The sequence below is a fragment of the Mycobacteroides franklinii genome, from assembly GCF_001853795.1.
Classification (GTDB): Bacteria; Actinomycetota; Actinomycetes; order Mycobacteriales; family Mycobacteriaceae; genus Mycobacterium; species Mycobacterium franklinii.
Genome location: NZ_MLIK01000019.1, coordinates 2,405,826 through 2,450,046, shown reverse-complemented (window position 1 = coordinate 2,450,046; position 44,221 = coordinate 2,405,826). Strand labels below are relative to the sequence as shown.

The window sequence follows — 44,221 nt, the reverse complement described above, 5'->3', positions numbered from 1 at the left end:
CGCGGACCATGCCGCCATAGAAGAAAGCCAGACCGGGCGTCATCAACAACACCAACGCGGCGCTGGCCAGCATCCACGCAGTGTCCCCAGCATTCGGGGCACCCATTATCGGGAAACCATCCACTAGCGGTATTCCTCTCCGGAAATCTCAGCAGGTTGCGCTGAGAACAATGCGCAGCAGATGTTTCGGAGAGAGCGCGCGTGTGTTTCGCGTCTGTTACCGGTTGTTCTCTACCCGAGCAGGGCGTCTACGAAGGCGGGCGGCTCAAACGGGGCGAGATCATCTGGCCCCTCCCCCAAGCCAACCAGCTTGACCGGCACCCCGAGCTCGCGCTGTACGTGAAAGACGATGCCGCCCTTGGCTGTTCCATCAAGTTTGGTGAGCGCCACCCCGGTGATGTCCACTACCTCAGCGAACACCCGGGCCTGCGCCAAACCGTTCTGCCCGATGGTGGAGTCCAGCACCAGCAGCACCTCGTCAACCTCGGCGCGGCGTTCCACGACACGCTTGATCTTGCTCAGTTCGTCCATGAGACCGGTCTTGGTGTGTAGTCGTCCGGCGGTATCGATGACCACCACATCGGCGCCCTCGCGGATCCCGGCGTCGACGGCATCAAAGGCGACCGATGCGGGATCGGCCCCCTCGGCACCCCGAACCACCTGGGCGCCCACCCGCCGCGCCCAGGCCTGCAGCTGATCGGCCGCTGCGGCGCGGAAGGTGTCCGCAGCCCCCAACACCACCCGGCGTCCATCGGCGACCAGCACGCGGGCCAGTTTGCCAACAGTGGTGGTCTTGCCGGTGCCGTTGACCCCGACGACGAGCAATACCGACGGTTTGTCGTTGTGTGGCAGCGCCTTGATCGACCGGTCGAGTTCGGGTTGCAGCTCATCGATCAGTACCTCACGCAGCAACGCCCGGGCCTGTGCCTCGGTGCGTACGCTACGAGCCGCCATCTCGCTGCGCAATCGGTCCACAATCGAGGTGGTGACGGCGGTGCCGAGGTCGGCGATCAGCAGAGTGTCCTCGACCTCCTCCCACGATTCCTCGTCAAGGTCGCCGGCTCCTAACAGCCCGAGCAGGCCACGTCCCACCGCGTTCTGCGAGCTGGCCAGTCGTCCCCGCAACCGATCGAGTCGTCCGGCCACGGGCGCGATCTCATCGAGCACCGGCGCGGGCGCGGCCTCGGGCTGGGGTTCAGGTTCAGGTTCTGGAGCTGGCTCGGGCTCGGGCTCGGCTTCAGATTCTGGTTCTGCTTCGGGGGCCGTAACCGGTTCGGAGACCTCAACGGGCTCGGGTTCGGGTTCCGGGGTGGGCTCGGGCAGCTGGACGTTGGAGATGGTGCGCCGCGGCGCGTCCCGCGGGATCTCCGCGTCATCCCCCACGGTGGGCAGCGGAACCGCTTGCCCGCCCCCCTCGCTGAAGCTGATGGTGGAGCCGGCGGTGTATCCGCCGGAACGGTCGGCCGGTGTGGCGCCCTCGGTGATCCCCGTGTTTGTGTCGGAACGTGTCAGGCTGATACGACGGGAGCGGTAACGCACCAGTCCGAAGACCAACGCGGCAACAACCACTACGGCAACGATCGCGACGGCGATCCACACTTCAAGAGGCACCAGGGCATTGTTACAGGAACGCAAGAAGCGCCACATTGACGCCTGCCTGAGCGATCCAGTGCAGTACGTCACCCGAACCACCGGCCTGGAGCGACTCGACCTCCCGTATATGGCGTTGCCCAACTCGAGCCTCGCCGGTGTTGACCTGTCCACCGAGTTTCTCGGCAAGCAGCTGGCAGCTCCCGTTCTCATCGGAGCCATGACGGGCGGGGCGAAGCTTTCGGCCACCATCAACCGCAACCTGGCGGCTGCTGCTCAAGAACTCGGCATCGGCATGATGCTCGGTTCTCAGCGGGTGATGCTGGTCGATCCGGGCAGCGCCGATACCTTCGCGGTACGCGGGGTGGCGCCCGACATCCTGCTGATCGGCAATATCGGGCTCGCACAGCTCGGCAACATTGCCCCCGCTGCTCAGCTCAACACGCTGGTGCAGCGAGTGGGCGCCGACGCCCTGGCCGTGCACACCAATCCGCTGCAGGAGGCCGTGCAGCCCGACGGTGACACCGATTTCACCGGGCAGGTACATCGCCTCGCCGAGTTGACCCACGCTGTCGAATTCCCGGTGCTGCTCAAGGAGGTCGGCCACGGAATCAGTGGTGCCGCAGCGCGCCGTCTTGGCGGCTGCCGGCTGTCGGCGATCGATGTCGCCGGTGCGGGCGGCACGTCATGGGCCCGGGTCGAACAGTTCGTCCGGTTCGGCGCGATCACCTCACCCGAGCTTGCCGAATGGGGCATCCCGACGGCGGAGGCACTGGTCGAGGTGCATGCCGAGCTGCCGCACATGCCTCTCATCGGTTCGGGCGGCATCCGCACCGGCATGGACGCCGCAAAGGCGATCGCGCTGGGCGCCAGCGTGGTCTCGGTCGCGCTCCCTCTTTTGGCACCGGCGGTGCAATCGCCGCAGGCGGTGATCGCCTGGATTGAGCAGTTCCTCGACGAGCTGCGCATCGCCATGCACTGCGCCGACGTCAACACTGTCGCTGGTCTGCGCCGAATTTCACTGCGTCCCCGTTCAAGCCCCCGCTAAACAGGCGAAACCCGTCATACACTGCGGGAGTCACATCTCGTCCCAGGAGGTTCTTGGCATGAATATCCAATTCGGGGGACGTAAGAAGTTTCGGGCCGTGTCCAGGCTTGTCCTGGCGCTTCTGACTGCCGCCATACTGTCGGCGGGGATCGTCCGGGCACCGGCCGCGCACGCCGATGACCTGCTCGATTTCAGCGGCACGACCGTCTCGGGCGCCCCCTTCAATGGCGCTAGCCTCAAGGGCAAGCCGGTGGTGCTGTGGTTCTGGGCGGCGTACTGCCCGTTCTGCAACGGCGAGGGTCCGCATGTGAGTGCGGTGTCGGCGGCCAATCCCCGGGTCACCTTCGTGGGCATCTCCGGTCGCGGATCGGTCGGAGAAATGGAGGGGTTCATCTCGCGCTACAACCTCCACTTCACCAATCTCAATGACGCCGATGGTTCGTTGTGGCGGCAGTTCGGTGTGGCGTGGCAGCCCGCATATCTGTTCATCAACTCCAACGGCACCTCGGACTTTGTGAACAACCCCACATCGTCAATGTCCGAGCAGGAGCTCAGCGACCGGGTGAAGGCACTCACCTGACATCTCTGGCCTTCGCAGCGGGGCTGATCGCCGCGCTCAACCCCTGCGGTTTCGCATTACTACCGGTCTATCTCGCACTCGTGGTGCGTGGACCCGGTGCCGAAATCGGCAAGTCGCAAGCACTGGCCCGCGCGGTCATCGCCACCGTGGTGATGGCGGCAGGGTTCGTTGCGGTGTTCACCGTCTTCGGACTGCTGACCGTGTCGGTGGCCTCAGTCGTGCAGCGTTACTTACCTTTTGTGACGGTGGTTTTCGGAATAGGCCTGGTAATCCTTGGCCTGTGGCTGTTGGCGGGCCGCGACATCATCGCGCTCATGCCCAAGGTGCTGGATGCGAACGCGCCCACTACCCGGCTGGGTTCGATGTTCGGCTACGGCGTGGGGTACGCGGTGGCCTCGCTGTCCTGCACCATCGGCCCCTTCCTCGCGGTGACCAGCACCACCTTCGAAAGTGGCTCCTTGTTCGACGGTGTGATGGTCTATCTGGCCTATGCCTCCGGCATCACCCTTGTGGTGGGAACACTGGCCGTGTCCACCGCATTGGCCAGCACGGTGTTATTGAAGGCGATGCGCCGCGCGCTGCCCTATCTGAACCGGATCAGCGGGGCGATTCTCATCGTCGTCGGCGCCTACGTCGGCTATTACGGCAGTTACGAGGTCAGGCTGTTTCATGCCAACGGCAACCCCGATGATCCGATCGTCAACGCGGCCGGGAAGATTCAGCGCACCATCGCCGGCTGGGTCTATCTGCATGGCGCCTGGCCGTGGTTACTCGTGCTTGGGCTGGTGGCCGTGGGCGCGGCCATCTGGTGGCGCAATACCGCGAGGGAATAGCGCGGCGGGCGTAGCATCATATGCATGACTAGCAATGAGACTGTCGCATCCGAAACGACCAAGGCCTGCGACAACCCGAACTGCACCTGCACCGACTGTCAGTGTGGCTCCAGCTGTAGCTGCGGCGCCGACAAGTAGTAGCCCACTAGGGAATACCAGCGGCGGACAAGTGCGTTCGCCGTAAGGTGACCACACCAGAGTTCGCCCCGTTCGGATTCTTCACTCACTACGACACGGTGGACGCGGAGCTGCTGCGAGCCGTCGAGGGTCTTGGTTTTGATACCGCGTGGCTGGGTGGTTCACCCCCCGCGGGTCTGCCGTGGGTCGATCCACTGCTCGCCGCCACCGAACGGATCCGGATCGTGACGGCGATCGTGAATATCTGGTCGGCGCCCGCACGGGAAGCAGGCCAGTCCTGGCAGCGTATCCACGCCGCGTATCCCGGGCGCTTCATTCTCGGCATCGGCGCCGGGCATCCGGAGGTCGACAGCGGTGTGGTCTACAAGCCGTATTCCGGGCTCGTCGAGTATCTCGACGTACTCGACAAGGTCGGGGTTCCCCGAGAAGGCCGCGGCCTTGCCGCGCTGGCGGAGAAGTCGCTCAAGCTGGCGGCCGAGCGCTCGGCACTGGCCCATCCCTATCTCACACCGCCATCGCACACCCGTTGGGCCCGCGAGCTTCTCGGACCCGACGCGATCATCGTCCCGGAGCAGAAGGTGGTCCTCACCACCGATCCCGACGAGGCACGGGCGATCGGCCGTCAGGCGCTGGACCTGTATCTCGGTCTGACCAACTACCTGACGATGCTGGAGCGATTCGCCGGCACCAAGGAAGACCTGGTCAAGCCCGGCAGCGACAAGCTGCTGGACGCTCTTATCGCGTACGGGACGCCGGAACAGATCGCGGCCCGGCTACAGGAACATCGGGATGCGGGCGCCACCCAGGTAGCCATCCAGGTATTGGGCGATCCCGCCAAACGTGCCGATTCGCTAGGTGTTTTGGCTCGCGAGCTGGGTCTCTAGACCACGCATACGCTGCGAGACCACCTGCGTGATGCCATCATCACGCATGCTGACGCCGTACAGGGCGTCGGCGACCTCCATGGTCGGCTTCTGGTGCGTGATGACGATGAGCTGCGACTTCTCCCGCAGCTGCTCGAACAACCCGATCAGACGCTGCAGGTTGACGTCGTCGAGCGCGGCTTCGACCTCGTCCATCACGTAGAAGGGTGAAGGCCGCGCACGGAAGATGGCCACCAGCATGGCGACAGCGGTCAGCGACTTCTCGCCACCGGACAGCAGCGAGAGACGCTTGACCTTCTTACCCGGCGGACGCGCTTCCACCTCGATGCCGGTCGTGAGCATGTCATTGGGATTGGTCAACACCAGCCGTCCCTCACCACCGGGGAACAGTGACGAGAACACTCCCTTGAACTCGCGCTCCACATCGGCGTAGGCCTCGGTGAACACCTGCAAGATGCGTTCGTCCACGTCGGCGACGACATCGAGCAGGTCCTTGCGGGCGCCCTTGACGTCTTCAAGCTGGGTGGACAGGAAGTTGTACCGCTCCTCTAGCGCCGCGAACTCTTCCAGGGCAAGGGGATTCACCTTGCCGAGCTCGCGCAGATCCTTCTCGGCGCGCTTGGCACGGCGTTCCTGAGTGTCCCGATCGAAGGGCATCGGCTGGGGTGCGTTCACCTGCTCCCCGCGCTCACGAGCCTGCTCGTATTCGTCGATCTCTTGCTGCGTGGGCGGCAACTGGACATGCGGACCGTATTCGGCAACGAGATCGTCTGCGGCCATACCGAATTGCTCGAGCACCTGCTCGGAGAGTTGCTCGATGCGCAGGGCCGCCTGAGCTTTGGCGACCTCGTCGCGATGCAGCGCGTCGGTGAGACGAGTCTGTGCCTGGGAAAGTTCACGGACCTCGTCGCGCACGGCACCGATGGCCGATGTGTGCTGTGCACGGGTGGCACTGAGTTGGTCACGACGCGTGGAGGCGGCGGCGACCACCCGCTCGAGGCGGACCGCGACCAAACGTCCCGATTCGGCGACGGCGGCGGCGACGGCGGCGGCCCGCATCCGTGCGGCGGCCGCCCGCGCGGCCCTGGCTCGTGCTTCACGCTCGGCCGTAGCAGCACGGCGCAACGAATCAGCCTTACCCCGAACGGAATTCACTCGTTCCTCGGAGGTCCGCACTGCCAGGCGTGCCTCGATCTCGACCGAACGCGCCTCTTCCAGTTCGATGGCCATGTCGTCACGGTCGATGGGCTCGTCGTCAAACAGGTTGGGCGCCTCTTCGGCATTGCGCAGCCGCGACTCAACCTCGGCCAGTTCCTCCATTGTCTTGGAGCGGCCAAGTTCTAGCTGATCACGTTGCAGGGTAAGTTTTTTCACCTCTTCGGCGGCAGCCCGGGCGTCTTGACCGACGCGGCCCAGCTGCTCGTACACCGCCGAGATGGCCGCATCGGATTCGTTGAGGGCGGCGAGCGCCTGCTCGGCGGTGTCCTGACGCGCGGTCTGCTCGGCGAGCGCCCCTGCCAGCGCGGCAGAAATCTCACCCACCTGAGTCTCGGTGGCCCGCAGGTCTTCTCCCGCTGCCTCGATGGCGGCCTGAACTTCCAGGGTGCTCTGTTTCTTGTCCGAGCCCCCGGCAACCCAACCGGCACCTACCCGGTCGCCGTCGATGGTCACGGCCCGCAGCAGCGGGTTGGCCAACACCACTTCAATGGCGGCACCGAGCTCGTCGACAACGACCACCGAGGACAACATCGCAGCCACGGCCGCGAACAACCGCTCCGGCACCTCCACCAGGTCGATGGCCCAGTGCGCGCCGGACGGCAGGGTAAACGCGGGGCGCTCGTGGGTGTGCGCGGGCCAGTCCCCGAATACGATCGCCGCCCGACCGCCATCGGAGGCCTTCAGTGCGGCCACGGCTGCCTGCGCCGCGGAGGGGGTCTCCGCGGCCACCGCGTCGGCGGCCGGCCCCATCGCGGTGGCGATGGCACCCTGGTAACCAGACCGCACCTTGACCAGCTGCGCAATCGATCCGAAAATCCCGGAGCCGCTACGATTTTCGGTAAGCCAGGCAGATCCGTCCTTGCGTTCCAAACCGATCGCCAGTGCGTCGATGCGCGCCTTGAGCGAGGCAATCTGCCGTTCGGCCTGGCGCTCGGCCGACATCAGCTCGGCGACGCGCTCGTTGGCGATCGACAATGCCGAGACCGAGCGCTCGTGGTGCTCGTCCAGACCCACCTCACCCTGGTCGAGCTCGGCCACACGTGCCTTGACGGTGTCGAACTCGGTCTGGGCGGCCTCGCCGCGCAGCGTCGCCTCCCCGATCGCCTCGGTAAGCCGCTGTGCCTGACCATCGATGGATTCCAGTCGGGTGCGCATGGTGTCGACCTGCCCGGTGAGCCGGGCCAGACCCTCACGGCGATCCGCCTCGGCGGCAACGGCAGCCATGTGTTGGCGCTGCGCTGCGGCGACCGCAGATTCCCTGGCCGACAGCATGGCCTTCGCCTCGGTCAGCTGCTCGGTCACCGTTTCCAGCTGCGCGATCAGCAGGCGTTCCTGCTCGGCGACGCGCTCTGCTTGCGCCTCCAGTTCGTCGGGGTCAGGTCCGGTCGGCGTGGCTGCCACGTCATCGAGGTGACTGGCCCGCTCTCCGGCGATCCGGACGGTGGCGCTGACACGTTCGGCCAGCGCCGAGAGCCGGAACCAGGTCTGCTGGGCCAGCTCGGCCTGCGGCATCAACTCGTTCAGCGCCGTCTCATGCTCGTCGAGCAGTGCGGTGGCCACCTCAAGCTTGTCGGTGATCTCCGCATGTTCCTTACGCAGTGTCGTTTCGGCATCGTTGGTTCCGTCGAAATCGGCGCGGCGGGCCACCAGGTCATCGGCGGCCAGGCGCAATCGCGCATCGCGCAGATCGGCCTGCACGGTGGCAGCGCGGCGCGCGACTTCCGCCTGGCGGCCAAGGGGTTTGAGCTGGCGCCGGAGCTCGGTGGTGAGGTCCGTCAATCGGGCAAGATTGGCCGCCATCGACTCCAACTTGCGGACGGCTTTTTCCTTGCGCTTGCGGTGCTTGAGCACACCGGCCGCCTCTTCGACGAAAGCGCGTCGATCCTCCGGGCGAGATTCCAGGATCTGAGAGAGCCGCCCCTGGCCGACGATCACGTGCATTTCCCTGCCGATGCCCGAGTCGGACAGCAGCTCCTGCACGTCCATCAGCCGACAGGTCTGACCGTTGATCTCGTACTCGCCGGCGCCGTCCCGGAACATGCGACGGGTAATCGAAACCTCGGAGTATTCGATCGGCAGCGCGTGATCGGAGTTGTCGATAGTCAGCGTCACCTCAGCGCGCCCCAGCGGGGCGCGAGTGGATGTACCCGCGAAGATGACGTCTTCCATCTTGCCGCCGCGCAGCGCCTTGGCGCCTTGTTCGCCCATCACCCAGGTCAGGGCGTCCACGACATTGGACTTACCCGAACCGTTGGGGCCGACCACACAGGTAATACCGGGTTCCAGGCGCAAAGTCGTCGGCGAAGCAAAGGACTTGAAGCCCTTCAGCGTCAGACTCTTGAGGTGCACAGCGGGCCAGAATACCTGCCGATGAGCCGCTCGGGCGCCGAGAAACGGCCCGAGTGCGGCTATCGCTCGCTAAACCCGGAGATGGGCTCGCCGGGCTCATGCCAGCTATCCACCACAAGATCTACGCGACCTGGCGTTTCACCACTGTTCAACCTGGCAAGCAGCTGTTCACATACAACCTTGTCCCCCTGCGCGACAACATGCACCCGCCCATCGCGCGCGTTCGCGGCATATCCGGTCAGACCGAGTTCAAGGGCCCGGGATCGCACCCACCAGCGGAATCCGACCCCCTGGACATGGCCGTGCACCCAGGCAGACAAGCGGACGCTAGCCACCAGCCTGTTGGCCTTCGCGCGAGCGCTCATCCACCTGTCGGTCTTCGCGCGAGCGCTCATCCACCTGTCGGTCTTCGCGCGAGCGCTCATCCACCTGTCGGTCTTCGCGCGAGCGCTCATCCACGGTGAAATTCACCTCGGCTCCGGCCTTCAGCGTGCGTCCGACGGTGCACACCTGGTCGATCGCACGTTCCACGACGGTCAATACCCGCTCGCATTCGGCAGGGGTAAGCGCGCTCAGATCGATGACCATCTTCTCGTCGAGTACCGGGTAGCGCTCCGCCTCCCGATCGGCGGGGCCGCTGACGTCGATACGCACCTGATAATCGTCGCCGAGGCGGCGCGCAAGAGGCTGGTCGCTGGACATTCCACTGCAGGCCGCTAGGGCGATCTTGAGCAGCTCACCGGGGGTGAAGACCCCGTCGACCGTCTCCGACCCGATCAGCACTTCCGCGCCTCGGGAGCTGTATCCCGTGTAGCGCCGATTGCCCGTACGCTCTACCCATAATGACGTCACGCCCGCAATGCTATGTAATCGCCGCAGTCACGGCCGCGGCGACTTTCTGTGCTTCATTTTTCTGCGTTTCATCTTTCTGGGCGCCAACTGCCGCGGCCGAGCCGGTAGTGACGCTAGAGTCGCTATTGCTGCGTCCGTACAGCGAGGTACGGGCGCAGTTGTTGTCTGGTTCGTGGGCTCCCCGCATCGAAGAGCTGGTGTACATCCCGCCGGGCGATCCCAAGATCGTGCCGACATCGGCGATGCGTCAGACCTTCACGGTGGTCGATACCTGCTTCACCAAGCGGATCACGCCGATGGGGATCTATCTTCTTCTCGCATCACCGGAAAATGTGGAGAAGGTCGGCGCCGACAATTTTCGGGCCACCTACGGGCAGCTGGTGCCCAAATACCGCCCGGGTTGCGATCCCGACGTCCAACAGATCGACCTCGGCCGCCCGCCGTTCTGACGGGCTATTCCTGGAAGCGGTACCCCATCCCCGCCTCGGTGAGCAGATGCTTCGGATGAGCCGGATCTATCTCTAGTTTACGGCGCAGCTGCGCGAGATACACACGCAGATAATGAGTTTCGGAGCTGTACGCCGGTCCCCATACCTCGTGCAGTAGCTCCTTCTGGCCCACCAGCTTTCCACGATTGCGCACCAGTACCGCCAGCATCGACCATTCAGTAGGCGTCAGGTGCACTTCTCTGCCGTCACGGATCACCTTGTGTGAGGACAGATCCACATCGAAGGTCTCGGTATGGACTACCGGTTCGGCACTGTCTGGTGTGCCACGCCGCACCGCGGCGCGCAGTCGGGCCAGGAACTCGTCCATGCCAAAGGGTTTGGTCACGTAGTCGTCGGCGCCCGCGTCAAGCGCCTCCACCTTGTCGGCAGAATCGGTACGCGCCGACAACACGATCACGGGCACGTCCGTCCAACCGCGCAGCCCGGCCAGGACCTCGGTGCCGTCCATATCGGGGAGCCCGAGGTCCAGGATCACCACCTCCGGCTGCGTCTCGGCGGCCGCGCGCAGCGCACCCGCACCCGACGAGGCCGTCACCACGTCGTAGCCCCGTGCCGACAGGTTGATCCGCAAGGCGCGCAGGATCTGCGGCTCGTCGTCCACCACCAGTACCCGTGTCACCGGAGCACCCCGGCGAGGGAAGAACCAGCACTGGGTAGATCCACGATCATGGTCAGACCGCCGCCGGCCGTGTCGGTCGCGTTCACCGTGCCCTCCATTGCTTCCACAAAACCTTTGACCACCGAAAGACCAAGTCCCACACCGACAGTGTTGTCGCGGTCGCCGAGTCGCTGGAAGGCATCAAAGGCCGCACCGCGTTTGGACGCCTCCAGGCCCTTCCCGTGATCCGCGACGATCACCAGTGTGCGGTCGTCCACCTCCTCGTGGCTGACCCGCACCTCTCCCTGTGAGTATCGCAGTGCATTGTCGACAAGGTTGGCCAACACACGTTCGAGCAGGCCCGGATCTGCCTGAACCACCGCACCACCCAACTCCAGATGCACCCTTTTGCGGTCGTTCTCGGTGGCACCCAGCAGAGCACGTTGCGCGATCTCGTCGACGTACACCGGCACCGCGCGAGGTTTGACGACCCCCGCCGCCAGCCTCGACGAGTCCAGCAAGTTGCCCACCAAGGCGGTGAGCTGGTCGGTCGATTCCTCCACGGTGGCAAGCAGTTCGGCGGTATCGTCCGGCGAGAACTCGATATCGGGGCTGCGCAGGCTCGACACCGCGGCCTTGACCGCGGCCAAGGGTGTGCGCAGATCATGGCTGACTGCCGACAGCAGTGCGCGCCGCAGCCGGTCGGCCTCGGCAAGGGCCGAAGCCTGCGACGCCTCCTCCGCCAGCCGTGCCGACCGCACCAGACCGACCGCGGTCCCGGCGACCACCTGCAGCACCCGCGCATCGCTGGACGGCACCGGTGGCCCGTTGAGCGCCAGCGCGTACGCACCGTCGTCGACCCGGAACACCGAGTCGGCCTCCGATTCACGGGTCGGCGGATCCTCCCCCACGCTGGCGATGGCTGGCCCCTGCGCGCACAGCAGACTGACCGCCGTCTGGTTGTACGTGGCCCGTACTCGTTCCAGCAATGCCGACAGATCCGAATTCACCAGGACGCCGCCCGCGAAGAGTGCCAACAGTTCTGCCTCGCGGGAGGCGCGCCGGGCCTGCCGGGCCCGAGTGGCAGCGGCATCCACCAGGGCCGCGACCGCGACCGCGGCCACCATCATCATCAAGATGGTCAGCGCGTTGTCGGTCTCGCCGATCGTGAAGCTGTACCGCGGTGCGACGAACAGAAAGTTGAGCAGCAAGCCGGAGATGACCGCCGAGACCAGCGCCGTCGAAACGCCGCCGAGCAGTGAAACCGCTAACACCGCAATGAGAAACAGCGCGCTCTTGCTGCCCACCCCGAGCGCGGTGTCGAAGAAATGGATGAACAACGCCGTAGCCGGTGGCACCAGAATCGCCGCCAGCCAGTTGATGATGAGCCGCCTGCGTCCCTCCTGGGGCACCGACCAGCCGCGTATCCGTCCCGAGGTGTGTCCGTGCGTCACCATGTGTACGTCGATCGCCCCGGAATCCCTGATGACGGCCGCCGCCACACCCTCCTCAAGGATCCGTGCCCACCGCGATCGCCGCGAGGTGCCGAGCACCAGCTGCGTCGCGTTGACACCGCGGGCGAAGTCGAGAAGGGTCTGCGGCACGTCGTCGCCGGTGACGGCCTGCACCGAAGCCCCAATGTCGTTGGCCAATCGGCGGACCCGCGTCATGACAGCGGTGGACGCTCCGACCAGACCGTCACCGCGTACCACGTGGACAACCAGTAGTTCGGCACTTGACTTGGCCGCAATCCGGCTTGCCCGGCGCACCAGCGTCTCCGATTCGGGTCCGCCGGTGACCGCCACGACCACGCGCTCACGCGCCTCCCAGGTCTTGGTGATCCTGTTGTCGGAGCGATACTTGGCCAGCGCGGCGTCCACCTGGTCAGCAAGCCACAACAGCGCCAGCTCACGCAGCGCGGTGAGGTTGCCGGTCCGGAAGTAGTTGCTCAGCGCCGAGCCCACCTTCTCGGCCGCGTAGACATTTCCGTGAACCATTCTGCGCCGCAATGCCTCCGGCGTGATGTCCACAAGCTCGACCTGTTCGGCACGGCGCACCACGGCATCGGGCACGGTTTCGCGCTGCACGATCCCGGTGATCTGCTCGACGACGTCGTTCAGACTTTCCAAATGCTGCACATTGATGGTGGTCAGCACGTCGATACCGGCGTCCAGGATCTCGTCGATATCTTGCCAACGCTTGGGATTTCGGCTGCCTGGCACGTTGGTGTGCGCCATCTCGTCGATGAGCACCAGAGCCGGCTTGCGCGCGAGCACCGCGTCCACGTCCAGCTCGTACATGACAGTTCCGCGGTAGACCATCTCCTTGGGCGGGATCAGGTCCAGCCCGTCGAGCAGCTCAGCGGTCTTGCTGCGACCGTGGGTCTCCACGACCGCAGCGACCACGTCGGTTCCGCGCCCGGCCCGGCGATGTGCCTCGTTGAGCATGGCAAAGGTCTTGCCTACCCCGGGTGCAGCCCCCAGGTAGATACGCAAGGTCCCCCGCATGCAGTCTCCTTCACGAGCAGTTAGGGGCCGTCAGACCCAGGGCTGCGTTCAACGTCGGCACGTTGACACGCGGCACTCCCAGGATGCCCCATTGACGCGACGCAGTGTGGTCATTGACGAGCTGTGTCACCTTCTCCCGGCTCAGCCCATTCGCGGCAGCCACCCGTGGAATCTGCAGCGCCGCGTACTCGGGACTGATATCGGGGTCAAGACCAGAGCCCGAGCCCGTCAGCGCGTCGACCGGGACGCGCGCGGGATTGACCTTCTCGCGCTTGGCAATCGCGTCGCGCCGCTCGTCGACAAAGGACTTCAGCAGATCGCTGTTGGGTCCCTGGTTGGTCGGAGAGCCCGCGGCGGGATCACCCACGGCGAAGGGATCCTTGTCGGACACCGATCCCACGAGCCGGGCGTGGAAGAACGGGTCGGATCCGCCGTCGCCCACCTTGGGATCAACGCCGATGATGCCGGACCCGATGACACAGCCCTTCTTATCCGTGATCGGTGATCCCTCGGCGGACGCCGAGTCGATACGGGACACCAACCACACCGCTGCCGGATAGCCAATGCCCAGAACCACTGTCAGCGCCAGCAGCACCGCCAAACCGGCGACACACTGCCGTAGCCACGCAATCGTGATCTTGCCCATCACACACTCACCCAATTCCCGGGATAAATCGAATCACCAAGTCGATCAGCCAAATTCCGATAAACGGCACGATGACGCCACCCAAGCCGTAAACGAGCAGGTTTCGGCGCAGCAGCTCGCCCGCACCCACCGGTCGGTACTGGACACCCTTAAGCGCCAGGGGAACCAGCGCGATGATGATGAGCGCGTTGAAGATCACGGCGGACAGGATCGCCGATGTCGGCGTGGCCAGCCGCATGATGTTCAGTGCGTCGAGCTGCGGATAGATACCCGTGAACATGGCCGGAAGGATCGCGAAATACTTCGCCAGGTCATTGGCCAGCGAGAACGTCGTCAAGGCCCCACGCGTGATCAGCAGCTGCTTGCCGATGGCCACCACATCGATGAGCTTGGTGGGATCGGAATCCAGATCCACCATGTTGCCGGCTTCTTTGGCCGCGGAGGTCCCGGTGTTCATCGCAACGCCCACGTCCGCCTGCGCCAACGCGGGCGCGTCGTTCGTTCCATCACCGGTCATGGCGACCAATCGACCGGCCTTCTGCTCATTGCGCAAGAGCTCCAGCTTGTCCTCCGGTGTCGCCTCGGCGACAAAGTCGTCAACCCCGGCCTCGGCGGCGATCTGCTTGGCGGTCAAGGGGTTGTCGCCGGTAATCATGATGGTCTTGATACCCATGGCGCGCAGCTGCTCGAACCGCTCGGCCATGCCGGGCTTGACCACATCGGACAGACGGATGACTCCGAGGAGGCGGGCACCGGCGGCATCCTTCTCTGCCACCACCAACGGGGTGCCCCCCTCGCTGGCGATCTGATTGGCCTCCTTGCGGACCGCGACCACCGCCGGATCATCGGCATCTGTCCCGATGGCACCGACGGAATCGCTTGCCACCCAGTTGAACACGGCGTCGGTGGCACCCTTGCGAATCTGCCGTCCGTCGATCGTGTCGATACCGCTCATCCTGGTGGCCGCGGTGAATGCCACGAACTCACCGTGGGCATCCTCACCGGCTCCCGCGAGCTCGACGATGCTGCGTCCCTCGGGTGTCTCGTCCGCGAGGCTCGATGCCCGCGCCGCCGCCGCGATGGTGGCGTGGTCGACGCCGGGGGCCGGCACAAACGCCGTCGCCTGCCGGTTACCGAAGGTGATGGTGCCGGTCTTGTCCATCAGCAGCGTGTCGATATCACCGGCCGCTTCCACCGCACGACCGGACTTGGCCAGCACGTTCTTCTGCACCAGCCGGTCCATGCCCGCTATACCGATCGCCGACATCAGCGCGCCGATGGTGGTCGGGATGAGGCACACCAACAATGCGATCAGGTTGATCGGATCTTGTTGCTTTCCGCCGTAGTTGCCCATTGGCCCCAATGCGACGACCGCCAACAAAAAGATAATGGTCAACGATGCCAGCAGGATGTTGAGCGCGATCTCATTCGGCGTCTTTTGACGTGACGCACCCTCGACAAGCGCGATCATCCGGTCCACAAACGATTCACCGGGAGCGGCCGTGATCTGGACGACGATGCGATCCGATAGCACCGTGGTGCCGCCCGTCACCGCACAGCGGTCACCCCCGGACTCGCGGACCACCGGCGCCGACTCACCCGTAATGGCCGACTCATCCACGGTGGCAATGCCTTCCACGACATCGCCGTCACCGGGGATCACCTGGTTGGCTTCCACGACCACGCGGTCGCCTGGCCGCAGGCTACTGCCGGCCACTTCTTCCTCATGTTCGTTGCCGTTGCCATCGCCAACCAGCTTGCGGGCCATCGTGTCTCGTTTGACCTCGCGCAGGCTTGCCGCCTGGGCCTTGCCCCGGCCCTCGGCGACCGCTTCGGCCAGGTTGGCGAACACCACGGTGAACCACAGCCATGCGGTGACCGACCACGAGAAGACCGAGGAGTGCAAGATCGCCAACACCGTGGTGGCGATCGAACCTACCCAGACCACAAACATGACGGGATTGCGGGCCATATGCCGCGGATCGATCTTGCGCACCGCCAACGGCAGTGCCTTGATCAGTTGCGTCGGGTCGAAGACACCCGATGCGACAACTGTTTTCTTGGCTGACATCTACAGCACCGCCTCGGCGATCGGTCCCAGCGCCAGCGCCGGGAAGAAGGTCAACGCGGCCACCAAAAGAACTGTGCCGGCGTGGAGCCCGGCGAACATGGGGCCATGGGTATGCAGGGTCCCGGCCGAGACCGGGGTCTTTTTCTGGGTGGCCAGCGATCCGGCCAGCGCCAGCGTGAAGATGATCGGCAGGAACCGGCCGAGCACCATCGCCACTCCGAGCGACGACTGGAACCAGTGGCTGGTCACGGTGAGTCCGCCGAACGCACTGCCGTTGTTGTTGGCGGCGGACGCGTACGCATACAGCACCTCGGCGAACCCGTGGATTGACTGCGGACTGCCCGGATCTCCGCTGTTTCCTTGGTATCCCGGCGTCGTCGAGAGCGCGATGGCGATACCGCTGCCGATGAGCACCAGCGCGGGCATGACGAGTACGGACAGAGCGGCCATCGTCATCTCGCGGCGGCCGATCTTCTTGCCCAGGAACTCCGGGGTACGACCGACCAGCAGACCGCCGACGAATACGGCGATGATGGCCAGGATCAAGATGCCATACAGGCCTGTGCCGACACCACCCGGCGCGATCTCGCCGAACAGCATGTTCAGGATAAGTGCGCCGCCGCCCGCCGCCGAGAAGCTGTCGTGCGCCGCATTCACTGCGCCCGTTGAGGTTCCGGTCGTGCTCACGGCGAACAGCGTGCTGGCCGGAATACCGAACCGGACCTCCTTGCCCTCCATCATGGCTCCCGCCGCCTGCGCGGCAATACCGCGCGGGCTCGACTCGGCCCACGTCACAAAGGCCAGTAAGCCCGCCCACAGAAACACCATCACCGACAGGATGGTGATGCCCTGCCGCTGATCTCCGACCATCGTCGAGTAGGTGCGCGTCAGCGAGACCGGGATGATCAGAAGCGCCAGGATCTCCACGATGTTCGACAACGGTGTGGGGTTCTCGAATGGATGCGCCGAGTTGGCCCCCAGAATGCCACCGCCATTGGTGCCGACTTCCTTGATGGCCTCCTGCGAGGCCACCGGGGCCAGGGCCACGTGCTGGCTGGCTCCATCGAGCGCGGTGGCATCGAAGTGGGTGTGTATCGACTGGATGACACCCTGCGACAACAAAATAAGTGCGACAAGGAAGGAAAGCGGCAGCAGGATGCGCAGACTGCCGCGGACCAGGTCCACCCAGAAGTTGCCCAGTTCGCCGGAAGTACTGACACGCACGATGCCGCGGATGAAGGCGATCGCGACGGCCAAACCCACGCTCGCGGATAGGAAGTTCTGCACCGCCAGACCGACCATCTGAGTCAGATTGCTCATGGTGGTCTCGGGCACATAGGACTGCCAGTTGGTGTTCGTCACGAACGAGGTGGCGGTATTGAACGCCACCGCGGGGCTCACCCCGTCCAGGTCACCGGAGAGTGGCAATACTCCCTGTGCGCGTTGCAGCACATACAGGAAAAGCACGCTCACGAAGGAGAACCCGAGCAATGACAAGGTGTAGCCGACCCACGTCTGCTCGGTCTCCGGGCTTACCCGGCCGACGCGGTAGATGACGCGCTCGACGAACGAATGTTTGATGACCGTGAACACGCGCGCCATGTAGTCCCCCAGCGGGACGTATGCGATCGCGAGCACGATGAGAACGAAGCCGATCTGAAGACCGGCTGCCACAGCTGGATTCACCGTTAGAACCTTTCCGGGTCGAGCAGCGCGACAACCAGATAGACCACCAGGAGTGCCGACAGGACGATCAGCACGATGTTTGTCACAGTGCCGGTCATCGGGACTGCAACCCCCGCACGGTGGCAACGCAGACGGCGAACAGCACCACTGTCAGGGCGAGGTACCAGAAATCAGTCACGGCCAAGATCATGGTCCCGGCCAGGGGCCCTACCTGCGTTCTTTACGACCCCTTGACACACCTATATGGGGCCCTTGACGCGCTATTAACGGGGTTCAACCAGCCGTTGACAGCTCGGGCAGAAGTACGACGAACGGTTCATGAACGCCTCTCGGCGCATGGCTCGTCCGCACCGGCGGCACGGCTCGCCCTCGCGCCCGTACGCCTCTAATGAGCGCTCGAAGTAACCGGATTCGCCGTTCACGTTGACGTACAAATCGTCGAATGAGGTACCGCCCTGTTTGAGCGCCAGGCGCATGACACCGGCCGCGCTATCGAGGACCTCGGTCAGTTTCGCGCGGCTCATGCCATCGCTCAGACGCCGTCCGTGTACCCGCGCGTGCCAAAGAGCCTCGTCGGCATAGATGTTCCCCACACCCGACACCAGTGTCTGATCCAGCAGCGCGCGTTTGATCTCGGTGTGCTTACCGCGCAGCCGGGTGACCACGGCCGCTATGTCGAACCGTTCGTCGAGCGGGTCGCGCGCGATATGCGCGACCGGTTCGGGAAGCTCGCTTCCGTCTACGGTGACGACGTCGGTCGCCATCCAACCGCCGAACGTGCGCTGGTCGACAAAGCTCAGCACCGATCCGTCATCGAACGTTGCGGCGATACGCAGATGCTGAGGCCTGGAGATCGGTCCGATGAGCATCTGGCCGCTCATCCCGAGGTGCACCACCAGAGCGTGCGCCCCAGTCGGCCCTTCCAGGGTCAGCCAGAGATACTTGCCCCGTCGACCAGTTCCGCTGATCTGTTGTCCGGCAAGCAGTCCCGTCAGTTCGGGGGCCCCGCCGGGTTGCCTGCGCACGGCACGATCGTGGCGCACCGAGGTCGATACGATGGTCTTGCCGACGAGGTGATGGTGCAGTCCACGACGAACCACCTCCACCTCGGGAAGCTCAGGCACCCCGTGCGCTCTCGGCGCTTCGCCCCAGGGACTCATCGGCGCTGATGGCGTTCCACGCCTTTGAGGCGGCCTTTTGTTCGGCCTCCTTCTTGGACCGGCCGACGCCCACACCGTGCGCGGTGTCGTTGACCATCACGGTGGCGGTGAACTCCTTGTCATGGTCCGGACCTGTGGAGGTCACGACGTACGACGGTGCACCCCAACCTTTTTCCGCGGTCAGTTCCTGCAGGCTGGTCTTCCAGTCCAGACCGGCACCGAGCTTCGGCGCGGTCTCCAACAGTTCCCCGAACAGCCTCAACACCACTGCGCGAGCGATCTCCAGCCCGTGCTCCAGATAGACCGCACCGAGAATCGACTCCATGCCGTCGGCAAGAATGCTGGACTTGTCGCGGCCACCGGTGTTCTCCTCGCCCTTGCCCAGCAGCAGGTGCGCGCCCAGTCCGTCGCCAGTCAGTCCGCGTGCCACTCCGGCAAGTGCCTGCGTGTTGACGATGCTGGCACGCAGCTTGGCCAAATCGCCTTCAGAACGGTCCGGGTGGGTGTGGTACAGCGTCTCGGTGATCGTCAGCCCCAGCACGGCGTCGCCGAGGAACTCCAGCCTCTCGTTGGTGGGTAGGCCACCGTTCTCGTAGGCATAGCTGCGGTGCGTGAGGGCCAGAGTGAGCAGGTCGTCGCCCAGCTTCACGCCAATCGCAGCACGCAGATCCTCATGCCGATGATCTGGGCCAGGGTTCACTGGTCGTCACCGAAGTTCGCGAGCTTGGCCCACCGCGGGTCAATCTTGTCATGGTGGTGAGCAGGTTCGGCTGTGGCCAAAGCGATTCCACATTCGGGGCAGAGCCCTGGGCAATCGGGCCGGCATACCGGAGCCAGCTCCAGGTCGGGCACGATGGCATCGACGATGGTCTGCTCGAGGTCGACGAGTCCGTCGACAACCCGATGTATCTCGTCCTCTTCGGTGGTCGCCTCTGTCTGACTGTCCGGGTACGCGAAGAGTTCGGTGAGGTACGCATCCGCATGCCCGGCGATCGGGTCCAGACAGCGCGAGCATTCCCCGGCGAGATCGCCGGCGATGGTTCCGGTGACCAGAACGCCTTCCGACACGGCTTCCACCCGCAGATCCATATCCACGTCCCCGCCCTCGGGAATGGCGATCAGGTCGTTGCCGATGCGAATCGGGCTCGCAACGGTGCGCTCGACTTCCTGCATCGACCCAGGACGGCGCCCAAGCCCAAGGGCCAGGACATCAAGAACGAAGGGGCCCGGCATGAAACTTATGTTAACGCTCTTCCCCCAAGTAGCTCATCGCAAGTTAACGCTGCACGTAGTCGTGGGTACCAGCGCCGGTACGCAGTTGGTGACGCCCACGGCCCACCGAACGCAGCGTGCCGTTGAGGTAGTCCTCGAACTCGGCCAGCTTGTTGTCGACATAGATGTCGCATTCGCCACGCAGCCGATCGGCCTCGGCGTGTGCCGCGTCGATCAGCCGGGTGGACTCGGCATTGGCAGCCTGGACGACCTCGGTCTGAGCGACCAGGCGCTGCTGCTCCTTGATGCCTTCCTGCACGGCCTTGTCATAGGACGCGTTACCGGAATCCACCAGGCGATCCGCCTCTGCCTTCGCGCGCGCAACGGTGCTCTCCTGCTCACGCTTGGCGTTGGCGACCGTGCGTGCGGCCTCTTCCCTCGCCTCGCCGACGGTCTGCTCGGCATGGTTACGGGCCTCGGCCACCATGCGGTCGGCCTGCGACTTGGCGTCGGCCAGCAGCCGATCGGCCTCGTTGCGGGCATGGCTGAGCGTCTGCTCGGCTTCGGCGTTGGAGCTGCCGATCACCGTCTCGTGATGCTCCTTGGCCTCACGAAGCAGTGAGTCGCGGGCATCGAGGACATCCTGAGCGTCATCGAGCTCACCAGGAATTGCGTCCTTGATGTCGTCGATCAGTTCGAGGACATCGCCGCGGGGCACGACGCATCCGGCGGTCATCGGAACACCGCGCGCTTCTTCCACAATGGCGCCCAGTTCGTCGAGCGCTTCAAATACTCGGTACACGGCTACACCCTTCACGCGAGTTTCCACTGTTACCAGTGTGCCTGGTGTGACTGCTGTGACCGTGCTAGCTGACCGGTGTGTCGGCTATTTCTGCGCGGCCTGTTTTCTATTGTGCCTGGCCACGCAGTTTCCCGAGAAGTCGTTGGTGAACGGACGGAGGCAGCAACGCCGAGACATCTCCCCCGTACGTCGCCACCTCCTTGGCAAGCGACGACGAGACGAACGAATATGCCGGTGCCGTAGCGACGAAAAACGTGTCGACCCCGGCGATGTGCTTGTTCATCTGAGCCATCTGGAGCTCGTACTCGAAGTCGGTACCGGTGCGCAACCCCTTGACGATGGCATTCAGGCCCCGTTGTCTGACGAAATCAACCAACAGACCCTGCCCCGACTCGACCCGCAGATTGGGCAGGTCGGCCGTGGACTCGCGGATCATCTCGATGCGCTCATCGATGGTGAACATGCCCGCTTTGTTCGGGTTGATCAGCACGGCGACGATCACCTCGTCGAACTGTGCCGCGGCTCGTTCGAACACATCCAGGTGACCCAGGGTCACCGGATCGAACGAGCCGGGGCACACCGCTCCTGTCATACGGCCGATTTGGTGGCCGAGCGAATGCCGATACCGCTACCGATCTGCAGCACGCCGATCACGATGAGCCAGATGCCGACCACCAGCGCCAGCGTGAAGATCGAGCTGATCGGATAGACGATGAGCACGATGCCCGCGATCGTCGAGATGACCCCACTGAAGATCTGCCAGCCCCGGCCAGGCAGCTCCTTGTCGCCGACGGCGGTGATGGTGCCGGCAATGCCCTGCGCGATCCAGCCGACACCAATCCAGATGGCCAGCAGCAGAAGCGAATTCAGCTCGCTCTTGAAGCACAGCACACCAAGGACGAAGGAGACCACACCGGTGAGGAACAGCAATACCCGCATCCCGGCCGACGACACCGGCAGCGTGAAGGCGAACACAATCTGCGCGACACCGGATATCAACAGATACGCGCCGAAAGCGTATGCGGCGACGAGCACGGTGATTTGAGGCCATATCAGCACCACGGCGCCAACGATTACCGCCAAAACTCCTGATACCAACGCTGTTTTCCAGAGATGCTTGACGAGGTCCTGCCCGACATTTGTAGTCATGGACCTAAGGGTATTTCTTCCGGAACACAGATGCGGACTTATAGGGCGTAATTCGCACAGTGCGTTACGCGCTCAAGATGATTCTGTTATCTCCCGGCCGGGCAGGTGAACTCAAGCTCGAAGGTCGCGGGCGTGCTCAGCCCGGCCGTTGCGGTGCCGGAAATCTTGTAGGACTGCCCGGACTTGGTCACCGTCGGCTCGGCCGCACCATGGCCCGAGTTGTACATCAACGGGTGGCCATCGATGATGCCCAGGGTAAGACTCTGGAGCGTTGGGGTGTCGCCCGCTGCCAGCGTGGCGGCAATCGCATCACTATCGCTACCGACATTCACGAATGTCATATCGGCCGCGGTGACACACTCGACCCGATTCTCGACCGATCTCACGACCCCGTCGACAACAACGCGGGGACCTGCCGCCGGAGCATCGCTTGCCGAACTCGATACCGGACCACTTGTGGGAGAGTCCCGGTGCACGCCCCCACCCGACGAGCAGCCGACCAGACAAGCACCGGCTAACACCGCACTACCCACCACCGCTGCACTGCCGTAACGCATTTGCGCCCTCCCTCCAGCCCCTCACCACTGATCGAGTTCAGACTAATCGGGCCAGAGCCCTAGTCCCACCAGAAACTCCAGGTTCGTGCGCCGGTGATTGCCCGGGCATAGGCGCTGAGCGTGCCCGCGCCCTGATCGATGTTGTCAGGGCAAAACCCGTAGTGCTCGTAGCCCACCGGCACCGCGAGGTCGGCCCCCGGCGGGCGTGTCGCCTCCACCTCGATGGCATCGAAATCCACCGTCGTCAGCACCGCCCCGAACCGGTCTTCCCAGGAACGGAGCACGGCCGAGAGCTCGGCCTCTGCGAGGTCGTAGTTCACGCCGTGTGTCCAACCCAGAGCGTTCAGCGCGTCGGCCGGACGCGTCACGGGTACCAGAATCAGCAGCGAGCCCTGCCCGAGGTGATCTGAGGTCACCGGGAGGGCCCGCTGCGGCGGCTGCGTGCGTTGTTCCAGTCCGATGGGCGCGACCGGCACATCGACGGTCTTCGGACTTGCCGATGAAACCTGTTTGGCAAGAAATGATTTGGCGTCGACGGCGCCGACATCGCCCGGATCTGTGAGGTACCGCTGATCGTCGGGGTCCGACCACGGCCGGCGCAAATCTCCGCTCAAACCACGGGAGGCCAAGGGCCACAGCCCGGTTCGATCGAACCTGGCTGCAAGCCGCAGCCAGAGCGACTGGATGTCGACCACCGCGACATTGCTCACCCAGGCCAACGGACGGCCCGTCGAACTCACGATCAGGTGACCCTCGGGCAGCTTGATACCGTCGACGCTCCACTTCGCGGCGGCCTGCGCGCGCGGCAGCTCACCCGCGCGATCGGCCTGCACCGGCACGAGCAGCTCGGCGTAGGCGGGCAGATCATGTGCGGGCTCGGGATTTCCGGCGATGGGGTGCTTACCCCAATAGGCCTGACCGAACAGATAGGTCAGCCCGAGAACCAGGACCGCAATCATCACGCTCAGCGATGTCCACCCTTTTGTCCCCACCCTTGCAGGTTAGCTGAGTGGCCGGGCATCAGCTGGAGGCCAGCATCCCATTCGCCTCATCTACTGGTGCGTTTTCCCGCACAGCGCGCCGGGCGCGATTCTGCCGGAGTGCTTGCCGCGCCGACTCCAGGGTGATGTTGCGTGGATCGATCCCTTCCCGCTCAAAGCCTTGCACGGCGATCGGCAAGTAGAAGAACTTCAGCGGAAGGACACGCTCGAGAACCGCGTAGAACCGCCGAAACATAGCCGTGAAGCGGCGCAGCATCTCCTCGTCCTCGGGAGTCCACTCCACATTGAACAGCTCCCGCACATGGGGCGGATAACTACCGACAACGACTTGCCGCCGACCCACCAGCCAGGGCCACACAAATTTCTTCATGACCGGTGGCCACCACCGCGGTGCCACCCGGCGCTCCATGAATTGTTCCAGCATGGCCTGAGTTACCTGCGAGTTCACCAAATGGTTGCGCTCGATGTTCCCCAAATACCGTTCGAAATCTTCGTACGTGTCCGGCTGAGAACTATCGTCGACCCCCCATATGCTGTACCACTCCTTGGATTCCTCAAATATCTGCTCCTTTATAGTGCGCGGCATCGCCCCGCCGAAATGCAGCCGCTCGATGACCAGCAGCATGTGGTGATAAAAGAAGGTGACATGCGCGAAATAGAAGGTTTCCGCATTCAAAGCGTGAAACGTGCCGTCCTGCAGTGCGCCTTTGACAGACTTGTGCATGTTACGGGTCTTCAGCCCGTATTTCTTCGCGTCTTCCGGAGCGTCGTACACCGAGCCGTAAATGTATTCACGGGATTGCTGACGCCGTTTCTTATATATCGCGGCGCGCGCACGGAAGGAACTGTCACCAGTGAAAAGAACAGAACCCGCGGTCCCTCTCGCCATCTGCGGCCATGCGCCCGCAATGGGACCCAATACCCCGCTACCGAAATACATCACGTCGAGACGCCCCCAATACTTCCATATCAGGGAATCGGCGGGAATCGGATGCTGACAAAGATCTTTCCGTCGCAGACTGTCATCCCCGGTAAGTTCTGTCACCCTGATGTCTTCCGGGATTACCAACTCCGGGTCGAATGTCGTTTGCATGATTTTCTTGAATGCCTTGATACCCCGCACCACCACGTCAAACTCCTTGCGTTGCCGACACCCGCTACTAGACCAACCCCATCACCGCTGTGACTCACCTCACATTAAGAAGTGATGATGCTCCCGGCACCACTCAAAATCAAGGGAGGTACGGATGGTTTCGGAACAGGCCGAATCAAGGAACGTACGGGCAATTGTTAAGCAGCTTGATTGGCAATACTTGAGCGACTAATTCCCGGGTTGATCAGCGGCCGGTGCCTGATCGTCCGCGGGCGGTGCCGACGGGCATTTACTGGTACCGACGGGGTGCTGATTTTGCATGGAGGCCAGTGTGCTGTCAGGGATTACGCCCGAGAACCTATCGGTGACGGTCTTCAGCAGGGAACCGGATCCGCATATCTCGTTGACCGGCGATACCGGGCTGGTTGGCGAGAGCACAGGGCCGTCGCCCGCCAACGGACCGCCCGGCGCCGTCAGGGCCCCGTTGGCCGATAGTGGGCCGGTGGGTGACAACAACGGGCCCTCCGCCGACAGCGGACCACCCGGAGCTCCCAAGCCGGCGACCGGCGCCGGAAGTCCGGCCGAGAGCGCGTCGCTGGCCACCGATGGACCCACCGCCGTCTTCGCACCTCCCGGCAACAGGCTAGCCACGGGTGACGGTGGCGACGGCGGGGCCGGCGCATCGCCGTCGTCGGCCAGCGCCACACCGGCAGCGGCGATCGACACCACGCCGGAAGCCAGCGCCGCCACTACCGCTTTACACCACATGGGCAGCCAGTCTAGGTGCCGTTCAGCCAACGTGCTGGCCGAACCACGCGGTGAGGCGCTGCCAGGCATCGGCCGCCGCGGTTGCGTTGTAGCGTGGGCCGCTGTCATTGAAGAAGGCGTGATCGGCCCCCGGTTCGACGACGATCTCGTGCACCAGCCCAGCCCGCTGCAAGGCGTCGGCAGCCTGGTCTTTCGACGCAGTGACGCGCTTGTCGAGCTCGCCGTAGAAGGCAAGGACCGCAGCCTTGGATCGCGAAAAATCGGGATTGTCCGGAAGCGGGCCATAGAACGGGGCAGCTGCCGCAAGCCGGGGCTCCCCCGAGGCCAGGAGTTGCCAAACAAGCCCGCCGCCGAAGCAGAAACCGACCACGCCGGCGGGCTTGTCGGGTACCCGCCGCAGAATCTCGTCCACACCGGACTTCAGGTCGGCAACGAAACGTTCTGATGGGATCTTGCCCAGCGCCCCGGTCGCCTCGGCCGGGTCCTTGAACGTCGATGTGCCGCCCTCTTCCGACAACAGGTCGATGGCCAATGACGAATACCCCACGCCGGCAAGCCGCCCCGCGACGGAACGAACCCAATCGGTGAGGCCCTTGTTCTCGTGGATCACCAGCACCGTGCCTCGGGGCTGGGCTGCCGAAGCCCAGGCGCCCTGCACGGTGCCGTTGGGACCGTTCCAGGTGATCGGTTCCGTCGAAACCATCTTGTCTATCCCCGGCGGTGGTGACGTGGAGGCCGACGTCGTCGGCGTGGCCGTGGGCGTGTTGTCGGTGCCGCAGGCCGCGATGAGCGCGCTGGCCGCGGCGGCGCCGACGCCCAGCAGCGCGAGCCTCCGAAAGGCCTCCCGCCTGGTCAATAGTCCCTCGACATGGTCCGTGGCGATTTCTTCGGCGATGTACCGCTGCAGCGGGGTCATGACGAGAAGTCTGCGCCCGATAAGTAAACGGTGGCTGTGGATTGCCTGGACAGTTACAGAGATCCCAGCTCGAGCCGCGTACCGCCGTACTTCCGGGAAACCACTTCCCAGCCCTCCGGCCACTGCGCCTCGGGGCCCGACGCATCACGCTCGAGCACCACGAGGGCATCATCGGTGACCCAATGATCCGTCAGCCGCGATAACAGAGCCGAAACCTCCTCAGCCGAAACCGAATACGGCGGGTCGGCCAAGACCAGGTCGTACGCACGGTTGGGTGATGTCGAGAGGAAAGTCGCCACCGGCGACTGCCGCAGGTCGGCACCCGGCAGGCCCACTGTCGCGATGTTGGCCGAGATCACCTTGCACGCGGCGCCACTGGACTCGACCAACGTCACGTGCTGTGCACCGCGTGACAGCGCCTCCAGCCCCAGCGCGCCGGAACCGGCGAAAAGATCGAGCGCCGCGATCCCCTCGAAGTCCAGGCGCGCCTCGAGCATGCTGAACAACGCTTCCCGCACCCGATCGGTGGTGGGCCGGGTTCCCTTCGGCGGCACCGCGATCCGGCGTCCTCCCGCGGCGCCGGCGATGATCCGGGTCAGCTGATCACCACCAGCAGATCTCCACCCTCAACCTGAGCCGTCTCGGTCAACGCAACCCGTGCGACGGTTCCCGCCTTGGGCGCGGTGATGGAGGCCTCCATCTTCATGGCCTCGATGGTGCCGATCGTCTCCCCGGCCGAAACCTCTTGGCCGGAAACCACGTTGAGCGTCACCACACCGGCGAAGGGCGCGGGCACATGATCGGCATTCGCCCGGTCGGCCTTCTCCGCGCTGGCCACCGCGCTCTCGATGCTCCTGTCGCGTACCTGTACCGGACGCAGCTGCCCGTTGAGGATGCACATCACCGTGCGCATCCCGTGCTCGTCGGCGTCGGAGATCGCTTCCAGCCCAATGAGTAGCTCGACGCCCTTCTCCAGCTTGACGCGGTGCTCCTCGCCATAACGCAGACCGTAGAAGAACTGGTTCGCCGAAAGCCGTGAGGTATCGCCGTACTGCTCCCGGTGCGCCAGGAATTCCTTGGTGGGCCCCGGGAACAGCAGCCGGTTCAAGGCCGCACGCCGGGTCGCGCTGTCGCCGTCGAGCGCCGCCTCGTCCTCAGCGGTGAGCGCCACCTCGGCACGGGCCGATCCACGCCCTTCCAGGGCACGGGTACGGAACGGCTCGGGCCAGCCACCCGGCGGATCGCCGAGTTCGCCGCGCAGGAATCCGATGACCGACTCGGGGATATCGAAGCGTCCCGGATCGGAGGCGAACTCGTCGGCGCTCACACCGGTGCCCACCAACGCCAGTGCCAGATCGCCCACCACCTTCGACGACGGCGTCACCTTGACCAAACGACCCAGCATCCGGTCGGCGGCGGCGTACCGCGCCTCGATCTCTTCGAACTGGTCCCCCAGGCCCAGCGCGATGGCCTGCTGGCGCAAGTTCGACAGCTGCCCACCCGGAATCTCGTGCGTGTACACCCGGCCGGTCGGTGAGGGAAGCCCAGACTCGAACGGGGCGTACACCTTTCGCAGCGCCTCCCAGTACGGCTCCAGATCGCATACGGCGGTCAGCGAGACCCCGGTGTCGTATTCGCTATGCGCGGCCGCTGCCACGATCGCGGACAACGAGGGCTGGCTGGTGGTTCCCGCCATGGGTGCCGCGGCACCGTCCACCGCGTCGGCGCCGGCCTGCCACGCCGCCAGATATGTGGCCAACTGTCCACCCGCGGTGTCATGCGTGTGAACGTGCACGGGCAGGTCGAACCGCGAGCGCAGCGCCGTCACCAGAGTCGCGGCCGCCGGCGGGCGTAGTAGACCTGCCATGTCCTTGATCGCCAACACATGCGCGCCCGCTTCGACAATCTGCTCGGCGAGCTTGAGGTAATAGTCCAGCGTGTACAGGTTTTCACCGGGGTTCGACAGATCGCCGGTGTAACACATCGCCACCTCGGCCACCGAGGTGCCGACCTCACGCACCGCGTCGATTGCGGGGCGCATGGCCTCGATGTTGTTGAGCGCGTCGAAGATTCGGTAGATGTCCACCCCGGTGGCACTCGCCTCGCGAATGAATGCCCTGGTCACCGTCTCCGGATACGGTGTGTACCCCACCGTATTGCGGCCGCGCAACAACATCTGCAGACAGATGTTGGGAACCGCCTCACGCAGGTCAGCGAGCCGCTCCCACGGATCTTCCTTCAGGAACCGAAGCGCCACATCGTAGGTGGCCCCACCCCAGGCCTCGATCGAGAGCAGTTCTGGAGTCAGCCGCGCCACATAGGGTGCGACCGCCAGCAGGCCGGTGGTGCGCACCCGGGTTGCCAGCAGCGACTGATGCGCGTCACGGAAGGTGGTGTCGGTCAGGCCGACCGCCTTCTGCTCGCGCAGTGCCTTGGCGAAACCCTCTGGCCCCAAGGCCAACAGCCGCTGACGCGACCCGTCCGGCGGGGGCGCCGACAGATCGACCGCGGGCAGCTTGTCATGCGGATACACCTTGGATGGCTTGGCCCCATGAGGCTTGTTGACGGTGACATCGGCCAGGTAGCTCAGGATCTTCGTGCCACGGTCGGCCGAGGACCGCGCCGTCAGCAGCTGCGGACGCTCCTCGATGAAGGAGGTCGTGACGTGCCCGGCACGGAAGTCCGGGTCATCCAGAACCGCCTGCAGGAACGGAATATTGGTGGCAACACCGCGGATCCGGAACTCGGCGACGGCGCGGCGGGCACGAGCCACCGCGGTCTGGAAGTCCCGTCCACGACAGGTCAGCTTCACCAGCATCGAGTCGAAGTGAGCACCTACCTCGGCACCCAGCGTTGTGCCGCCGTCGAGCCGGATGCCGGCGCCGCCGGGACTGCGGTAGGCGGTGATCCGACCGGTGTCGGGGCGGAAACCATTGGCCGGGTCCTCGGTGGTGATCCGGCACTGCAGCGCCGCACCACGTGGCTTGATCGAATCCTGATGCAGGCCAAGATCGTCGAGTGTTTCACCGGAGGCGATGCGCAGCTGACTCGCCACCAGGTCCACATCGGTGATCTCCTCGGTCACCGTGTGTTCCACCTGAATGCGGGGATTCATCTCGATGAAGACGTGGTGACCGCGCTCGTCGAGCAGGAATTCGACGGTACCGGCGCAGCTGTAGCCGATGTGGCGGGCGAAAGCCACTGCGTCCGAACAGATCTTCGCCCGCAGCTCGGCGGGCAGGTTGGGTGCGGGGGCGAGCTCGATGACCTTCTGATGGCGCCGCTGCACGCTACAGTCGCGCTCATAGAGGTGTATGACGTTTCCCGCGGTGTCCGCGAGAATCTGCACCTCGATATGCCGGGGATTGATGACGGCCTGCTCCAGGAAGACCGTCGGGTCTCCGAATGCCGACTCCGCCTCGCGGCTGGCCGCCTCGATCGCCTCGCGCAGCTGCTCGCGCTCGGCGACCCGGCGCATGCCGCGGCCACCGCCTCCGGCGACTGCCTTGACGAATACCGGAAACTCCATGGACTCGGCAGCGGTCAGTAGCTCCTCGACCGATGCCGAAGGCTGCGAAGACGCCAACACCGGCAGCCCCGCCTCACGCGCGGCAGCAATGGCACGTGCCTTGTTGCCGGTGAGCTCCAGGACATCGGCCGGCGGTCCGACGAAGGTGATACCGGCCTTGGCACACGCGGCGGCCAGATCGGGATTCTCGGAGAGAAACCCGTAACCGGGATAGATGGCGTCGGCACCGGCGTTCTTGGCCGCGTTGACGACCTCGGATACCGACAGGTAGGCCCGGACCGGGTGGCCCTTCTCCCCAATCTGGTACGCCTCATCGGCCTTCAGCCGATGACCCGAGTTGCGGTCTTCATATGGGTAGACAGCGACTGTTTCGGCACCTAGTTCATAGGCGGCACGAAATGCACGGATCGCGATCTCACCGCGGTTGGCGACAAGAACCTTCGAGAACATAGTCACTGACCGTACCGTGAGGATTGAGCGAACGCGCGTCCGCTCAATTTCACAAATCAACTCAGACGAGTGTGATCCAGTAATCCCAGAATCGTTCGAGGATCGCCAGCACCACGCCGGTGAACCACAGGGCCACCAGCGACCACCGCCATTGATACAGCACCCTGGCCCAGCGCTGAGATCCCAACGGCCGCAGGGCAATCGACGTGCTCACCACGAACAACGGAATCGTGACCGACCAGACCACCATGCAGTACGGGCATAACGCACCGATCCGGTACAGGCTCTGGAAGATCAGCCAGTGCACGAAGACCGCCCCCAACAGGCTGCCGAAGGCCAGACCACCCCAATACCAGCGCGGCAGCTCCACCTTGGCAACCGACAGCACTCCCGTCACCAACACCACGGTGAAGGCCACGATGCCGATAAGCGAATTGGGGAACCCGAAGGCCGAGGCCTGCTCGGTGGTCATCACCGAGCCACAGGAGATGATCGGGTTCAGGCTGCACGACGGGACATACGTCGGGTCGAGCAGGATCTCGATCTTCTCGATGGTCAGGGCCAGCGCGGCAGCCAGCCCGGCCACCCCGGCAACGAGGACGTACCAGGCGGTCGCGGGGCGAAGCGTCACTTCAGGCCCGGAACAGGTCCGGTGATATCCGTGACGGCCTTGATCAGGTCATCCGGCGTGGTGCCCTTGCCGATTTCCCAGTCCTTGCCATTGATCCGGATGGTGGGTGTGGCCTGGATGTTCAGCTTCGGACCGAGTTCCTTGACCATGTTGAGGTACTTCTTGTCCTTGATGCACGTGGAAACCGCATCGGACGCACCCACACTCTTGGCCTGATCGATCAACCACTTGTCGTCGTGCCAGGTCTTGGCGTTGACCTCGTCCGGCTGCTTACTGGGGTCGTACAGCAGCGAGTGGAACTTGAGGAACAGGTCATTGGACTGGTCTGCCACGCAGTAGGCCGCCGCAGATGCCCGCGATGAGTAGTCACGCTTGAGCCTGGGCACATCCAGGATGCCGACCATGTCATAGTCGGCCCGCACCGCGCCGGCATCGATGAGCTTCCTGACGGTGGGCCCGAATTCCTGCTCGAACATGGCGCAGGCGGGGCAGATCGGATCCTCGATGAGGGTCAGCACCACTTTCGGTTCGGTGGTTCCCTCTTTGGTGATGAGCTTGGCCGGGCCCGGAGTGACCACCTGGATCGCCTTGACCTCGCCTGCGGGCGGCGCGGGCGGGCCCGGGTCCTTCTTGTTACTGAGGACGATGAACCCGACCAACCCCACGGCGAACAGCACGACTATCGCCGTGAGCCCGATCTGAATCAGCTGGCTTCGGCGCTGCTCTGCCTTCTTGAGGTCGTAGCTAGGTGGTTGCTTCGGTTTGGCCACGCGAACAGCCTACCGGGCAGAATTAGCGGGACAGGTGAGCGCGTAGCGCCGACGTCAGCTCGTCCATGGCGTCCGATGGCGCCCCACCCAATCCGGCCATGTTGTAGAAGCCGTGAATCAACGGACCCTGTACCCGCAGGTCTACCGGCACTCCGGCGGCCCGTAGCTTCTCGGCGTATTCGTTGCCCTCATCGCGCAACGGATCAAAGCCCGCCGTCGTGATCAGCGCCGGGGGCAATCCGGCCAAGTCCGCGGCCAAAATCGGTGACACTTGGGGGTCTTCCTTGTCAACCTCGGACCCGTCCAGATAATGACTTTCGAATCCGTCCATGGCCGCCTTGGTGAGGAAGAAACCCTCGGCGAACAGATCGCGTGACGGCCTGCGCACGGTGAAGTCGACGGCCGGGTAGATCAAGAACTGCAGCAGCGGCAGCTGCGCGCCACTGTCACGCGCCTGCTGTGCGACGACCGCCGCCAGGTTGCCGCCCGCGCTGTCACCGCCCACCGCGATCCTGCCGGGTGCGACACCCAGATCGGCGGCATGCTCGACGGCCCACAGGTACGCGGCCAGGCAGTCCTGCGCGGCGGCGGGAGCCTTGTGTTCGGGAGCCAACCGGTAGTCCACCGACAACACCGAGACGCCGGCGTCACGACAGGTCTGCCGACATGGCTGGTCGTGGGTGTCCAAGTCACCGATCACCCAACCGCCGCCGTGGAAGAACACCAGCAGTGCCTGGGTGTGGTCGGTCACCGGCTTGTAGTGCCGGACCGCAATGGGCCCGGCAGGCCCGGGAATGGAGAAGTTGCGCACCTGCCCCACCGGGGTGCTGAACTGCAACAGGCCGGCCTGCTTGCGCATGCCGGCCCGGTTCGCCGCGACGTCCTCACCGCGGGATATCTCCCCCTCGCCCATGAGCTCCATACCGCGCAGCAAGAGCTGGGTTGTCGGGTCGAGGATGTTGCCGTCGATGATCACCTGACGACCGGCCATGGCCCGTCGAACGGGAGTCGGGATATGCGGTGTCGCGGCGGTGCTGGCACGCAGGGCGAAGTCGCGGAAAGGGCTCACGACACAACCGTAGCGAGAACTCCTAGGCTGCCGGTATGGATATCGGCATTGCCCTGCCTTTCATGTGCCGGGAGTACACCCGTGAGTCGACGATCACCTGGGCCCGCCTCGCCGACGAGGGACCGTTCTCCACGATCTCCTCGGGTGAACGCATCTCGTATCACAACCAGGACATGTGGGTAACGCTCGCGGCAGCGGCGGCAGTCACCGAAAGAGTCCGGATACTCGCGAATGTTTCTGTGCTGCCGGCACATCCGGTGCCACTGGTCGCCAAGCAGGCGACGACGCTGGACGTGTTGTCCGAGGGCCGGTTCACCCTCGGGGTGGGTGTCGGCGGCCGCGAACACGACTACCGCTCATTGGACGCGTCCTTCGAGCGCCGCCATCAGCGCCTCGATGACCAGGTGGCCGAGCTGCGCCGGTTGTGGCGGGGTGAGCCCCCGTTCGAGGGTGCCGACCCGGTGGGCCCGGCGCCCGTTCAGGCCGGTGGTCCGCCCATCGTGGCCGCCGCCATCGGCCCGAAATCCCTGGCTCGCGCGGCGCGCTGGGCCGACGGCATCACCGGATTCAGCGTCTCCGGTGCGCCTGCCGAGCTTGCCTACTCCGCCGGGGCCGCCCGGGCCGCCTGGCAAGAGGCAGGGCACGCCGAACCGCCGGTGCTCTCGAGCGGCTGCTTCTACACATTGGGCATTCCCGACGCCGAGTCCGAGCTCAAGCAGTTCACCCGCGACTACCTCGCGATCTTCGGAGCTCAGATAGCCGAGAACGTCCCGAAGACGTTGACCAACTTCGACGCTGACGCACTGAGCCGCACCCTCGACGGCGCCGAGGAAGCCGGGCTGGATGAGTTCATCCTCGTCCCGGGGGCCTCCGATATCGCGGTGATCGAAGCGACGATCGAACTCATCCAGCGGCGTTAGTCTGCGTATCCGGCGAATTGATCTCCCGCGCCGCGAAATCCGCGGCCTGGTTGGTCATTCCGTTGTCTCCATAGGAGCCGTGCGCGGCGTTGTCGGTGCCGTCCACAGAGCAGATCGGATCCTCGGGGGCGCACATATCGACGGTCTTGCTCGCGTAAAGGTGCCCGATATTGATCGGAGGGGCCGTGTTGTCGATGCGTTGCAAAAACCCACTGGAGGGCTTGCCGAACAGCGCTACCGCCGCGACATGATCGGCCACCTCGGGTGGCATCGGTCCGGTGATCCCCTCCGGCAGCTCGAAGCCCGGAGGCACCACATCGGCGGTGGTGTAAGCGACAACGGCCGCGCCCTGCGAGAACCCGCCCATCACGATCTTGGTATTGGGGCACCGTGCGGCAACGTCTTTGACGCGGTTGCTGGCATCGATGACACCGTCGGCAGCGGTGGCAAAGGCCAAGGATGCCGGGTACTCGACGGGATAGACCTCAACCGACTTACCCTTCGTCCGCGCACGCAGGGCATTGACGAACGCCTCCCCGGTGCCGCCGACGCCTGGCGGCTCAAAAGTTCCGCGCGCGAACACGACCTCGACATTGGGACACGCAGCAGCAACTGCGGACGGAATGCCAATGGGCGAACCAATGAGGGCAGACATCACCACAATGGCAAGTAACCAGCCCCACCGAACTCTCTTCATTAACGACCACCACCTGTCCGGGCTTCCGTCCCTGTTTACCACAGATTCAACGGTTGTGGACAGGTGTGCGCCGTCTCACCTACGCCCCGTGGCAACTGATGCCGATCGGGAGAATCTGCCGATTTATGTTGTGGTTCAGCAATTTCCGGCGACCGACACAGCGAACCTTCACCAGTAGGCAATCAGACAAAAAACGTAAGTTACGCGTATGAAAATAGGCGCGTTGACACCACCGTCCATGAACGATCCACAGTTCTCTCATAAGCGCTCAAGGAACACTCACCGTGGGCAGCTCTGCGCCGCCTCACGGATCGCGTTGGCCGACCGTTCGTCTATCGAAAGGTGATATCCACGAACCACTTCCGCGAACTGTGCGGAATATCGGCACCAGAGCGCCCTATTCTGCGGTACTCAGTTCGAGATACCGCCACCGATGAACACGTCTGAGGCCGAATACCCAAAGGCCTTGTGTTAGCTCTGAAGTTCTGTTCGTGTGTTACCGCGTGATTGCTTAACTGGCTTTGAGGATCTGGAGCGCAACACTTCGGCGGAGCGCTCGCACCACGCGTAGTTTTCGGCTTCGAATGCGCGGCCGCGCAGGCACGTCAGATAGGGACCTACGTGTGCAGACTTGCGTAGGAAGGATTCCTCGTCGAGTTCACCCCGCATGGTGTCGAGCAGACCGTCGTAGGCAGCAACCTTCCCGGCGGCGATCTGCGCTCGCTCTTCGAGTTGCTTCACCACTGCGGCTGGATCGATCGCATCAGCAGCTTGCACCATGACCATCAGGTCGTCGCGGATGAACGAGGGTTTACACGCCGCGGCCGCGAAATGCTCCAGCTCTTCGATTCCCGCGGCCGTTACGGTGAACATCCGTTTATTTGGGCGTTGTTGCTGAATTACCTGCCGCCCCGTGACCAGGCCCTGGTCTTCGAGCTTATTCAGTTCCAGGTAGAGCTGCTGGGGACCGGTTTGCCAGAAATTGGCGACACCGATGTCGAACGCTTTGGCCAGCTGGTAGCCGCTTTGTTCACCGTTTAGTAATGCCGCCAGCACGGCATGCCGCAATGCCATCAAAGCCTCCCTCAGGCAATCAACATATCAATGCGCCCAGCGCTGGTATGTCTCACGCTAATGCGGCGGGAGTTTCAATCACCTCAACCGCACTATTGACCGGACCTGGCGTCCAGCGCACGGCCGAGCGGATGCAATGATCGGCCGCAGACCCCGACGTAGTCATTCGGCCTTGAGACAGTTGAGTGTCGGCATTTTCGCTAGGCGCCCGTCACCAGAGGAGACCCCACGGATTCGGCGGCCGATCCATGGCGCCAAATAACCAATTGCCCAGCGGGTTTCGGTGACCAGGCCACGCTGGGGAGGTGGTCCCGGCGGAGGCTGAGCCCAGTCCTCATATCCCGGCACCGCGAGGCTGGATGCAACGCAACATGCGAGACGTTCGTGCCCGAGCGAGTTTAGGTGCAGTCGGTCGGGTGACCACGCACGCAAGTCCTCGAACACTGAGCCCGCTGGCAGCGTGGGCACCTGGGCACCATACCGGCGAGCTATGGCAGCAATTCCGGCGTTTAGTGCTGATACTCGTCGCGCCAGGAGCCGACCCGGAATGCTCAGCGCCGCAAGGTCAGGCGCGGAGATCACGAGCACGTCTATCTGTCTGGCCCGCAGAGGACGCACAATGCGGTCGAGAGTAGCTACCACAGCATCGGGGTCTGCACCCGGGCGCAGTACATCGTTGACTCCGGCTGTCACAGTCACCAAGTTCGGGAGATGCGCCAGGGCAGGCTCAAGCTGTTCGGTGAGTACCTCTTCTGCGCGCTTACCGCGCACAGCAAGGTTTGCGTACAGTACTTCGCCGTGATGGTTTGCCATCTTTTGCGCCAACCGATCTGCCCACCCCTTGGCCCGCCCATCAGGCCACGGGGTGTCGCCAATGCCCTCCGACAGACTGTCGCCGAGGGCCACATATCGACATGTCATTTCCGTTGAGTCCGACAGGCTCGGCTGATGATTCACCGCCTAGCCGTTACGCCGCCATCGACCGGAATGACCGCTCCGGTGATGTATGTACTTCCGGGTCCGAGCAGAAACTCCACCAACCCCGCGATGTCCGATGGGCGACCGACCCGACGCAACGGAATCTGAGCAGCGATGGCGTCTTCACCAAAAGCCAGTAGCGGAGCTGTCATTTTCGACGGGAACAGGCCAGGCGCAATGGCATTGACGAGAATCGCTGGGGCCAATTCACCGGCCAAGTGCTGTGTGAGCATGTGCACACCAGCCTTGCTGGCGCTGTAGGAGAAATTGGTAATACCCGGTTGTGGTGCGCGAAGTCCGTCGATGCTACCGATGTTCACAACTCGTGCGGGATCGTCAGGGCTGGAGGCCGCCATGAGGAGCGGCGTCAGCGACTGAGTCAACAGGAAGACTCCCTTGAGGTTCACCGAGAGCACACGGTCCCACGCGTCAGCCGGGAAGGTTTGAAATGGTGCACCCCAGTTGGCGCCGGCATTGTTGATCAGCGCATGCAACTTGTCTTCCCGTTCGCCGAACTCAGCGGCAAGCTTCGCTACACCAATAGTCGTGCCGAGATCGGCGGGTATGGCGTGCACTGCACCCAAGGCCGCCAGTTCTTCGGCAGCTGAACGTAGTTCGTCCCCCCTTCTGCTACTGATATAGACAGTGGCCCCCTGCAGTAGTAGCCCTTCGGTGATCATTCGGCCCACGCCGCGCCCACCTCCGGTAACGACAACGGTCTTTCCAGCGAGCGAGGATTGGCGTGTGCTCATCGGATCCTGCGCTTCGCGATCGCGCTGCTGATCATGAGTCTCTGAATTTCACTTGTGCCCTCAAAGATCGTGAAGATCTTTGCATCTCGAGCCCACCGTTCTACCGGGTAATCACGCGTATACCCATTTCCGCCGAGGATCTGGATTGCACGCTCGGTGGTGCGAACTGCCACCTCGCTTGCGCGCAACTTAGCCATGCTTCCCTCGCCACGCGTAAACGGGCGTTCAAGGGCCGCCATCGAGGCGGCGCGCCATACCAGCAGGCGCGCGGCGTCGATGTCGGTCGCCATATCAGCTAGGGCGAAAGCAATGGCCTGATTCTCGATGATCGGTCGCCCGAATTGCTCACGCATGCTTGCGTATTCCAGCGCGTATTCATATGCGGCACGCGCGATTCCAATGGCCATTGCGCCGTTGGCTGGTCGAGCTCGTTCAAAAATCGCCATGCCTGCCGGCACGCGCACTCGTTTGCCCTCGCGCACGGCGGCCAGCCGTTCTTCGAGCTGCTCCTTGCCGCCCAGGACATTATCGGCAGGAATCCGTACGTCTTCGAGGAGCACCTCGGCGGTGTGCGATGCGCGGATTCCATGCTTACGGAACTTCTGCCCCTGCCGAAGTCCACGTGTTCCGGGCGGTATGTAGAAGAGCGCATGGCCTCGGGCGCCGAGATCTGGGTCGGTTACCGCGTTCACAACGTGAACATCTGCGATGCCGCCGTTGGAAGCCCACGTCTTTACCCCGTTGAGTACCCATTCGCCGGTGGCTTGATCAAACTTCGCGCGCGTCCGGATTGCGGCGGCATCACTTCCCGCGCCGGGTTCACTGGCGCACAGTGCAGCGACGGCAGGTTCGGATGAGGTGCCGAAGAAAGACGGGAGCCACTGCCGGATCTGTTCCTCGGTGGCGGCACCGAAGAGCGCATAGACAGGCAGGTAGGTGCCGACCAAGGCCTGGCCGATCCCACCGTCACCCCAGAAAAGTTCCTCGGCCACGACAGGCATGAGCAGGCCCGTGGAATCGTCACGGGACTGAAGTGCAAACTCCTGTGAGTACAGCCCTGCCGCCGCTGCCTCGCGGATCACCTGCCAGGGCGTCTCCTCTCGTTCGTCGTACTCCGAGCCGACCGGCCGTATGTACTTTTCGGCAAACTCGTGTGCCCAAGTACGTGCCTCGGCGATCGCGGCGGGTAGGTCGACAAGCCCTGTCGCTGTCGAGCTGGCGGTTGTGGCGCTCATGCATTCCTCTTGTTGGCTGGTGTGGCGCCATTGCTCGCGAAATAGTCACGGCATAGCGCGAATTGGGGTCCATTGGGATATCTAACGCAGGGTGCCCGGAGATTCTGGCCACCTACGATGCTCCGAAAGATCTGGCGTTGGTGTTGAGTACCGTTGAGGTGCAGCTAGTTTGGCGATTCTTGTACTAGCCTGCCGCAGCTCCGTTGCGGCTCCGGGCGAGCGCCTTGTTTGCGAGCTTGCGACCGACTTCTGGGTCACCCACCGCGAAGCTGAGGATGTCAGCCAGCCGGACGATTTGTCCCGCAGCACCCCAGGTGCCCTCAGCGATGTCGGGTGTGAACACCCATACCCGTTGAGGGTCACGCGGGTGGTCGCCCTCCTCGGCATCCAACACCGCCGTGGTGATGTCCGAGACCATCGCCCTGCGTCGGTCATCGGTGAACTGGCCCTCAGGGGCAGCGGCATAGAACCGATAGCGTGGGGCTCCCGTCGCGGGCTTCCCCCCTACATAGACTTCTTCCGGGCGGTGCACTGAGACCCACGCTATGGACCGAACCAGCGGGTTTGCCGGATCGGCACCTTCGTGTCGCAACACGATATCGGTCAGTCTCGCGATGAGCGCCCGCTCGGCATCCGGCGATAGAGCGCCCTTCGGAATATAGGCATCAAGATTTGGCACAGGTACATCTCCTTGGGTTGTGATGACATTGAATTGCGTTGCAGCGAGTCATGTTCAAGGTCTTTTGCGAGTTCAAAGACACATGGACGAGATATGTTCAGAATGCGAGTGCGGACGCAGGTAGCAGCCCTTCCGCCACCAGTCCGGCCGCGACCTTCTGCGCCGCTGCGTCCAGAGCGCTGCGCGGCCGCAGCATCACGGTGAATTCCTGAATCAGACCGGCCTCGTCCAGCTGGACCAAGTCGATGCCGTGAACTTGCTTATCCCCCACGGTCGCCCGGAAGACCATCAAATGCGATTCGACACTGTTTCCCCCAGCAGTCTCGGCGGTACCCGCCAGCTCTCCCACGTACCGAAAGTCTTCAAATACCTGGGTAAGGAGCACGCCGAATACCTTGAGCACCACCGGACGTCCTACGAAAGCGGAGAACTTCATCGGACTGTAGAACCGAGCGTCTTCGATGAACAGCGGCTCGAGTGCAGATACGTCACGAGCCTCAACTGCGGCGCGGAAAAGATCAAGGGTCGTCACGTCAAAAGCCTTTCAATGTGTGGATCATAGTCATATTATTGACTATAACTACATATGACTATCCCGTCTAGGAGATTTTCGATGCGCACCCGACACATGGCACGCAAACAGTTGCTAGAGAACGAAACACAGCGCCTGCATCAGGGGAAAAAGGTTGCATCCTTGATTGCAATCTTCTTTCCGATGGCGAAGGGATGGACGAGCCGTGACGCCCACGGGCCGTCGCATGTGGGCCTCCCCCGAAACCGCGGTCATGTTGACAGGGCCGCCTCACCTACGCGTGCAGCCGCCGGGCTCCCGGAGGCAACCACGCGCACGACACATCGCACGCTGTGTGAAGCATTCCAATACAACGTCAGCACCTACCCGAATCGCGTCGCGATACGAACCCCGCGCGGCTCAGTCAGCATCACCTGGCGTGAGTATGGTGAACGCGTTCATGACATTGCCGCCGGCCTCGCCGCACTTGGCGTAAAGGCCGGTGACACTGTCGCGTTGATGCTCACGAATCGGCCTGAGTTCCATCTGTGCGACACCGCGGTGCTTCATACCGGGGCCACTCCCTTCTCGATGTACAACACCAACCCACCGGAAGTACTTGCCCACCTGTTCGACAACGCGCGCAACCGCATAGTGATCTGCGAAACGCAGTTCGTTGATCAGGTACGCGCAGCAATGCGGCAGGGAGGGAACGTCGAACGCATCATCTGCGTCGAAGACGGCGTTGACGGAACGATCGGTCTCTCTTCTGTAGAAGACATGCGGGAGAGCACCTTCGACTTCGACGCGACATGGCGGGCAGTAGAGGCATCCGACATCCTGACCATCGTCTACACCTCAGGCACCACAGGATTACCCAAGGGCGCTGAGCTGACCCATGAAAACTTTATGACCAACGCCGAAGCCCTCAAAGAACTCGCACCGATCGGTCCGCACGATCGAGTGGTCTCCTACCTACCAGACGCGCATGCTGCGAACAGATGGGTTGGCCACTACGCAAGTCTGCTTCTGGGGGTGCAGGTTACAACCCTGGCCGATATCAGCGAGATCATCAACGCGCTCAAAGAGATTCGACCGACAATCTTTATGGGTGTCCCTAGGATCTGGGTCAAGATAAAGTCGAGATTGGAGTCCCAGGTAGCGGCGGACCCCAACCCCCTCAGACGACGACTTACCGCTTGGGCACTACGAGTCGGCCAGGATAGCGCCCGCCGTCAATCCGACCAACAGCCCTCGACACCGTGGTCACGCGTACGACACGCCCTCGCCGATAGGCTCGTGCTGTCAAAGGTGCGCGCAACACTCGGTCTAGACGCCGTACAGCTCGGGGCATCCGGCGCCGCACCGATCCCGCCCGAAGTTCACACCTTCATTCTCGGCCTAGGCATCCCGGTCTGTGAGGCGTACGGATTGACCGAGACGAGTGCCATAGTCACCATCAACAAACCCGGGAACATGCGGATCGGTACCGTCGGACAAGCACTCACAAGCGCTGAGATCCGACTCGCCGAGGACGGCGAGCTACTCGTACGCGGCAAGCAAATCATGCGCGGCTACCGCAATGATCCCGAAAAAACCTCAGAAGTAATCGATTCCGATGGCTGGTTTCATACCGGCGACATCGCAACAATCGACCAAGACGGATTCGTCAAGATCGTCGATCGCAAGAAGGAGCTGATCATCAACTCCTCAGGCAAGAATATGTCACCTACCCGCATCGAGAACACGATGACCGTCGCATGTCGGCTCGCCGGCGCCGTGGTGGTCATCGGTGAACAGCGCCCCTACATCACAGCATTGGTGACCCTCGATGAAGCAGAGCTGAAAACATTTGCCGCACAAAACGATCTCGGGATCTCATCGCTAGCCGAATTGCGCAATCATCCTTTGGTCGCCGCTGAAGTCGCAGCCAACGTAGCAAAGGCCAACGCCAGATTGTCACGCGCCGAACAGGTCAAGAAGTACGCGATTCTGCCAGACACCTGGAGGCCCGGCGGCGACGAGCTGACACCCACCATGAAACTCAAGCGTACGCAGATCGCCGCTAAATACGCGACAGAAATCGAAGACCTGTATCGCTAACGGCACAACACGGGTGGTATCGCAGCAGCCACAGCCCTCGACGACACAGCAGTTCTCTTGTCAGCGCACGTAAGCACTCACCGCGGGCAGCTCTGCGCCGCCTCACGGATCGTGTTGGCCGACCGTTCGTCTATCGAAAGGTGATATCCGCGAACCACTTCCGCGAACTGCATGGAGTACTGACACCAAAACGCCTTGTTCGGCGGCATCCAGCTCGCGGGCGCCTGATCGCCCTTGTCCTTGTTGGCCTGCCCTTGTACCGCGATAAGGTTGGCGGGATCGTTGGCAAAGCGCCAACGCATCGACGGTTGCCAGTCTCGTGCACCCATATCCCATGCATAGGCCAACGGCACGATGTGGTCGATCTGCACGGCTTCACCGCTTTTCGGCCCACGCGTAAAAGCCACGTGCACTCCCGTGTACGGATCGAGCAGGGTGCCTGTACGTACCGCTTGAGGGCATCTGCGCGTGTACACAAAACTCTTGTCACCCAGGTCGCGATTCAGGATGTCGTTGCGGGTGTCGCAGCCGTTGTGCCCGCCCGGCGCGTCGGTGTCATCGGACCAGGCATCACCGAACTCGCTGCGTTGGTAATCCTTGCTCCGCACCCGTTTGGGCACTACGGCCACACCTGTCAACGGATCCTGGCCAGGGGCGAGAGTCGGCATGTTTGACTGTCCGGCAATGGCATTGGCACGTTGTAGCCGGTAACGAGTCGATACCTGATATGCCACCACCATCGCGATCGCCGCGGCGATGGCGACGATGAGAAGGGTGCGACTGTTCACGACTTGTCCAGGTACTCGATCTGATCGGTGACCAGGAAACGGCGCGCCATCGCGGCCAGCGCCGGTTGCTTCGTCAGCGTGGGATCGTCGGCACAGGCCCGCGCTGCCATGTCCCGAGCGGTCTCGATCATGTCGCGGTGATCGATAAGTGACAGCAGCCGCAAATTGACCGCGCGGCCGGACTGGTCACGTCCCAGCACATCGCCCTCGCGGCGCTCCTGCAGGTCCAACTCGGCCAGGGTGAACCCATCCAGTGTGTCCTGCACCGCCCGCAGTCGGCGACCCGCCGAACCAGCCGGGCTGCAGGGACTTACCAGCAGGCACAGGCCCTTGTTGCCGCCACGACCCACGCGACCGCGTAACTGGTGCAGCTGGCTGATGCCGAACCGATCGGCATCCATGATCAACATCACGGTGGCGTTCGGAACGTCCACACCGACCTCAATCACCGTGGTGCACACCAGAACATCGATCTCACCCGCGTTGAACGCCGTCATCACGGCATCCTTCTGCTCCGATGGCAGCCGTCCGTGCAGTAGTCCGATCCGCAGCCCCGGCAGCAATGAGCCACGAATGGTCTCGTACAACTCGGTGACGGGAACCGGGGGCGGACGCTTTTCCTCCGCCTCCTCCGGTCCCGAGTCTTTATCGTCGGCGTCGATCCGGGAGGCCACCACATAGGCCTGCCTGCCCGCGGCCACCTCTTCGGCGATCCGCTCCCAGCCCCGGGCAAGCCACCCCGGTTTTTCGCGCGTGAACACCGCCGTCGTGGTGATGGGTTGGCGCCCCCGGGGCAGTTCCCGCAGCGTCGAGGTCTCCAGGTCGCCGAACACCGTGAGTGCGACCGTACGCGGGATCGGAGTGGCCGTCATCACCAACAGGTGCGGCAGGATGCCTTCCGGAGCCTTGGCCCGCAACCTATCTCGCTGCTCGACACCGAAACGGTGCTGCTCGTCCACGACCACCAGGCCCAACTTGTGGAAGTCCACCGAGTCCTGCAGCAACGCGTGGGTGCCGATGACGATGCCCGCCAGTCCGGTCGCCACATCAGCCTTGATCTGTTTCTTGACCGCCGGCGACATCGAACCGGTAAGCAGCGCGATGCTGGTCGCATCGTCGGGAGCACCCAATTCGCCTGCGGTGGCTAAAGATCCGAGCATCGCTCGCAACGATCGGGCATGCTGAACCGCGAGAACCTCGGTGGGAGCCAGCAGAGCACACTGATATCCGGCGTCGATCGCCTGCATCATCGCCAGTAGCGCCACGATCGTCTTACCCGAGCCCACCTCACCCTGCAGTAGCCGGTTCATCGGCTTGACCCCGGAAAGGTCGTCACCGATTTCGGCAACAACCTGATGCTGCCCCTCGGTGAGCTCGAAGGGCAGCTGACCGAGCAGATCCGCGCGCAGCCCCGCGTCGCTGATCGGCATTGGCGGACCGGCGGAGGCGATATCGCTCCCGCGCCGCATGGCCAACGCCAGTTGCAGACCCAGCGCCTCATCGAATGCCAGACGCCTGCGTGCCCGCTTTTGTTCGGACGCATCCTCCGACGTGTGGATCTTGCGCAACGCCTCGTCGAGGGACATCAGGTTGTGCTCTTCCAGCACGGCTTGCGGCAGCGCCTCAGGCACCGGGTCCAGCTGAGCGAGTACCTGGTCGATACAGCGGTAGATATCCCAGCTTTCCAGGTTCTTGGTTGCGGGGTAGATAGGAAACACATTGCGCTGGAAGGCCGAAATGGCGGCGGATGCGTCGTGTGCCCCACCGGCGATACCGCGTAGCGCGGTGCTGCCGCGCGTTTCGGTGCTCTCCCCCAGCGCCGTTTCGAGCACCAGATAGTCGGGGTGGGTCAACTGGGGTTTACCCCG

General features: G+C 63.7%; 42 protein-coding genes and 1 pseudogene (1 of these 43 running past the window's edge). 7 read left to right on the top strand and 36 right to left on the bottom strand.

Annotation, left to right across the window (positions count from 1 at the left end; all coding sequences use genetic code 11):
• Positions 1-124: ammonium transporter (locus BKG76_RS24920; RefSeq protein ID WP_131815829.1), on the bottom strand; the 124-nt coding region annotated here is incomplete at its 3' end.
• Positions 125-231: 107 nt separating this feature from the next.
• Entirely contained in the window at positions 232-1,647 is a 1,416-nt protein-coding gene (ftsY, locus tag BKG76_RS19360) for a signal recognition particle-docking protein FtsY (RefSeq protein WP_207543778.1), read from the bottom strand.
• A 22-nt stretch (positions 1,648-1,669) separates the two neighbouring features.
• Between ftsY and fni the strand changes: the two genes are divergently transcribed.
• The 4 genes from fni to BKG76_RS19340 all read left to right on the top strand — a co-directional run bounded on the left by fni (position 1,670) and on the right by BKG76_RS19340 (position 5,073).
• On the top strand, positions 1,670-2,638 hold the full coding sequence (gene fni / locus BKG76_RS19355) for a type 2 isopentenyl-diphosphate Delta-isomerase (RefSeq protein ID WP_070939036.1): 969 nt from the start codon (positions 1,670-1,672) through the stop codon (positions 2,636-2,638).
• A gap of 58 nt (positions 2,639-2,696) precedes the next feature.
• Entirely contained in the window at positions 2,697-3,218 is a 522-nt protein-coding gene (locus tag BKG76_RS19350; protein ID WP_070939035.1) for a protein disulfide oxidoreductase, read from the top strand.
• Positions 3,215-4,051: a cytochrome c biogenesis CcdA family protein gene (locus BKG76_RS19345; RefSeq protein ID WP_207543792.1), complete on the top strand. Its 837-nt coding sequence runs from the start codon at positions 3,215-3,217 to the stop codon at positions 4,049-4,051. Before BKG76_RS19350 ends, BKG76_RS19345 begins: the two co-directional genes overlap by 4 nt.
• A 185-nt stretch (positions 4,052-4,236) precedes the next feature.
• On the top strand, positions 4,237-5,073 hold the full coding sequence (locus BKG76_RS19340; protein WP_070939033.1) for a TIGR03620 family F420-dependent LLM class oxidoreductase: 837 nt from the start codon (positions 4,237-4,239) through the stop codon (positions 5,071-5,073).
• Here the strand turns inward: BKG76_RS19340 and smc are convergent.
• From smc to BKG76_RS19330, 3 genes and pseudogenes are all read right to left on the bottom strand, one after another.
• Positions 5,041-8,640 (bottom strand): chromosome segregation protein SMC, encoded by a 3,600-nt coding sequence (gene smc, locus BKG76_RS19335; protein ID WP_070939032.1) that lies wholly within the window; start codon positions 8,638-8,640, stop codon positions 5,041-5,043. The two genes, BKG76_RS19340 and smc, sit on opposite strands and share 33 nt — an antisense overlap.
• 59 nt (positions 8,641-8,699) lie before the next feature.
• Positions 8,700-9,005, bottom strand: a complete 306-nt coding sequence (locus BKG76_RS24590) for an acylphosphatase (RefSeq protein WP_083338096.1) — start codon at positions 9,003-9,005, stop codon at positions 8,700-8,702.
• An 82-nt stretch (positions 9,006-9,087) separates the two neighbouring features.
• A pseudogene (locus BKG76_RS19330) lies at positions 9,088-9,492 on the bottom strand (OsmC family protein); the annotation flags it as partial.
• Here BKG76_RS19330 and BKG76_RS19325 point away from each other — a divergent pair.
• Positions 9,483-9,941 (top strand): hypothetical protein, encoded by a 459-nt coding sequence (locus BKG76_RS19325; protein ID WP_070939031.1) that lies wholly within the window; start codon positions 9,483-9,485, stop codon positions 9,939-9,941. The pseudogene BKG76_RS19330 and the gene BKG76_RS19325 overlap by 10 nt on opposite strands.
• Positions 9,942-9,945: 4 nt before the next feature.
• On the opposite strand, the gene BKG76_RS19320 is transcribed toward BKG76_RS19325, so the two are convergent.
• The 22 genes from BKG76_RS19320 to BKG76_RS19215 form a co-directional block, all read right to left on the bottom strand.
• The gene (locus BKG76_RS19320; RefSeq protein ID WP_070939030.1) at positions 9,946-10,620 is read right to left on the bottom strand and encodes a response regulator; all 675 of its coding nucleotides are present in this window, start codon (positions 10,618-10,620) and stop codon (positions 9,946-9,948) included.
• Complete coding sequence (locus tag BKG76_RS19315; RefSeq protein ID WP_070939029.1) at positions 10,617-13,106, bottom strand: sensor histidine kinase; 2,490 nt, start codon at positions 13,104-13,106, stop codon at positions 10,617-10,619. Before BKG76_RS19315 ends, BKG76_RS19320 begins: the two co-directional genes overlap by 4 nt.
• 10 nt (positions 13,107-13,116) lie before the next feature.
• Positions 13,117-13,752: a potassium-transporting ATPase subunit C gene (locus BKG76_RS19310; protein ID WP_070939028.1), complete on the bottom strand. Its 636-nt coding sequence runs from the start codon at positions 13,750-13,752 to the stop codon at positions 13,117-13,119.
• A 7-nt stretch (positions 13,753-13,759) separates the two neighbouring features.
• Positions 13,760-15,823, bottom strand: a complete 2,064-nt coding sequence (kdpB, locus tag BKG76_RS19305) for a potassium-transporting ATPase subunit KdpB (RefSeq protein WP_070939027.1) — start codon at positions 15,821-15,823, stop codon at positions 13,760-13,762.
• Positions 15,824-17,509 (bottom strand): potassium-transporting ATPase subunit KdpA, encoded by a 1,686-nt coding sequence (gene kdpA / locus BKG76_RS19300; protein ID WP_070939026.1) that lies wholly within the window; start codon positions 17,507-17,509, stop codon positions 15,824-15,826.
• A gap of 2 nt (positions 17,510-17,511) precedes the next feature.
• Entirely contained in the window at positions 17,512-17,607 is a 96-nt protein-coding gene (kdpF, locus tag BKG76_RS19295) for a K(+)-transporting ATPase subunit F (protein ID WP_070939025.1), read from the bottom strand.
• 165 nt (positions 17,608-17,772) lie between these two features.
• Positions 17,773-18,633, bottom strand: coding sequence for a bifunctional DNA-formamidopyrimidine glycosylase/DNA-(apurinic or apyrimidinic site) lyase (mutM, locus tag BKG76_RS19290; RefSeq protein WP_070939024.1), 861 nt, complete (start codon positions 18,631-18,633; stop codon positions 17,773-17,775).
• Positions 18,626-19,369, bottom strand: a complete 744-nt coding sequence (rnc, locus tag BKG76_RS19285) for a ribonuclease III (RefSeq protein ID WP_070939023.1) — start codon at positions 19,367-19,369, stop codon at positions 18,626-18,628. Before rnc ends, mutM begins: the two co-directional genes overlap by 8 nt.
• On the bottom strand, positions 19,366-19,902 hold the full coding sequence (locus BKG76_RS19280) for a YceD family protein (protein WP_109420807.1): 537 nt from the start codon (positions 19,900-19,902) through the stop codon (positions 19,366-19,368). Before BKG76_RS19280 ends, rnc begins: the two co-directional genes overlap by 4 nt.
• Positions 19,903-19,945: 43 nt before the next feature.
• Positions 19,946-20,683, bottom strand: coding sequence for a cell division protein SepIVA (sepIVA, locus tag BKG76_RS19275; protein ID WP_070939370.1), 738 nt, complete (start codon positions 20,681-20,683; stop codon positions 19,946-19,948).
• Positions 20,684-20,789: 106 nt separating this feature from the next.
• On the bottom strand, positions 20,790-21,275 hold the full coding sequence (gene coaD, locus BKG76_RS19270; protein ID WP_070939021.1) for a pantetheine-phosphate adenylyltransferase: 486 nt from the start codon (positions 21,273-21,275) through the stop codon (positions 20,790-20,792).
• Positions 21,272-21,832: an HdeD family acid-resistance protein gene (locus tag BKG76_RS19265; protein WP_070939020.1), complete on the bottom strand. Its 561-nt coding sequence runs from the start codon at positions 21,830-21,832 to the stop codon at positions 21,272-21,274. Before BKG76_RS19265 ends, coaD begins: the two co-directional genes overlap by 4 nt.
• Before the next feature lie 86 nt (positions 21,833-21,918).
• The gene (locus BKG76_RS19260) at positions 21,919-22,389 is read right to left on the bottom strand and encodes a lipoprotein LpqH (protein WP_070939019.1); all 471 of its coding nucleotides are present in this window, start codon (positions 22,387-22,389) and stop codon (positions 21,919-21,921) included.
• Between the two features lie 59 nt (positions 22,390-22,448).
• Positions 22,449-23,348: a DUF4253 domain-containing protein gene (locus tag BKG76_RS19255; protein WP_070939018.1), complete on the bottom strand. Its 900-nt coding sequence runs from the start codon at positions 23,346-23,348 to the stop codon at positions 22,449-22,451.
• A gap of 61 nt (positions 23,349-23,409) precedes the next feature.
• Positions 23,410-24,483 carry an oxygenase MpaB family protein gene (locus BKG76_RS19250; RefSeq protein WP_083338137.1) on the bottom strand — a complete coding sequence of 358 codons (1,074 nt, stop codon included), beginning with the start codon at positions 24,481-24,483 and terminating at the stop codon, positions 23,410-23,412.
• A gap of 228 nt (positions 24,484-24,711) precedes the next feature.
• Positions 24,712-25,233 carry a hypothetical protein gene (locus BKG76_RS19245; protein WP_070939016.1) on the bottom strand — a complete coding sequence of 174 codons (522 nt, stop codon included), beginning with the start codon at positions 25,231-25,233 and terminating at the stop codon, positions 24,712-24,714.
• 40 nt (positions 25,234-25,273) lie between these two features.
• Entirely contained in the window at positions 25,274-26,167 is an 894-nt protein-coding gene (locus tag BKG76_RS19240) for a dienelactone hydrolase family protein (RefSeq protein WP_070939015.1), read from the bottom strand.
• A gap of 53 nt (positions 26,168-26,220) precedes the next feature.
• The gene (gene rsmD / locus BKG76_RS19235) at positions 26,221-26,766 is read right to left on the bottom strand and encodes a 16S rRNA (guanine(966)-N(2))-methyltransferase RsmD (protein ID WP_070939014.1); all 546 of its coding nucleotides are present in this window, start codon (positions 26,764-26,766) and stop codon (positions 26,221-26,223) included.
• Positions 26,763-30,146, bottom strand: coding sequence for a pyruvate carboxylase (locus BKG76_RS19230; RefSeq protein WP_070939013.1), 3,384 nt, complete (start codon positions 30,144-30,146; stop codon positions 26,763-26,765). The genes rsmD and BKG76_RS19230 overlap by 4 nt, the downstream gene beginning before the upstream one ends.
• 61 nt (positions 30,147-30,207) lie before the next feature.
• Complete coding sequence (locus BKG76_RS19225) at positions 30,208-30,777, bottom strand: vitamin K epoxide reductase family protein (RefSeq protein ID WP_070939012.1); 570 nt, start codon at positions 30,775-30,777, stop codon at positions 30,208-30,210.
• Positions 30,774-31,547, bottom strand: a complete 774-nt coding sequence (locus BKG76_RS19220; protein ID WP_070939011.1) for a DsbA family protein — start codon at positions 31,545-31,547, stop codon at positions 30,774-30,776. The genes BKG76_RS19225 and BKG76_RS19220 overlap by 4 nt, the downstream gene beginning before the upstream one ends.
• Positions 31,548-31,569: 22 nt before the next feature.
• The gene (locus tag BKG76_RS19215; RefSeq protein WP_070939010.1) at positions 31,570-32,616 is read right to left on the bottom strand and encodes an alpha/beta hydrolase; all 1,047 of its coding nucleotides are present in this window, start codon (positions 32,614-32,616) and stop codon (positions 31,570-31,572) included.
• Positions 32,617-32,651: 35 nt separating this feature from the next.
• On the opposite strand from BKG76_RS19215, the gene BKG76_RS19210 reads away from it, so the two are divergent.
• Positions 32,652-33,536, top strand: coding sequence for an LLM class flavin-dependent oxidoreductase (locus BKG76_RS19210; RefSeq protein ID WP_070939009.1), 885 nt, complete (start codon positions 32,652-32,654; stop codon positions 33,534-33,536).
• On the opposite strand, the gene BKG76_RS19205 is transcribed toward BKG76_RS19210, so the two are convergent.
• From BKG76_RS19205 to BKG76_RS19175, 7 genes are all read right to left on the bottom strand, one after another.
• On the bottom strand, positions 33,520-34,233 hold the full coding sequence (locus tag BKG76_RS19205; RefSeq protein WP_070939008.1) for a cutinase family protein: 714 nt from the start codon (positions 34,231-34,233) through the stop codon (positions 33,520-33,522). The two genes, BKG76_RS19210 and BKG76_RS19205, sit on opposite strands and share 17 nt — an antisense overlap.
• Positions 34,234-34,704: 471 nt before the next feature.
• Positions 34,705-35,307 (bottom strand): PadR family transcriptional regulator, encoded by a 603-nt coding sequence (locus tag BKG76_RS19200; RefSeq protein WP_070939007.1) that lies wholly within the window; start codon positions 35,305-35,307, stop codon positions 34,705-34,707.
• A gap of 162 nt (positions 35,308-35,469) precedes the next feature.
• Positions 35,470-36,228: an SGNH/GDSL hydrolase family protein gene (locus tag BKG76_RS24585; RefSeq protein WP_083338136.1), complete on the bottom strand. Its 759-nt coding sequence runs from the start codon at positions 36,226-36,228 to the stop codon at positions 35,470-35,472.
• A 32-nt stretch (positions 36,229-36,260) separates the two neighbouring features.
• Entirely contained in the window at positions 36,261-37,037 is a 777-nt protein-coding gene (locus BKG76_RS19190; protein WP_070939005.1) for an SDR family oxidoreductase, read from the bottom strand.
• Positions 37,034-38,272, bottom strand: coding sequence for an acyl-CoA dehydrogenase family protein (locus BKG76_RS19185; RefSeq protein ID WP_070939004.1), 1,239 nt, complete (start codon positions 38,270-38,272; stop codon positions 37,034-37,036). The genes BKG76_RS19190 and BKG76_RS19185 overlap by 4 nt, the downstream gene beginning before the upstream one ends.
• 184 nt (positions 38,273-38,456) lie before the next feature.
• Entirely contained in the window at positions 38,457-38,951 is a 495-nt protein-coding gene (locus tag BKG76_RS19180) for a tautomerase family protein (protein WP_070939003.1), read from the bottom strand.
• A 97-nt stretch (positions 38,952-39,048) separates the two neighbouring features.
• Positions 39,049-39,483: a nuclear transport factor 2 family protein gene (locus BKG76_RS19175; protein ID WP_070939002.1), complete on the bottom strand. Its 435-nt coding sequence runs from the start codon at positions 39,481-39,483 to the stop codon at positions 39,049-39,051.
• Between the two features lie 96 nt (positions 39,484-39,579).
• Here BKG76_RS19175 and BKG76_RS19170 point away from each other — a divergent pair, with 96 nt between their 5' ends.
• The gene (locus BKG76_RS19170) at positions 39,580-41,565 is read left to right on the top strand and encodes an AMP-dependent synthetase/ligase (protein ID WP_236737584.1); all 1,986 of its coding nucleotides are present in this window, start codon (positions 39,580-39,582) and stop codon (positions 41,563-41,565) included.
• 77 nt (positions 41,566-41,642) lie between these two features.
• Here the strand turns inward: BKG76_RS19170 and BKG76_RS19165 are convergent, their stop codons facing one another.
• Together BKG76_RS19165 and recG are read right to left on the bottom strand one after the other, a co-directional pair.
• On the bottom strand, positions 41,643-42,353 hold the full coding sequence (locus BKG76_RS19165) for an HNH endonuclease family protein (protein ID WP_070939001.1): 711 nt from the start codon (positions 42,351-42,353) through the stop codon (positions 41,643-41,645).
• Positions 42,350-44,221, bottom strand: the 3' portion of a protein-coding gene (gene recG, locus BKG76_RS19160) for an ATP-dependent DNA helicase RecG (RefSeq protein WP_070939000.1). Its footprint extends 369 nt past the window's final position; the window shows 1,872 of its 2,241 coding nt (coding positions 370-2,241); the start codon falls outside the window, past its right edge; its stop codon occupies positions 42,350-42,352. The genes BKG76_RS19165 and recG overlap by 4 nt, the downstream gene beginning before the upstream one ends.

Excerpts from the sequence above, each read along its gene's own strand:
- BKG76_RS19325 (WP_070939031.1), top strand. The coding sequence starts at position 9,483 with ATGACGTCACGCCCGCAATGCTATGTAATCGCCGCAGTCACGGCCGCG.
- BKG76_RS19205 (WP_070939008.1), bottom strand. The coding sequence starts at position 34,233 with ATGAAGAGAGTTCGGTGGGGCTGGTTACTTGCCATTGTGGTGATGTCT.
- kdpF (WP_070939025.1), bottom strand. The coding sequence starts at position 17,607 with ATGACCGGCACTGTGACAAACATCGTGCTGATCGTCCTGTCGGCACTC.
- BKG76_RS19255 (WP_070939018.1), bottom strand. The coding sequence starts at position 23,348 with ATGATTGCGGTCCTGGTTCTCGGGCTGACCTATCTGTTCGGTCAGGCC.
- BKG76_RS19350 (WP_070939035.1), top strand. The coding sequence starts at position 2,697 with ATGAATATCCAATTCGGGGGACGTAAGAAGTTTCGGGCCGTGTCCAGG.
- BKG76_RS19310 (WP_070939028.1), bottom strand. The coding sequence starts at position 13,752 with ATGGGCAAGATCACGATTGCGTGGCTACGGCAGTGTGTCGCCGGTTTG.
- BKG76_RS19190 (WP_070939005.1), bottom strand. The coding sequence starts at position 37,037 with ATGAGCACACGCCAATCCTCGCTCGCTGGAAAGACCGTTGTCGTTACC.
- ftsY (WP_207543778.1), bottom strand. The coding sequence starts at position 1,647 with ATGTGGCGCTTCTTGCGTTCCTGTAACAATGCCCTGGTGCCTCTTGAA.
- BKG76_RS19240 (WP_070939015.1), bottom strand. The coding sequence starts at position 26,167 with ATGACCCCGCTGCAGCGGTACATCGCCGAAGAAATCGCCACGGACCAT.
- BKG76_RS19170 (WP_236737584.1), top strand. The coding sequence starts at position 39,580 with ATGGCACGCAAACAGTTGCTAGAGAACGAAACACAGCGCCTGCATCAG.
- BKG76_RS19260 (WP_070939019.1), bottom strand. The coding sequence starts at position 22,389 with ATGCGTTACGGCAGTGCAGCGGTGGTGGGTAGTGCGGTGTTAGCCGGT.
- BKG76_RS24585 (WP_083338136.1), bottom strand. The coding sequence starts at position 36,228 with ATGACATGTCGATATGTGGCCCTCGGCGACAGTCTGTCGGAGGGCATT.
- BKG76_RS19185 (WP_070939004.1), bottom strand. The coding sequence starts at position 38,272 with ATGAGCGCCACAACCGCCAGCTCGACAGCGACAGGGCTTGTCGACCTA.
- kdpB (WP_070939027.1), bottom strand. The coding sequence starts at position 15,823 with ATGTCAGCCAAGAAAACAGTTGTCGCATCGGGTGTCTTCGACCCGACG.
- BKG76_RS24590 (WP_083338096.1), bottom strand. The coding sequence starts at position 9,005 with ATGAGCGCTCGCGCGAAGGCCAACAGGCTGGTGGCTAGCGTCCGCTTG.
- BKG76_RS19280 (WP_109420807.1), bottom strand. The coding sequence starts at position 19,902 with ATGCCGGGCCCCTTCGTTCTTGATGTCCTGGCCCTTGGGCTTGGGCGC.
- BKG76_RS19250 (WP_083338137.1), bottom strand. The coding sequence starts at position 24,483 with ATGCAAACGACATTCGACCCGGAGTTGGTAATCCCGGAAGACATCAGG.
- coaD (WP_070939021.1), bottom strand. The coding sequence starts at position 21,275 with ATGACAGGAGCGGTGTGCCCCGGCTCGTTCGATCCGGTGACCCTGGGT.
- BKG76_RS19230 (WP_070939013.1), bottom strand. The coding sequence starts at position 30,146 with ATGTTCTCGAAGGTTCTTGTCGCCAACCGCGGTGAGATCGCGATCCGT.
- BKG76_RS19265 (WP_070939020.1), bottom strand. The coding sequence starts at position 21,832 with ATGACTACAAATGTCGGGCAGGACCTCGTCAAGCATCTCTGGAAAACA.
- BKG76_RS19200 (WP_070939007.1), bottom strand. The coding sequence starts at position 35,307 with ATGGCATTGCGGCATGCCGTGCTGGCGGCATTACTAAACGGTGAACAA.
- BKG76_RS19315 (WP_070939029.1), bottom strand. The coding sequence starts at position 13,106 with ATGCGGGGGACCTTGCGTATCTACCTGGGGGCTGCACCCGGGGTAGGC.
- BKG76_RS19210 (WP_070939009.1), top strand. The coding sequence starts at position 32,652 with ATGGATATCGGCATTGCCCTGCCTTTCATGTGCCGGGAGTACACCCGT.